The sequence below is a fragment of the Rugamonas fusca genome, from assembly GCF_014042365.1.
GTDB classification, from domain to species: domain Bacteria; phylum Pseudomonadota; class Gammaproteobacteria; order Burkholderiales; family Burkholderiaceae_D; genus Rugamonas; species Rugamonas fusca.
The window spans coordinates 171,901-218,749 of sequence record NZ_JACEZS010000009.1; the positions used below are offsets into that span (position 1 = coordinate 171,901).

At 66.6% G+C, this 46,849-nt stretch carries 40 protein-coding genes (1 of these 40 cut by a window edge); 29 read left to right on the plus strand and 11 right to left on the minus strand.

Features of this window, described 5'->3' with window-relative positions:
• Positions 1-425, minus strand: partial view of a non-homologous end joining protein Ku gene (gene ku / locus H3H36_RS12535; protein WP_182217992.1) — the start only. It extends 550 nt beyond the left edge of the window; 425 of the gene's 975 nt are visible here — the first part of the coding sequence; the start codon lies at positions 423-425; its stop codon lies off the left edge, out of view.
• Positions 426-609: 184 nt separating this feature from the next.
• Between ku and H3H36_RS12540 the strand changes: the two genes are divergently transcribed.
• The 5 genes from H3H36_RS12540 to H3H36_RS12560 all read left to right on the plus strand — a co-directional run bounded on the left by H3H36_RS12540 (position 610) and on the right by H3H36_RS12560 (position 9,840).
• Positions 610-1,716 carry a GGDEF domain-containing protein gene (locus tag H3H36_RS12540; protein ID WP_182217994.1) on the plus strand — a complete coding sequence of 369 codons (1,107 nt, stop codon included), beginning with the start codon at positions 610-612 and terminating at the stop codon, positions 1,714-1,716.
• 123 nt (positions 1,717-1,839) lie between these two features.
• Positions 1,840-3,318, plus strand: coding sequence for a GGDEF domain-containing protein (locus H3H36_RS12545; protein ID WP_182217996.1), 1,479 nt, complete (start codon positions 1,840-1,842; stop codon positions 3,316-3,318).
• 143 nt (positions 3,319-3,461) lie between these two features.
• Complete coding sequence (locus H3H36_RS12550) at positions 3,462-5,663, plus strand: sensor histidine kinase (RefSeq protein ID WP_182217999.1); 2,202 nt, start codon at positions 3,462-3,464, stop codon at positions 5,661-5,663.
• 121 nt (positions 5,664-5,784) lie between these two features.
• On the plus strand, positions 5,785-7,977 hold the full coding sequence (locus tag H3H36_RS12555) for a GGDEF/EAL domain-containing response regulator (RefSeq protein ID WP_229219881.1): 2,193 nt from the start codon (positions 5,785-5,787) through the stop codon (positions 7,975-7,977).
• Positions 7,978-8,028: 51 nt separating this feature from the next.
• Positions 8,029-9,840 carry a DUF885 domain-containing protein gene (locus H3H36_RS12560; RefSeq protein WP_182218005.1) on the plus strand — a complete coding sequence of 604 codons (1,812 nt, stop codon included), beginning with the start codon at positions 8,029-8,031 and terminating at the stop codon, positions 9,838-9,840.
• A 22-nt stretch (positions 9,841-9,862) separates the two neighbouring features.
• On the opposite strand, the gene H3H36_RS12565 is transcribed toward H3H36_RS12560, so the two are convergent.
• A complete protein-coding gene (locus tag H3H36_RS12565) occupies positions 9,863-10,477 on the minus strand; it encodes a hypothetical protein (RefSeq protein ID WP_182218007.1) in 615 nt (204 codons plus the stop codon).
• A gap of 252 nt (positions 10,478-10,729) precedes the next feature.
• Here H3H36_RS12565 and H3H36_RS12570 point away from each other — a divergent pair, with 252 nt between their 5' ends.
• Positions 10,730-11,161 carry a hypothetical protein gene (locus H3H36_RS12570; RefSeq protein ID WP_182218010.1) on the plus strand — a complete coding sequence of 144 codons (432 nt, stop codon included), beginning with the start codon at positions 10,730-10,732 and terminating at the stop codon, positions 11,159-11,161.
• A 44-nt stretch (positions 11,162-11,205) separates the two neighbouring features.
• Here H3H36_RS12570 and H3H36_RS12575 read toward each other — a convergent pair whose 3' ends face one another.
• The 4 genes from H3H36_RS12575 to H3H36_RS12590 form a co-directional block, all read right to left on the minus strand.
• Positions 11,206-11,694: a TlpA family protein disulfide reductase gene (locus H3H36_RS12575; protein WP_229219882.1), complete on the minus strand. Its 489-nt coding sequence runs from the start codon at positions 11,692-11,694 to the stop codon at positions 11,206-11,208.
• Between the two features lie 8 nt (positions 11,695-11,702).
• Positions 11,703-12,965 (minus strand): sialidase family protein, encoded by a 1,263-nt coding sequence (locus H3H36_RS12580; RefSeq protein ID WP_229219883.1) that lies wholly within the window; start codon positions 12,963-12,965, stop codon positions 11,703-11,705.
• Between the two features lie 57 nt (positions 12,966-13,022).
• Positions 13,023-15,377, minus strand: coding sequence for a TonB-dependent receptor (locus H3H36_RS12585; protein ID WP_182218014.1), 2,355 nt, complete (start codon positions 15,375-15,377; stop codon positions 13,023-13,025).
• Between the two features lie 158 nt (positions 15,378-15,535).
• Positions 15,536-15,934, minus strand: coding sequence for a DUF2946 domain-containing protein (locus H3H36_RS12590; protein ID WP_182218016.1), 399 nt, complete (start codon positions 15,932-15,934; stop codon positions 15,536-15,538).
• Between the two features lie 215 nt (positions 15,935-16,149).
• Between H3H36_RS12590 and H3H36_RS12595 the strand changes: the two genes are divergently transcribed.
• The 3 genes from H3H36_RS12595 to H3H36_RS12605 all read left to right on the plus strand — a co-directional run bounded on the left by H3H36_RS12595 (position 16,150) and on the right by H3H36_RS12605 (position 19,557).
• A complete protein-coding gene (locus H3H36_RS12595) occupies positions 16,150-17,127 on the plus strand; it encodes a CE1 family esterase (RefSeq protein ID WP_311196629.1) in 978 nt (325 codons plus the stop codon).
• 390 nt (positions 17,128-17,517) lie between these two features.
• The gene (locus H3H36_RS12600; RefSeq protein WP_229219884.1) at positions 17,518-18,507 is read left to right on the plus strand and encodes a L,D-transpeptidase family protein; all 990 of its coding nucleotides are present in this window, start codon (positions 17,518-17,520) and stop codon (positions 18,505-18,507) included.
• A gap of 84 nt (positions 18,508-18,591) precedes the next feature.
• Positions 18,592-19,557, plus strand: coding sequence for a cation diffusion facilitator family transporter (locus H3H36_RS12605; RefSeq protein WP_182218020.1), 966 nt, complete (start codon positions 18,592-18,594; stop codon positions 19,555-19,557).
• Here H3H36_RS12605 and H3H36_RS12610 read toward each other — a convergent pair whose 3' ends face one another.
• Positions 19,558-21,075 (minus strand): S10 family peptidase, encoded by a 1,518-nt coding sequence (locus H3H36_RS12610; RefSeq protein ID WP_220459723.1) that lies wholly within the window; start codon positions 21,073-21,075, stop codon positions 19,558-19,560.
• 154 nt (positions 21,076-21,229) lie between these two features.
• Between H3H36_RS12610 and H3H36_RS12615 the strand changes: the two genes are divergently transcribed.
• Together H3H36_RS12615 and H3H36_RS27545 are read left to right on the plus strand one after the other, a co-directional pair.
• Positions 21,230-22,330 (plus strand): alpha/beta fold hydrolase, encoded by a 1,101-nt coding sequence (locus tag H3H36_RS12615; protein WP_182218025.1) that lies wholly within the window; start codon positions 21,230-21,232, stop codon positions 22,328-22,330.
• 165 nt (positions 22,331-22,495) lie between these two features.
• Positions 22,496-24,151, plus strand: coding sequence for a sensor domain-containing diguanylate cyclase (locus H3H36_RS27545; protein ID WP_182218028.1), 1,656 nt, complete (start codon positions 22,496-22,498; stop codon positions 24,149-24,151).
• A gap of 8 nt (positions 24,152-24,159) precedes the next feature.
• Here H3H36_RS27545 and H3H36_RS12625 read toward each other — a convergent pair whose 3' ends face one another.
• A complete protein-coding gene (locus H3H36_RS12625) occupies positions 24,160-26,151 on the minus strand; it encodes a diguanylate cyclase (protein WP_182218030.1) in 1,992 nt (663 codons plus the stop codon).
• Positions 26,152-26,493: 342 nt separating this feature from the next.
• Positions 26,494-27,843: an MFS transporter gene (locus H3H36_RS12630; protein ID WP_182218032.1), complete on the minus strand. Its 1,350-nt coding sequence runs from the start codon at positions 27,841-27,843 to the stop codon at positions 26,494-26,496.
• Between the two features lie 129 nt (positions 27,844-27,972).
• Here H3H36_RS12630 and cyoA point away from each other — a divergent pair, with 129 nt between their 5' ends.
• From cyoA to H3H36_RS12665, 7 genes are read left to right on the plus strand one after another with little or no spacing between them, the layout of a single operon-like run.
• A complete protein-coding gene (gene cyoA / locus H3H36_RS12635) occupies positions 27,973-28,980 on the plus strand; it encodes a ubiquinol oxidase subunit II (RefSeq protein WP_182218034.1) in 1,008 nt (335 codons plus the stop codon).
• Entirely contained in the window at positions 28,964-30,967 is a 2,004-nt protein-coding gene (cyoB, locus tag H3H36_RS12640; protein WP_182218036.1) for a cytochrome o ubiquinol oxidase subunit I, read from the plus strand. The genes cyoA and cyoB overlap by 17 nt, the downstream gene beginning before the upstream one ends.
• A 1-nt stretch (position 30,968) precedes the next feature.
• Positions 30,969-31,598: a cytochrome o ubiquinol oxidase subunit III gene (gene cyoC, locus H3H36_RS12645; protein WP_229219885.1), complete on the plus strand. Its 630-nt coding sequence runs from the start codon at positions 30,969-30,971 to the stop codon at positions 31,596-31,598.
• Positions 31,595-32,011, plus strand: a complete 417-nt coding sequence (gene cyoD / locus H3H36_RS12650; protein WP_182218039.1) for a cytochrome o ubiquinol oxidase subunit IV — start codon at positions 31,595-31,597, stop codon at positions 32,009-32,011. The genes cyoC and cyoD overlap by 4 nt, the downstream gene beginning before the upstream one ends.
• On the plus strand, positions 32,008-32,814 hold the full coding sequence (locus H3H36_RS12655; RefSeq protein ID WP_182218041.1) for an SURF1 family protein: 807 nt from the start codon (positions 32,008-32,010) through the stop codon (positions 32,812-32,814). Before cyoD ends, H3H36_RS12655 begins: the two co-directional genes overlap by 4 nt.
• A complete protein-coding gene (locus tag H3H36_RS12660) occupies positions 32,798-34,147 on the plus strand; it encodes an ATP-binding protein (protein WP_182218043.1) in 1,350 nt (449 codons plus the stop codon). Before H3H36_RS12655 ends, H3H36_RS12660 begins: the two co-directional genes overlap by 17 nt.
• A complete protein-coding gene (locus H3H36_RS12665; RefSeq protein ID WP_182218046.1) occupies positions 34,137-34,673 on the plus strand; it encodes a response regulator transcription factor in 537 nt (178 codons plus the stop codon). Before H3H36_RS12660 ends, H3H36_RS12665 begins: the two co-directional genes overlap by 11 nt.
• A gap of 143 nt (positions 34,674-34,816) precedes the next feature.
• On the opposite strand, the gene hpaR is transcribed toward H3H36_RS12665, so the two are convergent.
• Positions 34,817-35,281: a homoprotocatechuate degradation operon regulator HpaR gene (gene hpaR / locus H3H36_RS12670; protein WP_182218049.1), complete on the minus strand. Its 465-nt coding sequence runs from the start codon at positions 35,279-35,281 to the stop codon at positions 34,817-34,819.
• A 244-nt stretch (positions 35,282-35,525) separates the two neighbouring features.
• On the opposite strand from hpaR, the gene H3H36_RS27335 reads away from it, so the two are divergent.
• From H3H36_RS27335 to H3H36_RS12715, 9 genes are all read left to right on the plus strand, one after another.
• The gene (locus H3H36_RS27335; RefSeq protein ID WP_182218052.1) at positions 35,526-37,172 is read left to right on the plus strand and encodes a methyl-accepting chemotaxis protein; all 1,647 of its coding nucleotides are present in this window, start codon (positions 35,526-35,528) and stop codon (positions 37,170-37,172) included.
• Positions 37,173-37,344: 172 nt separating this feature from the next.
• A complete protein-coding gene (locus H3H36_RS12680; RefSeq protein ID WP_182218054.1) occupies positions 37,345-38,196 on the plus strand; it encodes an urease accessory protein UreD in 852 nt (283 codons plus the stop codon).
• A 12-nt stretch (positions 38,197-38,208) separates the two neighbouring features.
• Positions 38,209-38,511, plus strand: a complete 303-nt coding sequence (locus H3H36_RS12685) for an urease subunit gamma (protein ID WP_182218056.1) — start codon at positions 38,209-38,211, stop codon at positions 38,509-38,511.
• 90 nt (positions 38,512-38,601) lie between these two features.
• Entirely contained in the window at positions 38,602-38,928 is a 327-nt protein-coding gene (locus H3H36_RS12690) for an urease subunit beta (RefSeq protein WP_182218058.1), read from the plus strand.
• A 1-nt stretch (position 38,929) separates the two neighbouring features.
• Positions 38,930-40,630: an urease subunit alpha gene (gene ureC / locus H3H36_RS12695; protein ID WP_182218060.1), complete on the plus strand. Its 1,701-nt coding sequence runs from the start codon at positions 38,930-38,932 to the stop codon at positions 40,628-40,630.
• A 16-nt stretch (positions 40,631-40,646) separates the two neighbouring features.
• On the plus strand, positions 40,647-41,153 hold the full coding sequence (ureE, locus tag H3H36_RS12700; protein ID WP_182218062.1) for an urease accessory protein UreE: 507 nt from the start codon (positions 40,647-40,649) through the stop codon (positions 41,151-41,153).
• Positions 41,153-41,833, plus strand: a complete 681-nt coding sequence (locus H3H36_RS12705) for an urease accessory protein UreF (RefSeq protein WP_182218115.1) — start codon at positions 41,153-41,155, stop codon at positions 41,831-41,833. Before ureE ends, H3H36_RS12705 begins: the two co-directional genes overlap by 1 nt.
• Before the next feature lie 21 nt (positions 41,834-41,854).
• On the plus strand, positions 41,855-42,502 hold the full coding sequence (gene ureG / locus H3H36_RS12710; protein ID WP_182218064.1) for an urease accessory protein UreG: 648 nt from the start codon (positions 41,855-41,857) through the stop codon (positions 42,500-42,502).
• A complete protein-coding gene (locus H3H36_RS12715; protein WP_182218066.1) occupies positions 42,499-43,071 on the plus strand; it encodes a HupE/UreJ family protein in 573 nt (190 codons plus the stop codon). The genes ureG and H3H36_RS12715 overlap by 4 nt, the downstream gene beginning before the upstream one ends.
• Positions 43,072-43,108: 37 nt before the next feature.
• On the opposite strand, the gene H3H36_RS12720 is transcribed toward H3H36_RS12715, so the two are convergent.
• A complete protein-coding gene (locus H3H36_RS12720) occupies positions 43,109-43,729 on the minus strand; it encodes a 1-acyl-sn-glycerol-3-phosphate acyltransferase (protein ID WP_182218068.1) in 621 nt (206 codons plus the stop codon).
• A gap of 232 nt (positions 43,730-43,961) precedes the next feature.
• On the opposite strand from H3H36_RS12720, the gene H3H36_RS12725 reads away from it, so the two are divergent.
• Together H3H36_RS12725 and H3H36_RS12730 are read left to right on the plus strand one after the other, a co-directional pair.
• The gene (locus tag H3H36_RS12725) at positions 43,962-45,350 is read left to right on the plus strand and encodes a sigma-54 dependent transcriptional regulator (RefSeq protein WP_182218071.1); all 1,389 of its coding nucleotides are present in this window, start codon (positions 43,962-43,964) and stop codon (positions 45,348-45,350) included.
• 324 nt (positions 45,351-45,674) lie between these two features.
• The coding region (locus H3H36_RS12730; RefSeq protein WP_182218074.1) for a hypothetical protein at positions 45,675-46,849 on the plus strand (1,175 nt) is incomplete at its 3' end.

Genomic DNA, 46,849 nt, shown 5'->3' on the forward strand with positions numbered 1-46,849 from the left:
ACCACCGTGGCCACGCCCACCTTGCCCGATTTGCGCAGCGTCTCGCGCAGCAGCGCGTACACCCGGGCGCCACCGCGCGTGGGCGACAGGTAGTAGGCCTGCTCGTAGTAGGTGAGGGGAATCTCTTCGGCGGCGGCGAACGACTGGATCTCGATGGTCTGGGTAGCCGCCACGTTGGCGCGGCGCAGGTCCTCGTCCGTCAGCACGACATATTGGTCATCCTCGTATTCATAGCCCTTGACGATGTCGTCCCATGTCACTTCCTCGCCGGTGCGCTTGTTGTAGCGGCGGTAGCCCACGGGCGAGAAGTCGCGCCGGTCCAGCATGGTCAGGGTCAACTCGTCCGGGCGCACCGCCGTGTGCAGTTCGACCGGAATGTGCACCAGGCCGAAACTGATGGCGCCTTTCCACAAAGCACGTGCCATGCTGCCTTCCTCCCTCTCTCGCATGATGCCGGCGTCGGTACGGGCGGGCCGTACGCTGGTTCACATAACGGCTTGTTTTTAGCGCCGCGTGACAATTGGATAGATTTTTAGCGCCCCGACTGGCTCACAATTTGAAAGCGATCAGCGATCCATCCGTGGTCGCTGGTGCACCAATAGATGTGGTATGGAACAGATCAGCCCCGATACTAGCGCGCCGCCGCAGCGCCTGATTCGCGACAAGTTCGTCGACCGGATGTGGTGGTGCGTGTGCAGCTATTGCATGGTGGTGATACCACTCGTGATCTGGCGCGAAGCAGCACTCGGTGGCGGCCTGACGCGCATGGCGCCCGTCACCGCGTTGTCGGTGCTGACCATCGCCGTCACCCCCATCCGCCAGCGGCTTCCCCAGGTGGTCAGGCAGGGCTTGCCGCCCGCGCTGCTGGCGCTGGGCGGACTGGCCGGACTGTATTCCTATGGTTTGCAAGGCAGCGGCATGACCGCGGTGATTTTCGGCAGCGTGTGCGCGATCACCGTCGCGCCGCTGCGCACGGGCGTGGCCGCCGTTGCCCTGATCTGGCTGGCCGTGATCATGATCGCCATCAGCTACGTGCGGGGCGCGCTGCAGGCGCCATTCGGGGTCGAGTTCGCCAGCAGCGCCGTCAACTGGGTCGGTACCGTCACCACCACGATATTGCTGACGGTTTATCTGTCCGCCGCCATCGCGGACTACCAGCGCTCGACCGGCTTGCTGCTGCGCAAGGTGGAGCGCCAGCGCGACCAGATCGCAGCGCTGGCCAACCATGACGCGCTGACGGGCTTGCCGTCGTGGCGGCTGGCCCGTGACCGGCTGGAGATGGCCTGCAGCCAGGCCGTGCGCACCCACACCCGGGTGGCCGTGCTGTTCATCGACCTCGATGGTTTCAAGGCCGCCAACGACAGTTGCGGCCACCAGGCGGGCGACCTGGCGTTGCGCGCCGTCGCCCAGCGCCTGCTGGAGGCCGTGCGCACCACCGATACGGCGGCCCGGATCGGCGGTGACGAATTTCTCGTCATCCTGAACGGGGTCGAGGCGGAAGCGGCCGCCCTCAGGATGGCCGAGAAAATCATCGCCGCCATCGCGACGCCGATCCGCTACCAGGAGCGCCAGTTGCACCTGGGCGCCAGTGTCGGCATTTCCTTCTTCCCCGAGCACGGCCAGTCCAGCGAAATCCTGCTGGAGCATGCGGACCAGGCCATGTACCGCGTCAAACGCAGCGGCAAAAACGATTACGCCGTGTTCCATGACGCCTGAACGGCGCCGGCGCCGCAAAATACAAAGAGTCTGTGCTACAAATAATATTGCTAATTATGAACTTTATGGCACACTGTTAGGGTGGCAATTCTTATAAATAAAACGATAGTGGGGAGCAGTGTGATGGCCGATCTTGACAGCCGCAGGGACATCGTCGGGGTGTTTCTGACCGCAACCGGCGAGCGGCGCGCCGAATTCCAGGCTTGCTGCGGCGAGCAATTCTCCCGGTTGTTGCTTGTCGATAATATCGACGCGGCCACTGTTGCGGTGGGGCGACAGAAAGTGGACTTGCTGGTACTGGACTTGAGTGGCTTTTCCAGTATGGGGGAAATGGCGGGCATCGGCGCCCTGATCCGCAGCCGCAATGGCGCGCCGACGCTGGTGCTGTGCCCGTACGTGAGCAGCGCATGGATCCCGGAACTGATGGCCAGCGGCCCGCTGCAGTACCGCATCTGTCCCATGCTGCACGACGAATTGCGGATGGCCGTGGAACAGGCGCTGGCCACCTCGCTCAATCCGGCCGCCGCGGCCCAGCAAACCCTGCTTGACAAGGAAAAGGAACTGCGCGACCTGCTGACCATCCAGCGCAGCCTGCAGCGGGCGCTGAGCAGCGTGGACGATATCGCCACCATGTCGGCCCAGGTCTGCCTGGCCCTGTGCAGCTTCCCCGGCGTGCGCCACACGGCCCTGTTGCACATGAAGGAGCGCGGCGACTTGCAACTGGTGGCGCAGGAGTCGCGCAACCACCTGGACCTGAGCCGCTTGCTGGAGCGGCGCGACCGCCTGCTGCAGGCGCCGCTGAGCGATATTTTCCCGCCGCTGCTGGCCGTCAGCGGCGGCGAACTGGTGCTGCTGGACGCGCCCGAAAAGGCGGGCGATCCGGAACTGGCGCTCAGCCTGCACGACCGCGAAGTGCGCATGGTGCTGGCGCTGCCGCTGCGCAGCGAGGCGGGCGGCCCGGTGCAGGGTTCGATCTGCCTGATGTTCGACCGCCACATCCAGTTCTCGCGCGAGCACTTCGCCTGCTTTACCAGCCTGGCGCAATTCATCAGCTTCGGGCTGGGCATGAGCGAACTGAAACACCAGAACGACGCGCTGGCCGGCCAGCTGCTGCAGATCAGCACCATCGACGCGCTGACGGGCGCCGTCAACCGCCGCCGCGGCGAGGACATCCTGGAAACGGAAATCCGGCGCGCCCGCCGCTACGCCTTGCCGCTGGCCCTGATCACCTTCGACATCGACAACTTCCGCTCCGTCAACGATTTATACGGTTATCCGATCGGCGACCAGGCGCTGCGCATCGTGGCCGAGACGGTGCAGGCGCGCCTGCGCGGCTCGGACACGCTGGCGCGCATGCGGGGCGAGGAATTCATGGTGGTGGCCACCCACACCTGCGCCATCGACGCGCTCAAGCTGGCCGAAAAGCTGCGCGAGACCATCGCCGCCACCACGCTGCCCGGCTGCGAGATGGTCACCATCAGCCTGGCCGTGGCCCAGGTGGGGCTGGACGAGGGCGCCATCTCCGTGCTGGACCGGCTCGACGCGGCCCTGCACCGCGCCAAGCGCGCCGGGCGCAACTGCGTGGAACTGGCGATGCAATAAAACCAGGCGGGGTCAGTGTCTGCCCCCGCCCGCGATCATGCTCCGAGGCAATAAAACGGTTGCGCTTGGCGGGTGTTCGCCCCTATGATGGGGCGGTGCGCGAGATGATTTTCTTGCATTTTCTATAACCCGGGGTTCTTACGATGTTGCGCAAGTGGGTCAGCCGTACAGGACGCGCGTCGATCGCGTGGTTCGTCAGCGTGGCGATGACGGCCGTGGTGACGGTGGTGCTGGCGGCCTTCGCCTGGTATTTCTACCAGGGCGAGAAGGTGCAGCGGCGTGCGCAGCTGCACCAGACGGTGGCCACCAGCGCCGACGAACTGTCGGCCGCCGTGGCGCTGCCGGCCTGGAACTTCGACGAGAACCAGATCCTCACCATCATGAAGAGCGGCTTGAGCAACCGCGACCTGTACGCCAGCGCCGTGGTGCCCGTGGCCACCAGCCATCCCTACATCCTGCTGCGCGGCGCCGACGGGCAGCTGCGGGCGGCCGACAGCCTGCCGCCCCAGCCGGACCAGCTGGTGGAAACGCGGACCATCACGGCCAATGGCCAGAACATCGGCACCATCAGCGTCTATGCCACGCCGGCGCTGATGCTGGAACAATTGCGCCAGCGCCTGATCACCATCGTCGGCATGATCGTGGTGCTGGACGCCACGCTCGTGTGCAGCCTGTATCTGCTGCTGTGGCATTTGATCCTGAAACCTTTGAGCTCGATCGGCCGCTACGCTGTCAACGTCAAGGCCGGCATGAATCCGGGCGCGGCCCCGCCCAGCGACTGGTTCTTCGGTGAACTCGACACCCTGAACGCGGCCATCCGCGACATGGTGGCGCTGCTCGAACGCCGCTACGTGGCCATGCACGCGTCCGAGGAGCGGCTGCAGATCGCCAGCAGCGCGGCCGCCATCGGCATCTGGGACTGGAACATCCTCAGTGGCGACGTGGTGTGGGATGAGCAGATGTTCCGCCTGCACGGCATGGAGGGGGGCAAGGGCGGGCGCGACATGGCGCAGTGGGTGGCCATGCTGCATCCGGACGATGCGCTGCCGGTGCAGGCCCTGCTGAACCAGGCCTTGCAGGGCAACGGCGAGTTTGATGCGGAATTTCGCATCGTGTGGCCCGATGGCAGCGTGCACCACATCAAGGGCGACGCCATGATCTTCCGCGACAGCGAAGGGCGGCCGGCGCGCATGGTGGGCGTCAATTACGACATCACGGCCCACAAGGTGGCCCAGCAGGAGCTGCGGCGCCACCGCATCCACCTGGAGGAACTGGTGGCCGAGCGCACCGAGGCGCTGTCGGTGGCCGTGCTGCAGGCGCAGGCGGCCAACCAGGCCAAGAGCATCTTCCTGGCCAACATGAGCCACGAGCTGCGCACGCCGCTCCATTCCGTGATCGGCTTCTCGCGCCTGATGGCCGATTCCAAGCACATGCTGCCCGAGGAGAAGCGCAACCTGGCCATCATCCACCGCTCCGGCCAGCACCTGCTCAAGCTGATCAACGACATCCTGGAACTGTCGCGGATAGAGGCGGGACGGGCCGTGCTGCAAACGGAGGTGCTCAATCCGCAGGAGATGCTGCAGGAAGTGATGGATATGGTCAGCATGCGGGCCGGCCAGGGCGGGGTGGCGCTGGTGCTCGACAGCGCCGGCCTGCCGGCCGCGGCCCGGGTGGACGGCACCAAGCTGCGCCAGGTGCTGCTCAACCTGATGTCGAACGCCGTCAAGTTCACCGCCCGTGGCAAGGTCACGCTGCGCGCGCGCGGGGTGGCGCGCGGCGCGCGCTGCGAACTGAGTTTCGCCGTGATCGACACGGGGCCGGGCATCGCCGAGGCGGACCAGGCCCGCATCTTCGAACCGTTCATCCAGGCCGACGGCCCCGGCGCCAGGGAAGGCACGGGCCTGGGCCTGACCATCTCGCGCGAATTCGTGCAGCTGATGGGCGGCACGCTGTCGGTGCAGTCGGCGCCGGGCGCCGGCGCCACCTTCCAGTTCACGGTGGTGACGGAGCTGGCCAGCGCGGCGGCGCTGCCGGCCGCCAGCGGGCCGGACGGCATGGCCGACGAGCAGCAGGGCCACCAGATCCTGGTGCTGGACGAGCACGACGATGCCAGCGCCCCCCTGTCCCGCGCGGACGTGGCCTGTTTGTCGCCGCAACTGCGGGCCACGCTGCGGGCCGCCGTCCAGGAACTGAACCTGGTGCGGGTGGCGCAATTGCTGCGGCCACTGGCGCCGGAGCTGGGCGCCGTGGTGGCACGGATTGAACACATGGTGAGCCGGCACCAGTATCCGCAGTTGTGCGAGCTGCTCGCGGAGGATGGCCCGGCGCTGGCGCCGCACGCGTGAGTTTGGCGCGATGGTGCCGGCCTGCGCCGGCCCGTGGTGGTATATGATGGGAGGTTGCCGGACCCTGGCGCGGGGCCCCGGCACTGAATCACGTTGAAAGAGTTTTTGCATGCACAGGGAAATGGCGGAACAACAAACCAAGGGTGAAGTGCTGATCGTGGAGGACACGCCGGCTTCGCTCAAACTGCTGAGCGACCTGTTGACGGAGGCCGGCTACTACGTGCGCCAGGCGCCCAACGGCGAGCTGGCCCTGTGGACGGCCCAGTCGCGTCCGCCCGAGCTGATCCTGCTCGACATCCGCATGCCCGGCATCGATGGCTTCGAAGTGTGCCGCCGCCTCAAGCAGTCGCCCGAGCTGCGCCATGTGCCCGTGATCTTCCTGTCGGCCCAGCACGACACGGACGACAAGGTGCGCGGCTTCGCGCTGGGCGCCGTGGACTTCATCGCCAAGCCGTTCCAGGCCGAGGAAATCCTGGCCCGCACGGACGCCCACGTGCGCCTGTCGCGTACCCAGAAAGCGCTGGCCGACGAGCGGGCGCTGCTGGAACAGCGGGTCAGCGAACGCACGGCCGAACTGGCCAAGCTGGCCCACTCGCTGGAACAGGAAGTGCGCCAGCGCCGCGCCAACGAGGAATTCCTGCGGCTGGCCAGCCAGGTGTTCGAGGCCACCCAGGACGCCATCGTCATCACCGACGAGAAGGGCGACATCCTGGCCACCAACCCGGCCTTCACCCGCATCTCCGGCTACGGTGCCAAGGAAGTGGTGGGGCGGGGCGTGGCCATGCTGCACGCGGGCGGCCAGGACGCGCCCGGCTTCCAGGCCCTGACCCAGTCGCTGACGGCGGCCGGCCACTGGTCCGGCGAGATCATGGCGCGCCGCAAGAACGGCCACACTTATCCCGGCCTGCTCAGTGTTTCCGTCGTCAAGGACGCGGACGGCAAGCTGCTCAACATCGTGGCCGTGTTCATGGACCTCACGGAGCGCAAGGCCGAACAGCACCTGATCGACTTCCTGTCCAACCACGACGCCCTGACGGGACTGCCCAACCGCCTGCTGGCGCGCCAGCGCTTCGAGCACCTGCAGGGCGTGGCCCGGCGCGAAGGCCAGTGCGTGACGGTGATGTGCCTGGACCTGGACCGCTTCAAGAGCGTGAACGACACCTACGGCCCGCAAATGGGCGACAAGGCGCTGCAGGCCGTGGCCCGCTTCCTCAACGACACGGTGCGCGAGGGCGACACGGTCACGCGCCAGGGCGGCGACGAATTCCAGATCATCCTGCAGGACGACATCAAGTGCGGCGGCACCTTGCTGCTGGCCCAGCGCATCCTGGCCGGGCTGCGCACGGAACTGGTGATCGATGGCCAGCCCATCTCGCTCACCTCCAGCATCGGCGTGGCCGTCAGTCCCACCGACGGCGACAGCCTCGATGAACTGGTGCGCAATGCCGACACGGCCCTGTACCGGGCCAAGGAGACGGGGCGCGACAACTACGCCTTCTTCACCGAGCGCATGGATGCGGAAATCCGCGACAAGCTGGCGATCCAGGGCCAGCTGCGCGGCGCCATCGCGCGCGACGAGTTCGAAGTGCATTACCAGCCCCAGATCTGCCTGCGTACGGGCCAGATGGTGGGCGCCGAGGCTTTGCTGCGCTGGGATAACCCGGTGCTGGGCAAGGTGCCGCCCAACCGCTTCATCCCGCTGGCCGAGGAATACGGGCTGGTGAACCCGATCGGCGAATGGGTGCTCGAAAGCGTGTGCGCCCAGATCAAGGTGTGGCATGACCAGGGGCTGGGCCAGATCAAGGTGGCCGTCAACCTGTCGGCCGGCCAGTTCGGCCACGACAGCACGGTGCCGTTCGTGGAAGGCACGCTGCGCCGCTTCGGCATCCCGCCCGCCTGCCTGGGGCTGGAGATCACGGAGGGCACGGTGATGGGCGACCCGGACAAGGCGGTGGCCGCGCTCAAGCGCCTGAAGGACATCGGCGTGAGCATTTCGCTCGACGACTTCGGCACCGGCTATTCCAGCCTGGGTTATTTGAAGCGCTTCCCGATCGACGTGCTCAAGATCGACAAATCCTTCGTCGACGACGTCACCACCAATCCCAACGACGCGGCCATCGCGCTGTCGGTGATTTCGCTGGCCCACAACCTGAACCTGCGGGTGATCGCGGAAGGGGTGGAGACGCGCGAGCAGGTCGACTTCCTGGCCCAGCGCGGTTGCGACGAGATGCAGGGCTACTTCTTCAGCCGTCCGGTGGGCGCAGAGGCGTTCACGGCGCTGCTGCGCGAGAAGCGCTGCGTGCCCGACCTGTAATGCTCGCGTATTAATCAATTGCATTCAACCTATTCATCTTCCTGGAGCGTTATGGAAAAGAAGACCAGGGCTGGCGCCCGCGCGTTTGCCTGTTTGCTCACCTCCGTGCTGGCCACGGCTGGCGTGGCCATGCCCGCCGCCGCGGTCGCGGCCAGCGTGACCGCTTCCCGTCCGGCCGCTGGCCCGGACGATGCCCGCCTCAAGGCCATCTACACGCAGGAATGGACATGGCGCCTGACCCAGCGACTGGAGGATGACGAGGACGATGACAACGGCGTGCGGCCCGATCTGCCCCACGTCGATCCGGCCACCCAGCAGGCGCGCCTGGCGTACTGGCAGGACGTGTTGAAAAAGCTGGACGGTATCGCGCCGGCCCGCCTGTCGGCGCCCGAGCGCATCAACTATGCCGTGTACCGCGCCCAGATCGCGGCCCTGGTGGCCGGCCAGCGCTTCCGCGAATACGAAAAGCCGCTCAATGCCGACACGGCGTTCTGGTCCAACATGGCCGACGAGGGGCGCAAGCACTTCACCACCGAGAAGGAATACCGCGACTATCTGAAGCAGCTGGCCGACGTGCCGCGCTATTTCGGCGAGGAGATGGCCAACATGCGCGCCGGCCTGGCGCGCGGCTTCACGCCACCGAGGGTCACGCTGGTGGGGCGCGACAGTTCGCTCACCTCCGTGACGGAGGCGGCCACGCCGCAGGATACCGTGTTCTACACCCCGTTCAAGACCATGCCGGCCACCATGCCGGCCGCCACGCAGGAACTGCTGCGGACCGCCGCCGTGCAGGCCATCAGCACGGCCGTGCAGCCGGCCTACCGCGCGCTGCTCGACTTCATGCGCACCCAGTACGTACCCCACGCGCGCGAAGCGCTGGCGGCCGAGAGCCTGCCGGACGGCAAGGCCTACTACCAGTCCAAGATCGTGGAATTCACCACCACGGCGCTGAGCGCGGAACAGATCCACCAGATCGGCCTCGATGAAATGGCCAGGATACGGGCCGAGATGCAGGCCACGATCGCGCAGACGGGATTCCAGGGCGAGCTGCCGGCCTTCCTGCATTTCCTGCGCACGGACCCGCGCTTTTACGCCAAGACGCCGGAGGAACTGCTGATGCGGGCGGCCTGGATCGCCAAGAAGTTCGACGGCAAGGCTGGCCAGTATTTCGGCTACCTTCCGCGCCGCCGCTTTGCCATCACGCCGGTGCCGGCCGACCAGGCGCCGTTCTACACGTCGGGCCGGGGCGGGCCGGGCGTGTACCTGGTCAATACCTACGATCTGCCATCGCGCGCGCTCTACAGCCTGCCGGCGCTCACGCTGCACGAATCGGCCCCCGGCCATGCGTTCCAGATGCCGGTGGCGCTGGAGCAGCAGGGCTTGCCCCCGTTCCGTCATGCCTACATCTCGGCCTACGGTGAAGGCTGGGCCCTGTATGCGGAGCGGCTGGGCACGGAGATGGGCATCTACGAAACCCCCTACGAAACCTTCGGCATGCTCAGTTACCAGGCCTGGCGCGCGGCGCGGCTGGTGGTGGACACGGGCATCCATGCCAAGGGCTGGACCCGCGCCCAGGCGCAGGCCTACCTGCATGACAACACGGCCTTGTCGGAACACGAGATCGAAACGGAAGTGGATCGCTACATTTCCTGGCCGGGCCAGGCGCTGTCCTACTACCTGGGCGAGATGGCCATCGTCCATGCCCGCAAGAAGGCCGAGGCGGCGCTGGGCGCGCGCTTCGACATCCGCCATTTCCACGACACGGTGCTGCAACTGGGCTCGGTGCCGCTGCCGGTGCTCGAGGCGCGCATCGACGCCTTCATCGCCGACGGCGGCAAGAGTCCCTATCCGGCGCAGCAATAAGGGCGGCGCTGCGTGTTACACGCTACAGGTGGCGCAGCGTGCCCAGCAGGCGGGTGCCTGATGCGATCACGCTGCCGGCCGCGTCGGCCGTCATGTCGGTGCCGTGGATGGCCGCATTGCAGTCCCGCAGCACGCCGTTGAGAAGCCGGTCCTGGTCCGGGTCCAGCAGGTGGGCCAGCAGCAGCGCGTCCACCAGTTGATGGATGGGCGCATGGCGCGCTTGCAGCGGCAGCTTGTGCACCTGGGCGATGCGCCGTAATTCTCCTTCGAGGTCGATGCGCAGCTTGGCCAGGGCCAGCGCCGGGTCTTCCTCCAGCAGCTCGTCCGTGGACGGGCCCCACAGCGTGGGGCTCTGGCGCCGCTCGCGCCGTTCCGGGATGCCATCCGTGGCGCGCCCCTGGCCGGGCGGATTGCGCCGCCTGTCATTGGATGGAAACTGCACCAGCGGCGCGTTGGCGCTGCTTTCCACCGTGCCCGCGAAGTTGGCCAGCGCCGCCATGGCCGCCAGCCCCAGCAGCAGCATGGACGCTTGCTGCAAGCCTTGCTCCAGCGGCAGGCGCAGGGTGGACGTGAGTACGGCGGCGGCGATGGTGGCCAGCAGGATAGTCAGCGCCAGGTTGATCCGGTTTGTCTTCATAGCATCCTCCGTGGGGCGGAACGCGCTCCTGGCTTTATCTTAGACCAGAATCGGCCCGAAAACACGGGCCGGCGGTGACAATGCACGCATTTGTTGAATGGTTTTTTAGATAACATTAGCCCCATGGCAGCATTGCGTTCCGTCTCCCCGTTCCGATACGGCGTCAGCGCGGCCCGTCCGTCCCATCCCCCTGTATTCCTGGAGCCGCATGCGTCTTGCCGTAGTCCAATTTTTCATGCCGGCGGAGTGCCCGTGATCGGCACCGCCATCCTGTTGAGTGCCGCCGGCGTCGCTTCGCTGCTGTGGGCCAGCCGCAGCGGCCCGCTGCTGCCGTTGCCATTCAGTGCCCGCAGCGCCCAATGGAAGGCGTGGCGGCAGCGCTTTCCCCACGCCCCACGCGAGGCCGTGGCCGATTTCCTGGCCATGTTTTGCGCCGCATTCGCCTTGCGCAGCTACGAGAAGGCGTTGCTCAGTCCCGATGACCGGGTGTTGGGAATCCACCGCGCCCTGTATCCGGGCGAGGGCAGTGCGGATTCGCCGCAACTGGCGGCGCTGGCCTCGTCCCTGCGGCAGCGCTATGGCCTGGCCGTGGGCGAGGCGTGGGACGAAGAGGTGACGCTGGCGGCGCTGTTCGAACTGACCGGCCACGGCGGCATGCCGCTGGCACTGGCCCGTCGCGCCTGATCCGGGCGCGCGCGGCACCGCCATGGCGGTTGGCGGGCCCGGTACTAAAGAGCGCTTTTTGCTGTCAGCTGGTCGATGGTGGCCGGTGTGAGCACGCCCGAGTGCGGCGTGCGCCGGCCCTGGGCGTCGAACCAGTAACTTCTGGGCATTTCGCCGTGCCACTTGGGGTCGATCGCGTAGCGCAGCTGTTCGGGCGGCGCCGCGCCAAAGCCCCAGGCGTTGGTGGTCAGGGCCAGCTTGCGCAGCCGTTGTTCCACCAGCGCGTCTGTTTGCGGATCGCCCACGCCGTCGGTGGACAGGGTGACGATCTCCAGTGCCGGGTGGCTGCGCTTCTGTTCGGCCAGCGCGTTCAGGCTGGCCTGGCAATACACGCAGTCCAGTGACCACAGGATCAGCACGAAGGGCTTGCCCGCGTGCGTGCGCACGATCTGGGCCAGGCTGTCGGCCTCGAACGGGGCCACGGCCAGTTTCGCTTCAGCCGCCTGGGCCCCCGCGCCCAGCCACAGGGACATGGACAGCAGGGCGGTTGTCATCCAACGCTTCATGGTTTTTTCTCCAGGTTGACGGGCACCACGCGCACGCCTTCGGCTGCGGTGCGCCAGACGAGCACGATGCCATCGCGCCCGCGCAGCAGCTGCGGATGGTCCGACGCTTGCGCCGTGCTGGCCAGTTCCGTTTCGCGCCAGCTCAGGCCCGCGTCACGCGAGACCCGGCCCATGATGGCGGTGGCCTTGCCGTTGAACTGGCGCCACGCCAGCACGATGGTGCGGCCGTCGACAGCGATGGCGGCATGGTCGGCCTGTTCGGAACCGAGCTTGACGGGACTGCCCAGCGGCTGGCCCGGCGCCGCGCTGGCGTAATAGACGCCGCCATCGTCGCCCTTGACCGTGAACCAGGCCTGGTGGCGGGTGCCGTCGGCCGCATAGGCCAGCGCCGGGCCCTGGTGCGGGCAGGCGTCCACGTGCCAGTCGTCGAAGGTGGCGCGGGTGGGCGTGGCCACGGCGCCGGACGGCGTCAGTTCGGCCAGCGCGTGGTCGCGCACATTGGGGGTGAACACGTGGCGCCACAAGGCCATCACCTTGCCGTCCGGGCTCGTGGTCAGGGCGATGCGGCAGCATTCGCAGCTGTGGTCGGCCACCTTGTAGTCGCCGTGGAAGCTGGCGCCCCGGTCGTCGGAGACGGCGTAGTAGACGGCGGCGCCCGTGTAGTCCTGCTGGCGCGCGCGGGCCTGTTCGAGGTCGCGCTTGTCGATCCAGGCCACGTAGATGCGCCCTTGCGGGTCGATGCTCATGGCGTCGAAGCGGTGGGTGATGATGGCGCGGTCGGCATGCACGGTGACGGGAGCCGAGAACGTTTGGCCGCCGTCGAGCGAACGGATGAAGCGCACCTCGCCCGTGTAGGGCATGGCCAGCGGCTTGCTGTAGCTGACGTAGAACTCGCCCTTGGGGCCGAACAGCAGCTTGGGACGGCTCTCGCCGTCGGCCGCGATGGCTTCCGGCTCGTTCAGGATGCGCGTGGGCGCGGACCAGCTGGCGCCGTCGTCGTCGGACTTGCGCAGCACCAGGTACTGGGCCGTGCCGTCCACCTCCTTGCTGACGGTCCAGATGGCGCCGCGCGCATCGATGGCGGCGGCCGTGCCCAGTTCGGCCGATTTGGCAGGCCTCATCATGTGCCCCTGGGGCATGGCCTGCGTTTCGGCATGGGCGCCGGTGCCGGCGGTGGCGCCCAGCGCGCCCAGCGCCAGCGCGGCCAGCGTGGGCCAGCCGGGCATGGGGCTGGGGATGGATCTTATGGTCTGCCGCATGGCATCTGCCTCAAAAAATGGTGGTCGCATCGCAGGTGATCGCTTAAAGGTCATCGCTTACAGGTCATATTTCAGGCTGGCGAACACGGTGCGTTGCGGGTACGGGTTCGGATTCACGTAGTACTTGAAATTGCCCAGGTTGTTCACGCCCAGCGCCGCCGACCAGCGCTCGTTCACGTTGTAGAGCAGCTTGGCGTCGAACACGCTGTAGTGGCTCACGGCGCCGTACACGTCCGGATTGACGTCGTTGTACTGGTGGGCGGCCGTATTGTAAAGCGCATTGTGCTGGCGGCCGCTGTAGCGGTAGCTCAGGCTGAGCGCCAGCCGTTCGGTGGCGTGCCAGGTGGCCACCAGCGTGGCGCGCCAGTCGGGGATGCGGGGCTGGTCCGTGCCCACCAGGCCGGGGTTGCGGCTGTCGGCCGTGATGGTGGAGCGGGTCCAGGTGGCGCTGCCGTTCAGGTCCAGGCCGCGCACCAGCCAGTCGCGCGCGTCGAACGCTTCCTCCACGCCGTAGGTGCGCACCTTGTCCACGTTCTGGATGCTCGAGATGTTGGGCGTGACGGTGACGTCGGACTGCGCGATCAGCGCGTCACGCTTGGCTTCCCAGAACAGCGACGAGCGCAGGCTCGCGCGCTGGAAGTGGCGTTCGGCCACCACCTCGCCCGACACCACGCGCTCGGGCTTGAGGTTGGGATCATTCTGCTTGACGTTGTTGGGCAGGCTGATGACCTGGAAAATCTCGGCCACGGTCGGGTAGCGCACGGCCTTGCCGAGCGCGGCGCGCAGGGTCCAGTCGGCGCTGGCCAGCCAGGACAGGCCCAGCTTGGGCGAGATGTCCGTGCTGCTGCGGGCCGCATAGTTCAGCTGCTGGTAGGCCGGCACGTTGGCCGCGTTGTAGTTGCTGCCATCGAAGGCGCGCCAGTGTTCGGCGCGCGCGCCCGCCACCAGGCGCCAGGCCGGGGCCATGTGCCACGCATCCTGCAGGTACAGCGCCTGCGTTTCTGTCTTGCCGTAGGAATTGCTGGATGGCGTGGCCGCCGCGTCGCCATACAGCCAGTCCGACGGCACGGCCGAGGTGACCGACTTGAGCGTGTAGCGGTCCACGTGGTAGCCGAAGCTCAGGATGTGCGCGCTGGCGGTGGTGCCATCGGCGCGCCAGGTGCCGCGCAGGTCCAGGTTGCGCCAGCCGGTGCCGTCGGCCACGGTGAGCGTGCCGGCGGGACGCTGCGCGCCGGTGCCCGCATCCGTCAGGCTGGCCGTGTTGGCGGCGCTGCGGCTGCGGTCCATGTCCTGCGTGTACAGGCTGGCGATGGCTTCCCAGTCCCAGGTGCCGCCCGTGTCGGACTTGAGCGACAGGCCGTGCATCAGGTGGCGGCTTTCGCTGTAGCCGGGCGAGGTGCCGGCCAGCGTGTAGTAGTTGCTGTCGCCGGTGAACTTGACGTACTTGCCGGCGCCGCTGGCGGCCGTGTTGTAGACGGGATTGCCGGCGCCGTCGCGCAGGTAGGCGGCGACGTCCGTGTTGGACTTGTTCTGCCACACGCCCAGCGTGTACATGGCCCGCACGGTGGGCGTGACATCGTAGGCCAGCTTGATCTTGTCCGTGTCCTGCGTGGTATGGTCGGCGCCGATGGCGCTGGTGATGATGCGTGGGTTACCGCTGGTGTCCGTGTCGCGCAGCTCGCCCGTGACGGCCGTGTAGGCGGTGCCGGACTTGGGGCTGGCCTTGGCGGCCGCGCCGAAGGTTTGCGGCTGGCCGTGGTTGTCCAGGTGGTCGGCCGTGATCCAGTACGACCACGCACCGGCCTTGTTGCCGATGGCGGCGCTGGCGTGGCTGCCGTTGTAGTGCTGGCTGGTGCCGTACAGCTTGAAGTCCTGGCTGAACAGGTCGACGCCGGCATGGGCCTCGAAGCGTTCCGGCATGTGGGTGCTCATCATCACCACGCCGCCGGCCGAGTTGCCGGGGTAGAGCGCGGAGAACGGGCCGTACAGCACGTCCACCCGTTCGATTTCCACCGGCGCCACCATGCCCCAGCGCGGCGCCGTGCTGAAGCTGTTGTTGAGGAAGTTCGACAGCAGCAGGTCGTCCGCGTAGACGGTGGTCTGGGCGCTGGAGATCGAACTGTTCACACGCATGACGAGCACGCCATTGCGGTCGCCCGCGTAGCGTTCGCGCACGTGCATGCTGGGCAGGTAGTTGAGCACTTCGGCCGCGGTGACGGCGTTGATGCTCGCTTCGATCTGGCTGGCCGTGATGGACTCGGTGGTGACAACCGGCGCCACCGTGGCGCGCTTTTCGCCTTTGATGACGACTTCCTGCAAGCCGCTGTCGAAAATGGCGTCGTCGGCCAGCGCGGGCGCGCAGGCGAAGGCCGCGAGCAGGGCCGCGGCGATGGGGGTGTGGTGCGACTTCATGAAACCTTCCTTGGACGATGTCCGTGTTTGTTCTTGGGCGGGACGCGGCTGGGCGCGCCGGATCGCATGCCGCCGCCACCCGTTGCGGGCGTGGAGGGCGGGCGCGAACGGACGGCTGGCTGCGCGCCGGGCGCTTGTTCAGCCAGCGTCCGTCGAGATCAGGCCGTTGCGGAAGGTGGTGCGCGCGGGTGCGCCGCCGTCCAGATGGGCAGCGGGCGTGGCGCGTGGTAGAACAGGAAGGGATGGCTAGCTTGCGCCGTGAAGGTGGGCAGCGTCAGTTCGGCGCCGGGCAAGGCCAGCGGGGCGCCGCCATGGGTGAAGCAGAACGGGCAGTGATCGAGGTGCGAGGTGTCGACGCCGGTGGCCGGTTGCTGCATGTCCGGGCCCTGGCCCGCGTCCATGTCCACCAGTTTGGCGCCGGCCGTGCTGCAAATCTCCATCCAGGCAGCACCGCCGCGCGCACCGGCGCGCGCGTGGGAAATCGACGGCGCGAACGCGGCGAACAGGATGGCCAGGCAGGCGATCCAGGCGGCGAAAAGGCGAGTCGTGCGTGTCATTCCCATCGGCCGATTATAGCAGCGCGGTGTCGCCCAACCGGGCGCCACAACCATCGCCGGATCAAGTGGGCGCCGATCCGGTCTTGCCTTCGTCCGGCATTTGGTGTGTTTATGCTAACCACGGCGGACCATCGGGGCGCGGGCGTTCGATTGCCCGCCACCGTGTTCTGTGGCAGTATCGCCGGAACTGTTGGACCAAGGAAAGGCGCAATCCCGTGAAATCCATCCTGTTCCGAGCCGCCGCGGGCTGGTTGTTGGCTGGCGTGGCCCACGTGGCCGGCGCCGCCCAGATCACTTCCTACGAACTGGCCCGGCCCGAAGGGGCGCGCCACTACCTGCTGGCCACGCCGGACCAGCCGGCCCCGGGCCGCCACCCGCTCGTCATCGTGCTGCACGGCCATGTCGGATCGGCCGCCCAGGTGCTGGGGCGGGAGCGCATCGCCGCGCCGCTGTCCGTGTGGCTGCACATCGCCGACCGCGAGCAGTTGCTGGTGCTGGCCCCGGACGGCATGCTGGGCAGCGATGGCAAGACGGGCTGGAACGATTGCCGTTCCGACGCCATCTCGAACCCCCGCAGCGACGACGTGGGCTTCATCAACGCGCTGATCGACAAGGCCGTGGCGGAGTACCATGCCGACCCGGCGCGGGTGTACGTGATGGGCATGTCCAACGGCGGCATCATGGCGTTCCGGATGGCCACCGAGAGCCCCGCGCGGCTGGCGGCGTTCGCCACCGTGGGCGCGTCCATGGCGGCCAGGAGTGGCTGCGCCGCGCCCAAGGCGCCCGTGTCGGCGCTGATCGTGGCCGGCACGGCCGATCCCATCGTGCCTTATGCCGGTGGCGATATCCGCTTTGCCATGCTGCGCCAGCGCGGCTCCGTGCTGCCGGTGGAGGAGGCGGCGGCCCAATGGCGCCAGCTGGCCCAGTTGCCCGCCGCCGGCGTGACGATGGAATTCCCGCACCGCGACGTGGCCGATGTCACGCGCGCCACCCGCATCACGTGGGGCGCCGATCCCCGCAAGCTGCAGGTGGCACTGATCCGCGTGGATAAGGGCGGCCACACGGAGCCGAGCAAGGTCAAACGGTTGAAGTGGATGTACCGCATGATGCTGGGGCCGCAGAACGGCGACATCGAGATCGCCGAGGAGGCCTGGTCGTTCTTCCGCGACAAGCAGGCGGGCTTGCAGCCCTGATGATTCCGGTTTCGCGCGGCGCAGGCGGGGTGGTGCTCGCCCGGGCCGGCCGTTTCTAAACGCCGCTATAGCGGTGGAGACGACTCTGGAGTGCTCTATCGCTTACTAAAATTGCCAGTCCGGCAACACTAAATCACACTAAACGGCACTATCTCGTTAGCGTCATTTAGTATGGTTTCGTGACGCTATTTGACGCTAAGCAGTACGAAATAGCGGTGGCTACAGCGAATGAGTAAGGTATTGCGCGATGTAGTCAATCCGGGAAAAAACGCGGACTCCCCCTGTGTCCTCCCGCCATGGGGTGCGCACGATTGCCGTGCGCGGTGGCGCCGGCCGGGCGTCCAATGTCATAATCTTGCCTCCCGAAAGTACGCCCAAGAAGAACCCCGCTTGAGAACACCACGTCTTTTGTTGTCATTGGCGGCCTGCCTCACACTGTCCGGTGCCGCGCTGGCCGCACCGGACAAGAAGGCCGCCGCGCCCAACCCGGCCGCCATCAACCAGTTGCCCGCCACCGCCACCGTCGGTCCCCGTACGCGCGGCGCCAACGTGCTGCGCGCCCAGGTGCTGCTGGACCGCGCCCATTTCTCGTCCGGCGAGATCGATGGCGTCTATAGCCGCAACCTGCGCCTCGCCATCAGCGGCTACCAGAAGCTGCACCAGCTGAAGGTGACGGGCGCGATCGACGCCCCCACCTGGGCATTGCTGGCGCAGGACAAGGAGCCTGTGCTGGGCAGCTACATCATCACGGCGCAGGATGCGGCGGGGCCGTATGCGGTGGCGCCCGCCAGCATGGCCGACAAGGCCAGGTTGCCCACGCTGGGCTATGCGAACGTGGCCGAAGCGCTGGGCGAGCGCTTTCATTGCAGCCCGGCCCTGCTCAAGCGGCTCAACCCCGGCAAGCACCTGAACCGCGCCGGCGAGCAGGTGGTGGTGCCCAACGTGCTGGCGGCCAGCCCGCTGCCCAAGGCCACGGCCCTGATGGTGGGCCGCGCCGATGGCACCCTCACGCTGCTCGACGCCAGCGGCACGCCGTTCGCCCAGTTCCCGGCCAGCACCGGCAGCGAGCACGATCCGCTGCCCTACGGCCAGTGGAAGGTGACGGCCGTGGTGCGCAATCCCGTCTACCGCTACGACCCCAAGCTGTTCTGGGACGCCCGGCGCGGCGACGCCAGGGCCATGATCGCGGCCGGTCCCAACAACCCGGTCGGCGTGGTCTGGATAGAGCTGAGCAAGAAGCATTACGGCATTCATGGCACGCCGGAGCCGGGCAACATCGGCAAGACCCAGTCGCATGGCTGCATCCGCCTGACCAACTGGGACGCACTGGCGGTGGCCGGCGCGCTGGCGCGCGGCGCCTCGGTGCTGCTGCAGGAATGACATCGGCCGCCACGCGGCGCGCCGTCCCGTCGTAAAATGGCGGCTGTGTCACTGTAGCCCGAACAACAAGAAAGCCCAGCACCCATGAAATTTGACCAGATTGAAGACGACCAGGAAGAATCCCCGCACAGCGCGCAGGAGCGCGCGGCGGCCGCCAGCCGCAGCACCTGGGTCAGCGTCGCCATCAACCTGGTGCTGAGCTGCACCCAGGTCGGCGTCGGCCTGTTCTCGCGCTCGCAGGGCTTGATCGCTGACGGTATCCACTCGCTGTCGGACCTGGTGGCTGACTTCGTGGTGCTGTTCGCCAGCCACCACAGCAAGAAGGACGCGGACCAGGATCACCCCTACGGCCACCAGCGCTTCGAGACGGCCGCCTCGCTGGCGCTGGGCTTGCTGCTGCTGGCCGTGGGGGTGGGCATGCTGTGGTCGGCCATCGCCAAGCTGCAAAAGCCGGAAGCCATTCCGCAGGTGCACGTGGCCGCGCTGTGGGTGGCCGCCGTGGCGCTGGTGGCCAAGGAAACGCTGTTTCGCTACATGCTGGCCGTGGCCACGCGCGTCAAGTCCAGCATGCTGGTGGCCAATGCCTGGCACGCCCGCTCGGACGCGGCGTCATCGCTGGTGGTGGGCATCGGTATCGCCGGCAACCTGATGGGCTATCCCATCCTGGACCCGATCGCCGCGCTGATCGTCGGCTTCCTGATTTCGAAGATGGGCTGGGAATTTGGCTGGGACGCGCTGCACGATTTGATGGACCGCGCCGCCGATGAACTGGAAGTGGAGGCGATCCGCCGCACGCTGCTGGAAACGCCGGGCGTGAGCGGCGTGCACGACGTGCGTACCCGCAAGATGGGCGACCTGATCGTGGTCGACGCCCACCTGGAAGTGGACGCCACGCTGACCGTGGAGCAGGGCCACGATATCGCCGTGCTGGCGCGCCAGCGCGTGCTGCAACGGCACCGCGTGCTGAACCTGATGACCCACGTCGATCCGTGGCGCCGGCCTGACCTCGATCACGTGCCGGCCGCCGAAGCGGCCGGCCAGTTGCGCTGATTACAGGCCGTACAGGGCCTTGGCGTCGCGCTTGAACGCCTGGGCCGAGGCGTCGCGGCTGTAGAACATGTGGCCGCCCGGGTAGACCGACAAGCGCACCGGCGAGCTGCCCATTTTCGGCATCTGGTCGATGATCAGGCGCGAGGCGAAGTAGGGGCAGGCCAGGTCGTTATAGCCGTGCACGATCAGCACGCCCATGTTGGGATCGTTGGCGATGGCCTTGCGCAGGTCGCTGACCGGCTTGTCCTGCCTCGTGCCCGCCCGGTCCCAGGCCTTGTTCACGTCATACGACAGCGCGTTGTAGCGCGCCTCCGTCTTCCAGCCCACTTCGCGCGTGATGAAGTCCACCATGGCGCTGGTGGTGGGCGCGATCAGCGCCTCCAGGATAGGGTCGCCCGACTTGCGGTCGGCCGATTCCGGGAACGGGTCCCAGGCCGTCACGTTGGCGTCGTAGATGGAGCCGATCTTCTTGTCGGCGCGGTGCACTTCGCGCAGGAAGGTGGCGATATCGAGGCGGCCATCGAGCCGGCCCACCACTTGCGCGTCCACCCCCGTCAGGCCCGACACCTTGCTCACCAGGCGTCCGATGGCGGCCGGGTCGGCGCGGCCGGCGAACAGGTCCAGCGCGTACTGCTGGCGCACATACGATTCCACTTCCTGCATGGCGGCCGGCGTCAGGCGGTGCTGGTTCTCCAGCTGCACGGCGGCCATCGAGGGCAGGTTGATCATCCACGGCAGCGGCGACAGGGCCGTGTCGTCGCCGATGGCAGCCGGGTCCAGGTACGGCGATACCATGATCAAGCCCTTCACGCCCACGCCCAGCTGCGTTTGCAGGTGGTAGGCGATGCGCGGCGCGCGGTAGCCGCCATAGGATTCGCCCATCACGAATTTCGGCGAGCGCAGGCGGCCGTTCTTGACCAGCCAGTCATACACCACGCGCGACAAATACTTGATGTCCGGCTCGGTGGCGTAGAAATCGGCCTTGGTCTTGTCGGCATCCTCGAGCGAGCGGCTGAAGCCCGTGCCCACCGGGTCGATGAACACCAGGTCGCTCATGTCGAGCCAGGTGGCCGCGTTGTCCTTCAGCTCCGACGAATCGGACGGCACGTTGCCGGCGTCGCCGAACTGCACCCGCTTGGGGCCGATGGCGCCCAGGTTCAGGTACACGGACGCGGCGCCCGGGCCGCCGTTGAAGGCGAACGTGACGGGCCGTTTGGCGTCCGCGCCCGGCACCACATAGGACGTGTACACGACTTCCGCCGTGACCTTGCCCTTGGCGTCGCGCACCTTGATGGCGCCCACGGTGGCGTCGTAATGGAGCACCTTGCCGTTCAGGGTGATGGATTGGTGGACTTTCTTGTCCTCGGACAGGGGCGGCAGCTCGATCTCGCTTTTGGCATCGGCTTTCGCTTCCGGTTTGGCGTCCGCCGCGAAGGCGGGCGCCTGCAATCCCAGGCTGAACAGGCCAGCGAGGATCAGGCTGGTGAACATCCGGGAACGTGCGGGTGGGGTAGGCATGGGCATCCTTTTCAAGTGGTGGAAAATGAAGCGCAGCCAGTTTTGCCTAAAAATGACTGTAGGGCAAGTTTTTTCACGCGGGATCCACGTTGGCCACCTTAATGTATGAGTTCTGATATAGTATCAGTATTCGTATATTATTAAAGGAGCATCCATGCTGCCCGACCATGCGATCCATCTTGCAGAGAAAAACGCCATCCACGCGCGGCGGCCGGCAGGCGGCAACCCCGGTCCCCAGGGACCGGCGCCCGGACGCGCGCGGCCCTTGCTGCGCGCGGCGCTGGTGACGCTTTCCCTGCTGGCCGCCGCAACGGGCGCTGCCTGGCTGGTCCAGCGCCAGGTGGACGTGGCGCGCGCCGCCCGCTGGCCGGCGCCGGGGCAACTGGTGGTGGCCGGCGCCCAGCGGCTGCATGTGCATTGCATGGGGGCGGGCGGCCCCACCATGGTGCTGGAAGCGGGCATGGGCGGCTGGTCGCAGGACTGGTCGCTGGTGCAGGCCCGGCTGGCCACGCAGGGCAGGGTATGCAGCTACGACCGGGCCGGCTATGGCTGGTCCGATGACGGCCCGGCCACGTGCGATGGCATGGCCATGGTGCAGCAGTTGCGCCAGGCGCTGGCCGCCGCCCATGTCGACGGCCCCTACCTGCTGGCCGGCCATTCGATGGGCGGCTTGCTGGTTGGCCTGTATGCGCGCAGCTACCCGCGCGAGGTGGCCGGCCTGGCCTTCGTGGACGCCGTGGGGCGCGACTACGCGGCCCAGTTTGCGTCGCCGGCGTACCGGGACTTCCGCGCCGGACTGGGGCGGTTGCTGGCCATGGCCGATACGCTGGCGCCGTTGGGCATACCGCAGGCGCTGGGCCAGCCGGCATCGCTGGTGGCGGCCCGGCTGCCGGCCGCGGTGCGCGGCAGCGCCATCGATTTCAGCCAGCGGCCGCGCCAGTACGCGGCGCTGCGGGCGGAAAACGCGGGCTTCGACGCCATGCTGGCGCAGGCGCGCCGCGCCGGACCGCTGCCGCACGTGCCGACCGTGGTACTCAGCAGCAGCGTGATGCGCGACTTTCCGCCCGGACTCGACAGCGACGCCATGCGCGTGGCCTGGCAACTGAACCAGGACAGCATCGCCCGCGAGGCTGGCGTGCGGCGCGTGATCTTCAGCGACACGGGCCACTTCCTGCACGTGGAACGGCCCGACGCCGTGGTCGCCGCGCTGGCGGCATGGCGCCGGCAGGTGAGGGTTGTTAATGGGAGAATGTGAGAATGTGTGAATATTGGCGGGGCGGCCACCTGCTATTCTCATCTTGCTAGTAGCAAATTTCCCTGTACTTGTTGTACATGACGCGCCGGGCGTGATCGGAGTACGATGTGTGCTGAGCAGCCAGCCGCACGCGCGCGACCGCTGCGACCTCAATAAAGTGACCCTATGGCGGAGCCGCTGCACATCGAACCGGCGCTTGCTACCGGCATCAAGAGCCGCCGGTTGATCCTGATCGCGTGGCTGTTCTCTGCCATCATCGTGCTGGTCCTGCTGTTCACCTACTACGGTATCGGCTTGCTGTCGGCCGGGCGGGCTTACGTCGGTGGTGAAGGCCTGTGGTCCAAGGCCCAGAAGGATGCCGTGTTCGCGCTGGAGCGTTACACGCACTACCACCAGGAGGCCGACTATGACAGCTACCGCGCGGCGCTGGACCTGATCCTGGGCGACCGCCAGGCCCGGCTCGAGCTGGAACAGCCGGCGCCGGACCTGGCGCGCGCGCGGGCCGGCTTCCTCCGGGGCGGCAACCAGCCGGCCGACATCGACGACATGATCGGCTTGTTCCGCCATTTCCGCCATATTCCCGACATCGACAAGGTGATCGGCATCTGGACCCGCGGCGACGCCATGATCGACGAGCTGATGGCGCTGGCCCATCAGGTGCGCGCTTCCGTGCAGCGGGGCGAGACCGATGAGGCGGTGGTGCTGGCCCAGCTGCGCGAGCTGAACGCCATCAACCAGCGCCTGCGCCCGCTCGAGGATGACTTCTCCTCCACGCTGGGGCAGGCCGCGCGCACCACGGAATTCATCTTGCTGGCCGCGCTGTTCGTCGGTGTCGCGCTGCTGCTGGGCGCGGCCATCCTGTTCTCGCGTCGCATGGTGCGGCAAAGCGAGCAGGTGGAAAGCGCGCTGCGGCAGGGCGAACAGCAATTGCGCGGTCTGCTCCAGTTCGCGCCGTTACCGATCGTGATCGTGCGCACCAGCGACAACACCATCCTGTTCGCCAATGAGCACGCGCTGAAACAATTCAAGCTGACGGCCACCGCACTGGCCCTGTCGCGCCCGGCCGACTTCTATTTGCGCAGCGAGGACCGCGATACCCTGTTTGCCCATTTGCGCCAGCATCGCAGCGTCGAGGACTGGGAAGTGCGGCTGCAGGACGCGCACGGGATCCCGTTCTGGGCCTCGATGTCCTGCCAGTGCATCAGCTACGACGGCCAGGAATGCGTGCTGACGGCCCTGAACAATATCGAAGTGCGCAAGCGCAACCAGCAGGAATTGCAGCGGCGCGCCTTCTACGACGAGTTGACGGCCTTGCCGAACCGGGCCATGTTCATGGAGGCGCTCGACGATCTGCTGTCGCGCAAGGCCATCGAGGGCGGCACGTTCGCCCTCATGTTCATCGACGTGGACCGCTTCAAGATCATCAACGACGAGCTCGGGCACGACGCCGGCGACAAGCTGCTGCAGGAAGTGGCCGCGCGCCTGACGGCCAATGTGCACCAGGCGGACATGGTGGCGCGCCTGGGCGGCGATGAATTCGTGGTGCTGGTGACGGAGCAGACGGAGGCCGATGCCGTCAACCGGACGGCGAACCGGATCATGGCGGCCATGGCGCCCAATTTCCATTTCGACCAGCACCAGATCAGCGTCACCATCAGCATCGGCATCAGCTGCTACCCCCACGATGGCACGGAGCTGATGACCGTGATGAAGCACGCGGACGTGGCCATGTACCGGGCCAAGGAACGGGGGCGCAACAACTTCCAGTGGTATGGGGCGCCCAGGCGTGCCGTCGGCGCCGATGCCTGTCTCGATGAGTGAGGGCGGGGTCAGGCGCTGGCCACGACGGCATTGCGGCCCCCTTGCTTGGCCTTGTACATGGCCAGGTCGCCGCACATGAGCAGCTTGCGCGCATCGTCGGCGTGCTCGGGGTAGAGCGCCACGCCGATGCTCGACGAGATGTCGAGCAGCTTGCCGTCGTCCATCCGGAAGGGCTGTTCCAGGCTGGCCCGTATCTTCTCGGCCACGCTGACGGCATCCTGCGCGCCCAGCACGTCCGGCAACAGCACCACGAATTCGTCCCCGCCCAGGCGTGACGGCGTGTCCGACGCGCGCAGGCAAGCCTTGACGCGCTTGGCCACCTGCTTCAACAGCCAGTCGCCGGCCTCGTGGCCGTAGCGGTCGTTGACGGGCTTGAAGCGGTCCAGGTCGATGAACAGCACGCCGACCTTGCGCCGCTTGCGCTGGGCCAGCGCGACGGCCTGCTGCAGCCGGTCTTCCAGCAGGCGGCGGTTGGGCAGGCCCGTCAGCAGGTCGTAGTAGGCCAGCTTGTCCAGCTGCAGCTGGATTTCCTTTTGCGCCGTCGTGTCGTAGTTCACGCCCGTCATGCGCAGCGGTTTGCCGTGCGCGTCGAAGGTGGTCTGCGACACGGCCTTCAGGTAATGGGTCGAGCCGTCCGGCCACAGGACCCGGAATTCGATCGCGTAGGCGCGCTCGCCGCGCAGCGCGGCCTGGATTTCCTGCTCCGCGTAGGCGCGGTCGTCCGGGTGGATGGAGGCGGCCCACGCTTCGAACGCGCCGCCGAAATCGCCTTCGCGCAAGCCGTACAGCTTGTACATGACCTGGTCCCACACGAGCCGGTTGTTGACCACGTCCCAGTCCCAGATGCCGACGATGCCGGCCGAGGCGGCCGCCTCCAGCCGCTCCTTCGATGCGCGCAGCGCCGATTCGGCCCGTTTCAGTTGCGTGATGTCGTAGAACACGGTCAGGCGGCTGTCGTCGTGGCCGGCGTCGTCGCCGATGACGACGGCTTCGGCGATCACGGTGCGCACGTCGCCGTCCTGGCAGGTCAGGGTCAGTTCGGTCGGCTGGAACGGCAAGCCCTTGGCCACCGATACCTCCATCCGTTGGCGCCAGGCGGCCACGGTGGCGGCCCGCGCTTGCGGCTCGGGGATGACGCGTTCCCAGAACGTGTCGGCCGTCGCCACTTCGGCCAGCGTATAGCCGAAACTGCGGACGAAGGCCGCGTTGACATAGGAAGTGTGGCCATCGGCCGTCCACAGCGCCTTGGGGATGGGCGACAGCTCGATGATGGAGCGCATGCGCTGCTCGCTGCGGGCCAGCGCCTGGGTACGCTCGACCACTTGCTGCTCGACGTCCCGGAAGGCGGTGCGGGCCCGGTGTTCGGCCAGGCTTTGCCTGGCCAGCAAATTGGCGAAGCCGACCAGCATCTTCAGGATCGCCGCCACCCGTTCCTCGGCCACGATGGGCACTTCGGCCAGGGCCCGGAAATAGCCTTCGCGCTCAAAGCCGAACCGGGCGCATTGGGCTTCAAAGTAGGCCAGGTCCGGCGGCTGCAGGAAGAACTGGCCGATGAACAGGTTGGCGATGTGCTGGCCGTCGACGATGATGGGCGAGGCGCAGTCCGTCAAGCCGTTGCTGCAGCGGTAGATGGCGTAATTGGTGCCGTCCTGCATTTGCCGCGACAGGCTGGTGTCGCTCTCGAGGCAGCGGCCCAACGTGTTCTCGTTACTGCGGTGGTATTCCATGCACAGGCGCTGCCAGTTCGACGAAGCCAGCACGACGCCGTTGAAGTCGATGATCGCCACCGGCAAGCCGATCACCTCCAGGTAGCTGGCGAACACCTCGTTCATTTTGCTGAAGTCGATCAGTTCGGCCAGATTGAAGTCCGCCGCGGGCGCCGCTTCCCTGGCGGCCAGTTCACGGTTCCAGCTGGCGTGCAGCGGATCGCGCATCTGGTCCAGCTGCGATGGCCGCACAAAGAACATCGGCTGCTCGGGCGAGGGCAATGGTTTTGTCATCTTGAGGCACCGGCGAGCGTCACCGCCTGTTGGTGGTAATTCTGGGAAACGGGGCAGTGTAGCCGATTTCCCGTGCCGCCCGGTGGTGCGATGGCCACTGACTAGCGATCAACAAGTGCTTGACGTCGCGCCAATAATTGTTCAGTTACATGAAGGCGGGAATGGGGGAGGGGGCGCGTAATTACTTATAAGACAAGAAATTGATGTACATTAAGCTGTTGCTGATAAACAACGGTGCCAGGTGATACGGCGCCGGCCGCGGGTGGGCAGCCTCGCGTCACATGGCAAAACGGGGAGGGCGCCCGTCAGGCGACCCTCCCCGTGTTGCGGGCTAGCCTTTGCTTAGTCGCGGATTTCCAGCGCCCGGTTCAGACTCAGGGCGGCCAGCGAACCGACCGCGCCCGACAGCAGGTACAGGCTGACATAGGCCAGGCCGAAGTGGGCCGACAGCCCCAGCGCCACCAGCGGCGCGAAGCCGGCGCCCACCAGCCAGGCCAGGTCCGAGGTCAGGGCCGCGCCCGTGTAGCGGTATTTGGCTTCGAAGTTGGCCGTCACGGCGCCGGCGGCCTGGCCGTACGACAGGCCCAGCAGGCAGAAGCCGGTCAGGATGAACACGTTCTGGCCCAGCGCGCCGCCATCCATCAGCATGGGCACGAAGCCGCTGAACACGCCGATCATCACGGCCAGGGCGCCCAGCGTGCTGCGGCGGCCGAAGCGGTCGGCGATCAGGCCCGAGATCACGATGCCGACGGCGGCCAGCGCCGCGCCGCCCATCTGCAGTTGCAGGAAGTCGGCGATCGAACGGCTCGAATACAGGTTGATCCACGACAGCGGGAACACCGTCACCAGGTGGAACAGGGCATAGCTGGCCAGCGCGGCCAGCGCGCCGATCAGGATGTTGCGGCCCTGGCTGTGCGACATCTCGATCACATTGGTCGGTTCGAGCTCACGTTCATCGAGCAGGCGCGAGTATTCCGTGGTCGACACCAGCCGCAGGCGGGCGAACAGGGCCACCACGTTGATGGCGAAGGCCACGTAGAACGGATAGCGCCAGCCCCAGTCGAGGAAGTCCGTATTGTCCAGCGTGGACAGCAGGAACGAGAACAGGCCGGCGGCCAGGATGAAGCCGACCGGCGCACCGAGCTGGCCCAGCATGGCGTACCAGCCGCGCTTGTTGGCCGGCGCGTTCAGCGCCAGCAGCGAGGGCAGGCCGTCCCACGAGCCGCCCAGCGCCACGCCCTGGCCCACGCGCGCCACCGACAGCAGCAGGATGGACAGCGGCCCCAGCGTGGCATAGGTGGGCAGGAAGGCGATGCTGGCCGTGGAGGCGCCCAGCAGCACGAGCGCCAGGGTGAGCTTGGTCTCGCGGTTGAACCGTTGTTGTATGTACATGAACGCCAGCGTGCCGAACGGGCGGGCGATGAAGGCGAAGGCGAAGATGGTGAAGGCGTACAGCGTGCCTTCGAGACGACCGTCAAACGGGAAGAAGATGGAGGGGAACACCAGCACGGATGCGATGGCGTAGACGAAAAAGTCGAAATATTCCGAAGCCCTGCCGATCACGACGCCGATGGCGATCTCGCCGGGGGCGATATGCCCGTCGCGCGAATTGATGTTGCGGGCGCCGCTGTCGGTATGACGCGGTGGATAGTCGACGCGGCCATTGCCGCCGAAGGTAGTCGTATTTGCCATGGTTGTCGTCTCTATGTCGTTTTGATAGACGGTCACGCCCGTGGGGGTGGGGCAAAGTGTCCAATCGCCAGAGCGAGCCGTTACCGTTACAGTAGCATGTTCTCCACTTTGTGTAACGCATAAAACCGCATGATATCTCCGACCGTTCGTCGCGGACTGATGCTGCTCCCCCTGCTGGCCCTGGCCGGCTGTAATACGGTGGTGCTGAATCCTTCCGGTGACATTGCTGCTCAGCAGGGACACCTTGTCGTTGTCGCTACGCTGTTGATGCTGCTGATTATCGTTCCGGTAATCGCACTGACCCTCCTCTTCGCTTGGCGTTATCGCCAGAGCAACACCCAGGCCAAGTATGACCCGGACTGGGACCATTCGACCAAGCTGGAACTGGTGATCTGGGGCGCGCCCCTGTTGATCATCATCGTGCTGGGCCTGCTGACCTGGATCAGCACCCACTTGCTCGACCCGTTCCGTCCGCTGAGCCGCCTGGACGCCAACCGCCCCGTGGCGGCCGACGTCAAGCCGCTGGTGGTGCAGGTGGTGGCGCTGGACTGGAAGTGGCTGTTCATCTATCCGGAGCAGGGCATCGCCACGGTCAATGAACTGGTGACCCCGGTCGATGTGCCCGTGCGCTTCCAGATCACCGCCTCGACCGTGATGAACGCGTTCTACATCCCCGCGCTGGCCGGCCAGATCTACGCCATGCCCGGCATGCAGACCACGCTCAACGCCGTGATCAACAAGCCCGGCGAGTGGGAAGGCTTCTCGGCCAACTACAGCGGCGCCGGTTTCTCGCACATGCGCTTCAAGTACCGCGGCGTGAGCCAGGCCGAGTTCGGCGACTGGATCAAGTCGGCCAAGTCCGCCGGTGGCGAACTGACCCGCGCTGGTTACCAGCAGCTGGCCGAGCCGAGCGAGCGCGAGCCGGTGCGCCACTACGGCGCCGTCGATGCTGAACTGTTCAGCAAAGTCGTGAACCGTTGCGTGGCCGATGGCAGCACCTGCATCAACGCCATGATGGCGGCCGACGCGCAAAAGAACGCCGCCCCTGAAAAGGATGGCCGCGTGGCCCTGAACGGCGCAGAGATTTGCGTTACCCCTCCCACTTCGCAGAAGACCGACAATGCAAGACCATACTGACCTGACCAAGCTCCTACTCGGCCGGCTGAGCTGGGATGCGATCCCGTTCCATGAGCCCATCCTGCTCGGCACCTTCACCATGGTGGCGCTGGGCGGCATGCTCGTCCTCGGCCTGATCACCAAATACCGCCTGTGGGGCACGTTGTGGCGCGACTGGGTGACCAGCATCGACCACAAGAAGATCGGCATCATGTACATGATCTTCGGCCTCGTGATGCTGCTGCGCGGCTTCGCCGACGCATTGATGATGCGCGCCCAGCAGGCCCTGTCGTTCGGTGACGCCACCGGCTTCCTGCCGCCGCACCACTACGACCAGATCTTCACCGCCCACGGCGTGATCATGATCTTCTTCGTCGCCATGCCGTTGGTGACGGGCCTGATGAACTACGTGGTGCCGCTGCAGATCGGCGCGCGCGACGTGGCCTTCCCGTTCCTGAACAACTTCTCGTTCTGGATGGCGGTGTTCGGCGGCGGCCTGACCATGGTGTCGCTGTTCGTGGGCGAATTCGCCCGTACCGGCTGGCTCGCCTATCCGCCCCTGTCGGGCATCCTGGCCAGCCCCGACGTGGGCGTGGACTACTACATCTGGTCGCTGCAGATCGCCGGCGTCGGTACGCTGCTGTCGGGCGTGAACCTGATCGTCACCATCGTCAAGATGCGCGCCCCTGGCATGACCATGATGAAGATGCCTGTCTTCACCTGGACCGCGCTGTGCACCAACGTGCTGATCGTCGCTGCCTTCCCCGTGCTGACGGCCGTGCTGGCCATGCTGTCGCTGGACCGCATGTTCGGCACCAACTTCTTCACCAACGACCTGGGCGGCAACGCCATGATGTACGTGAACCTGATCTGGATCTGGGGCCACCCCGAGGTCTACATCCTGGTGCTGCCCGTGTTCGGCATCTTCTCGGAAGTGGTGTCCACCTTCTGCAGCAAGCGCCTGTTCGGCTACACCTCGATGGTCTATGCGACCGTCGTGATCACCGTGCTGTCCTACCTGGTGTGGCTGCACCACTTCTTCACCATGGGTTCGGGCGCCAGCGTCAACTCGTTCTTCGGCATCACCACGATGATCATCTCGATCCCGACCGGCGCCAAGATCTTCAACTGGCTGTTTACCATGTACCGCGGCCGTATCCGCTACGAACTGCCGATGATGTGGACCGTGTCGTTCATGATCACCTTCGTCATCGGTGGCATGACGGGCGTGCTGCTGGCCGTGCCGCCAGCGGACTTCGTGCTGCATAACTCGCTGTTCCTGATCGCCCACTTCCACAACGTCATCATCGGCGGCGTGGTGTTCGGCCTGTTCGCCGGCATCAACTACTGGTTCCCGAAAGCGTTCGGCTACAAGCTCGACAGCTACTGGGGCAAGTGGTCGTTCTGGCTGTGGAGCATCGGCTTCTACCTGGCCTTCATGCCGCTGTACGTGCTGGGCCTGATGGGCGTGACCCGCCGCATGAGCCACTTCGACGATCCATCGCTGCGCATCTGGTTCATCCTGGCCGCCATTGGCGCCGTGATGATCGCCGGCGGTATCGGCTCGATGCTGATGCAGTTCTACGTCAGCTTCAAGAACCGCGCCGCACTGCGCGACGTGACGGGCGACCCATGGGGCGGCCGTACGCTGGAGTGGTCGACCTCGTCGCCACCACCGGACTACAACTTCGCGTTCACGCCGATGGTGCACGATAACGACACCTGGGCCGACATGAAGAAGAACGGCTACCAGCGTCCGCTGAAAGGCTTCGTCGACATCCACATGCCGAAGAACACCGGCGCCGGCTTCATCATCGCCGCCCTCTCCGCCGTGGTAGGCTTCGCCCTGATCTGGAACATGTGGCTGCTGGCCGGCGTGAGCTTCGTCGCGATGATGGCCGCCATCATCATCCACACGTTCAATTACAACCGCGATTACTACATCAAGGCGGACCATGTGACCCGCGTTGAGAACGATCGCACCCGTCTGCTGGAAAGTGCTGCCTGAGATGAACGCTAATATCCCTGCCGGCGCCATGAGCGCCGACCCGAGCACGCGTTACCACGTGCTCGAGCACCACCCGGAAAACGGCACGCTGCTCGGTTTCTGGATCTACCTGATGAGCGATTGCCTGATCTTCGCCTGCCTGTTCGCCGCCTACGCTGTGCTGGGCCGCAACTACGCGGGCGGCCCGTCGGGCGCCGAGATCTTCGAACTGCCCGTGGTGGCGCTGAACACGGCGTTCCTGCTGCTGTCGTCGATCACCTACGGCTTCGCCATGCTGACCATGGCCAAGAAGCAAAAGGGCGCCACCCTGGTGTGGCTGGCCATCACCGGCGTGCTCGGTGCCTGCTTCCTGACCCTGGAACTGCAAGAGTTCGCGCACCTGATCGCCGAAGGCGCCGGTCCGCAGCGCAGCGGTTTCCTGACCTCGTTCTTCGCGCTGGTCGGCACCCACGGCCTGCACGTGACGTTCGGTATCGTGTGGCTGGTCACGCTGATGTTCCAGGTCGTCAAGCACGGCCTGACGCCTGAGAATGGCCGCCGCCTGATGTGCCTGTCGATGTTCTGGCACTTCCTGGACGTGGTCTGGATCGGCGTATTTACCTTTGTCTACCTGATGGGAGTGCTGCCATGAGCGACCACAATCACCACGGCCACGACCATGGCCACGGCCACCACGGCCACGATGACCACGCCAACCACGGCAGCCTGAAGACTTACGTGATCGGTTTCATCCTGTCCGTGATCCTGACGGCCATCCCGTTCTGGATGGTGATGCACAAGGTGTTCGACAAGTCGAGCACCACGGCCTTCGTCATCCTGGCCATCGCGGCGGTGCAGATCGTCGTCCACATGGTCTACTTCCTGCACATGAACGCGAAAGCGGAAGGCGGCTGGAACATGCTGGCGCTGCTGTTTACGACCATGCTGCTGGTGGTCATGCTGAGCGGTTCGATCTGGGTCATGTACCACCTGAACCACAACATGATGCCTGGCATGGCCCAGGACGTGGGCACGGTCGTGCAGAAAATGCGCGACATGCCATGATGGAAACGGCCGGACGGCGGCGCCGGCCCGCCATGCGCCTCGCATGGCTGGCCGGCGCCGCGCTGATGTGCGCCGGCTTCCTGGCGCTGGGCTGCTGGCAGTTGTGGCGCCTGCAATGGAAGCTGGACCTCATCGAACGGGTCAGCCAGCGCGTGCATGCCGCGCCGGTGCCCGCGCCCGGCCCGTCCCTGTGGCCGCACCTGTCGGTCACCGGGGACGAATACCTGCGCATCACGGCGGCCGGCACCTGGCTGCCCAACTATTCCACCCGCGTACAAGCTTCCACCGAGCAGGGCAGTGGTTTCTGGCTGCTCACCCCCCTGTGCCGTCCCGATGGCACTGTCTTACTGATCAATCGCGGCTTCGTGCCCGCCCGTCCCGGCGACTATACGCCCGCCGCACCCGTGCGCGCGCTGCCTGACAGCTGCCAGCCACACGCCGCCGGCGGCCCCGCCGAGGCGACCGTCACCGGCCTGCTGCGGCTGAGCGAGCCGCGTGGCAGCGTGTTGCGCTACAATGACGTCGCTTCCAGCCGCTGGTACTCGCGCGACGTGGCGGCCATCGCCGGCGCGCACCGTCTGCGCCGGGTGGCCCCGTATTTCGTCGATGCCGAGGCCGGGCCAGGCGCAGGCGCAGCGTCGCCCGATGGCGAGCATCCCGTGGGCGGGCTGACCGTGATTTCCTTCCGGAACAACCATTTGGTTTATGCTCTCACCTGGTTCGCGCTGGCCCTGATGGCGGCCGGCGCCTGCCTGTTGCTGACGCGAGACAAATGGAAACGCCGTGATGGAGAAACACAATGAAGGCCAAGCCAGGGACACCGGCTTGACCGAGCGCTGGAACGCCGCCGTGAGCGGTGGCCGCGCGCCCGGACACAAGAACATGCTGTTGCTGATCCAGCTGCGCTGGATCGCCGTGGCGGGGCAGGTGACGACCATCGTCATCGCCGCCATCGTCTTTGGCGTGCAGCTGCCGTTGCCCTACATGCTCGAAGTGGTGGCCTGCCTGGTCGGCTTCAACGTGGCCAGCCACTTGCGCTGGAGCGAACAGCAGGAAGTGACGAACAGCGAACTGTTCCTGTCCTTGCTGGTGGACGTGATCAGCCTCACGGCCCAGCTCTACCTGAGCGGCGGCACCAACAATCCCTTCGCCTTCCTCTATTTGCTGCAAGTGATCCTGAGCGCCGTGCTGCTGCGCGGCTGGGCCACGTGGAGCATCGTGCTGGCCACCTGCGTGTGCCTGGCCGGGCTGGCCCTGTTCGCCAAGCCGCTGCCGCTGCAGCTCGATCACAGCCGCGGCATCTTCAGCCTGTACGTGCAAGGGCTGCTGCTGTGCTTCGCGCTGGACGCGGCGCTGCTGGTGTTCTTCATCCGCCGCATCACCAACAACCTGCGCGCCGGCGACGCCAAGCTGGCCGCGCTGCGCCAGCGCGCCGCCGAGGAAGAGCACATCGTGCGCATGGGCCTGCTCGCCTCGGGCGCTGCGCACGAACTGGGCACGCCGCTGGCCACGCTGTCGGTGATCCTCGGTGACTGGCGCCGCATGCCCGCCGTCAGCAAGAATCCCGACCTGCTGGACGACATCACGGAAATGCAGACCCAGCTCCAGCGCTGCAAAGCCATCGTCAGCGGCATCCTGCTGTCGGCCGGCGAAGCGCGCGGCGAGTCGTCCGTGCGCACCACCATCCACACCTTCCTCGACCAGCTGACAGCCGAATGGCGCGCCAGCCGTCCGGTCGCCGCGTTCGACTATTACAATCGCATCGGCGAGGACTTGCCGGTGGTGTTTGACTCGGCCCTCAAGCAGATGATCTGCAACGTGCTCGACAACGCGCTGGAAGCGTCGCCCGAGTGGCTCAGTTTCGTGGCCACGCGCGAGGACGACATGCTGGTCATGTCCGTCTCCGACAGCGGACCGGGCTTCGCGCCCGAGATCCTGGCCCAGTTCGGCAAGCCCTACAATTCGAGCAAGGGCCGGCCGGGTGGGGGGCTGGGCTTGTTCCTGTCCGTAAACGTGGCGCGCACGCTGGGCGGCACGGTCGAAGCGCGCAACCGGCCGCAAGGTGGCGCGTCGGTGCAAATGCGGCTGCCGCTGGCCGCGCTGGTGTTGGAAGAGGAGTCGGCAGATGCCGAATGAACGACTGTTACTGATCATCGAAGACGACGCCGCGTTCGCGCGCACCCTGAGCCGCTCGTTCGAGCGGCGCGAGTACACGGTGCTGCTGGCGGCCAACCAGGAAGAAGCGGCGGCGCTGCTGGAACGGCACAACCCTGGCTACGCCGTGGTCGACCTCAAGCTGAAGGGCAATTCATCGGGTCTGGCCTGCGTGCAGATGCTGCACCAGCATGATGAAGACATGCTGATCGTCGTGCTGACGGGCTTCGCCAGCATCAACACGGCGGTCGAAGCGATCAAGCTGGGCGCCTGCCAATACCTGGCCAAGCCATCGAACACGGACGACATTGAAGCGGCGTTCGGCCACGTGGCCGGCAGCGCGGAGATCGAAGTGACGGCGCGCTCGACCTCGATCAAGACGCTGGAGTGGGAACGCATCCACGCCGTGCTGGCCGAGACGGATTTCAACATTTCGGAAACGGCCCGCCGGCTGGGCATGCACCGCCGCACGCTGGCGCGCAAGCTGGAAAAGCAGCGGGTGAAATAATTCGGTGTCAGGTCTGTCATTCGGACATTCGCCGTGCTCTTTTGCGTTTTCTCAAGGCGCACCTTCTAGACTGTTATAGCGACCACAACGAGTGACCGCTTACCATATGCGACCTCTGTACCGGTTGATTGAACTCAAGGGTTTTATCTCTGAGTCCGAATGACAGACCTGACACCGACTTTCGCGTCCAGTTCGACGAATGCTTCGCACAGATCAACCAGCGCCTGGAACCGTTGCGCGCCAAATGCCTCCTCGATGTGCTCGTACTGCCGCATCACCAGCGGCAGCATCTGTTTCACCACCTCGCTTCCGTGGGCAGCCAGCCCGACCATGACGCGGCGCTTGTCGCCGGCAACGGGCCGGCGCACCACCAGTCCGCTTTTTTCCATGCGGGCCAGCACGCCGGCCATGCTGGCGCTGAGCATGCCACATTGCTGACATAGTTCCCGCGGCTCCAGCTCGCCATGTTCGGCCAGTCCGCGCAGGATGCGCCACTGTTGTTCCGAGATGCCGAATTGGTGCAACAGCGGCCGGAAATACTGCATCAGGCTTTCCCTGGTCCGTCCGATGAGCTGAGGCAAATCGCGAAACGGGATCGGGTTATTCATCGGTGTTCCATGTAATGTTGAATGTTTTGCTCAAGTATATCAGTTGACTGAGGGCAAGTAACATGCTGTAATCACTAATATGTTAGCGGTTCGTGAGGCTGCTGACGCTATTCCTCCGTTGCCTCCGTGACCGTCCTGTATGGATGCGTCCAACTCAGCGTGACGCGCGCCATCCCTGCTCCGGCACCTGTTCGCACCTGTTCATGCCTCTTTGGCACCTTCAAGAAATGATCGAGTAGAAAATATGTTGCTAAGTAACTTCAAAGTGGGCACCCGCTTGTCCATCGGCTTTTTTGGTTTGATCCTGCTGCTGGCTGGCGTGACGGCGCTGGGGGTGACGCGGCTGGGCGCGCTGAACCAGAGCACGGAACTGATCGTCAAGGACCGCTACCCCAAGGTCGCCATCGCCAACAGGATATTGCAGGGCATTAGCGGCAGCGCGATCACCTTGCGTGAGTTATTGCTGACGGACGATCCAGCGCAAATCAAGCAAGACCTGGCTTCCATCGAGGCGATCCGGGTCGCGGTCAGCGCCGATATCGCCTTGCTGGACAAACTGCTGTCCACGCCCAAAGGACGGGAAATTTTTGCCCAACTGGTGCAGGCGCGCGCCGACTACCGCGTCAGCCAGGATGCGTTTTTACAACAGGTCGCGGCCGGTAACAAGGAACAGGCTGCCGCGACCTTGCGCGGTGATTTGCTCAGCAAGCAGAAACAGTACTTCAGCCAGGTCGAGCGCCTCATCAAGCTCGGTGGCGAGCTGATGGAAAAGGGCGGCGCCGAGGTGGCACGCGAATACAGCAGTGGTGCGACGATCATGCTGACGCTGGCCGGGCTGGCGATGGTGCTGGCCGCCGGCTTTGGCTACCTGGTCAGCAACAGCATCACCAGGCCGCTGCAACGGGCCGTGGAGATCGCCCGCACGGTGGCGTCCGGGGACCTGAGCAGCCGCATCGAAGTGCATTCGCGCGATGAAACGGGGCAGCTGATGCAGGCGCTGCACGACATGAACGCCAGCCTGACACGGCTGGTCGGCGAGGTGCGCCACGGTACCGAGGCGATCGCGGCGGCCACGGCTGAGATCGCAGAGGGCAACCAGGACTTGTCCGCCCGCACCGAGCATCAGGCCAGTTCGCTGGAGGAAACGGCGTCGTCGATGGAGGAACTGACGGCCACCGTGCACCAGAACACGGACAACGCGCGGCTGGCCAATGAACTGGCCGCTTCGGCCTCGGCCGTCGCCGTGCAGGGTGGCGCGGTGGTGAGCCAGGTGGTCGATACCATGGCGGCCATCCACACCGCGTCCAATAACATCGTCGACATCATCAGCGTGATCGACGGCATTGCGTTCCAGACCAATATCCTGGCCTTGAATGCGGCGGTGGAGGCGGCCCGCGCCGGCGAGCAGGGACGCGGCTTCGCGGTGGTTGCCGGCGAAGTGCGCAACCTGGCGCAACGCTCCGCCACGGCGGCCAAGGAAATCAAGGTGCTGATCGACGATTCGGTGCAGCAGGTGAACGCCGGTGGCAAGCTGGTGGACCGGGCCGGCAGCACCATGGCCGACGTCGTCGACAGCGTCAAGCGCGTCGCCGATATCATGGGGGAGATCGGCGCGGCCAGCCATGAGCAGAGTCTGGGTATAGGCCAGGTGCATCAGGCCATCAGCGAGATGGACCAGGTGACGCAGCAGAATGCGGCGCTGGTCGAGCAGGCCGCCGCGGCCGCGGATGCGCTGCGGCAGCAGGCGGCCCACCTGGCGCAGATGGTCAGCGTGTTCAAGCTGGCCGGGCCAGCGCCGGCGGCGCCCGTGCAGCTGGCCACGCGCGCGCGGCTGGCGCCGGCGGCTGGCCGGCCGGTGCCGTTGCCGGAACCGACGGAGGCAGTCGCATAGACAGGCGCCGCGCGCGGGGCCTGTGGTCCCCCGGCGATACCCGCCCCGCACGGAATTGGTGCAAAATAACCAAGCTAGTGCGGAAAGTTAACTAAATGCATGGTTAACGGAACATAAACGCTGGCACGCATATTGCTCATCAGTAAGGGTCGTCACTTTTGATTGCCCCACCATGCCTGATTGCATCGCACCGACCGGACTGGCCGCCAGCCACAGCGCCTGGCAGGCCAGTCTCGCGCTCGGATTTGCCGACGATGCCGGCACCACCCGCCTGATCGACAACACGCACTGCGGTCCGCTGCGGGTGCAAAAGCCGCTGTACCCGGAAGGCGGCGCCGTGTGTCACGCCATCATCGTCCATCCACCGGGCGGCGTGGTCGGGGGCGACCAGCTCTCCATCGCCGCCACCGTGGGCGCGCATGCACGTGCCTTGCTTACCACACCCGGCGCGGCCAAGTGGTACAAGGCCAACGGCAAGCGCTCGGCCCAGCAGGTGCGGCTGGACGTGGGACCGGGCGCAGCGCTCGAATGGCTGCCGCAGGAAGCCATCTTCTTCGACCAGGCCGACGTGGCGCTCGATCAAACCATCACCCTGGCGGCCGACGCCTGCTACATCGGCTGCGAAATCCTGTGCATGGGGCGGCGCGCATCGGGCGAAACGTTCGCCACCGGCCGCGTGGCGCAGCGCACCCGGATACGCCGCGACGACAAATTGATCTGGTGGGAGCAGGGCGCTTTGAACGGCGGCCGGCTCGACAGCCCGCTCACGCTCAACAGCCACACCGTCTGCGCCACGCTGATTGCCATCGGTCCACCGCTGCCCGCATCCGTGCTGACGGAGCTGCGCGCCGAATTGGGCGACGACCCGCATTTCGGCATCACCCAAGCTAAGGGCCTGCTGGTGGCCCGCCACCTCGGCGACGACAGCGAGATCGCGCGACGCACCATGCTCGCCGTGTGGCGCCGCGTGCGCCCCCATCTGCTGGGACGCGAGGCCATCACGCCGCGCATCTGGCAAACCTGAACTGGAGCCGTCATGGACCTGACCCCACGCGAAAAAGACAAACTGCTGATCTTCACGGCCGGCCTGCTGGCCGAGCGCCGCCTGGCGCGCGGCCTGAAGCTCAATTATCCGGAGGCCATCGCCTTGATCACCTGCGCCATCATGGAAGGCGCGCGCGATGGCAAGACCGTGGCCCAGCTGATGGCGGACGGCGCCAGGATCCTCACCCGCGCCGATGTCATGGAGGGCGTGCCCGAGATGATCCCCGATATCCAGGTCGAGGCCACGTTCCCGGACGGGAGCAAGCTGGTGACCGTGCATCACCCGATTCCGTGAGTGCGCCGACGATCTCGGCGCATTCCCCGCGCGCGCGTGCCCCATCCGGCCGCCGATGCGCAATTTTTTTGTATTTTTAAGGAGCCCTTCATGATCCCAGGCGAATATCTGCTCGAAGAGGGCGCAATCGATTTGAATGTGGGACGCGAGACGGCCACCGTGGTGGTCCAGAACCGCGGCGACCGGCCGATCCAGGTCGGTTCGCACTTCCATTTTTTCGAGGTCAATCCCGCGCTCGCGTTCGAGCGCTGGAAGGCCTATGGCATGCGGCTCAATATCGCGGCCGGCACCGCCGTCCGTTTTGAACCGGGCCAGCAGCGCACCGTCGAATTGGTCAAACTGGCCGGCGACCTGGAGGTCTACGGCTTCAACGGCGCGGTGCAGGGCAAACTGAAATCCAAACCACCCAGGAGCTGACATGGCGACCATTTCGCGCCAGGCTTACGCCGAGATGTTCGGCCCGACCAAGGGGGACCGTATCCGGCTGGCCGACACCGAATTGTTCATCGAGATCGAGCATGATTACGCCACCTATGGCGAGGAAGTGAAATTCGGCGGCGGCAAGGTGATCCGCGACGGCATGGGCCAGTCGCAGCGCGTCCATGCGCAGGTGATGGACACCGTCATCACCAACGCCGTCATCGTCGACCACTGGGGCATCGTGAAGGCGGACATCGGCCTGAAGGATGGCCTGATCGCCGCCATCGGCAAGTCCGGCAACCCCGACATCCAGCCCAACGTGACGATGGCCATCGGCGGCGCCACCGAGATCATCGCGGGCGAAGCCATGATCGTCACGGCCGGCGGGGTCGATACCCATATCCACTTCATCTGCCCGCAGCAGATCGAGGAAGCGCTGATGAGCGGCGTGACGACCATGATAGGCGGCGGCACCGGCCCGGCGGCCGGCACCTCGGCCACCACCTGCACGCCGGGCCCGTGGCATTTGCACGCCATGCTGGGCGCGGCCGACGCCTTCCCCATGAACCTGGGCTTTCTCGGCAAGGGCAACGTGAGCTTGCCCGCGCCGCTGGAGGAGCAGGTACTGGCCGGCGCCATCGGCCTCAAATTGCACGAGGACTGGGGCAGTACGCCGGCCGCCATCGACAACTGCCTGTCCGTGGCCGAGCGCATGGACGTGCAGGTGGCCATCCACAGCGACACGCTCAACGAGGGCGGCTTCCTGGAGCACACGCTGGCCGCGTTCAAGGACCGCACCATCCACACCTTCCACACGGAAGGGGCGGGAGGCGGCCATGCGCCCGACATCATCGCGGCCGTGGGGCAGGGCAATGTGCTGCCATCGTCCACCAATCCCACCCGCCCGTTCACCGTCAACACGCTGGACGAGCACCTGGACATGCTGATGGTATGCCACCACCTGGACGCGGCCATCGCCGAGGACGTGGCCTTCGCCGAGTCGCGCATCCGGCGCGAAACCATCGCGGCAGAGGATATCCTGCACGACCTGGGGGCGATCTCCATGATGTCATCGGACTCGCAAGCGATGGGCCGGGTGGGCGAAGTCATCATGCGCACCTGGCAGACGGCCCACAAGATGAAAGTGCAGCGCGGCCCGCTGGCGCCCGACACTGCGCGCAACGACAACTTCCGCGTCAAGCGCTACGTGGCCAAGTACACCATCAATCCGGCCATCACGCACGGCATCGCGCACGCCGTCGGTTCGCTGGAGGTTGGCAAGATCGCCGACCTGGTGCTGTGGAAGCCGGCCTTCTTCGGCGTCAAGCCGTCGCTGATCCTCAAGGGCGGCATGATCGCCGCGGCGCAGATGGGCGACCCCAACGCCTCCATCCCCACACCGCAGCCCGTGCACTACCGGATGATGTTCGGCGCCTTTGGCGGCGGCTTGAAAAAGTCGTTCACGTTTGTCTCGCAGGCCGCGTTCGACGCGGGCATAGGCGAGCAGCTCAAATTGAACAAGACGCTGATCGTGGCGAAGAACATGCGCGCGCTGCGCAAGGCCGACATGATCCACAACGGCGCCACGCCGGTGATGGAAGTCGATCCCGAAACCTATGAAGTGCGCGCCGACGGCCAGCTGCTGGTGTGCGAGGCGGCGGCCGTGCTGCCGATGGCGCAGCGCTACTTCCTGTTCTGAACCCGTCGAGGAACCCATGCTGACATTGCATACCAAGCTGCCCAAGGCCAGTACCGGCGACATCGCCGCCCGGTTGATACTGCCGTATGAATTGCGCGAGAAATGCCGCCTGCGCGCCACGCTGAGCACGGGCGAGGACGTGGCCGTGTACACCGTGCGCGGCACCGTGCTGCGCGACGGCGACCTGCTCACGGGCGAGGACGCGCGCGTGGTGCAGGTGGTGGCCGCCGCCGAACCGACCTACAAGGTCACCTGCGCCGACGCGCAAGCGCTGCTGCGCTGCGCCTTCCACCTGGGGAACCGGCACACGCAGGCCCAGGTGGGCGACGGTTTCCTGCGCATCCGCGCCGACGCCGTGTTGAAGGAGATGCTGGCCGGCCTGGGCGCGCAAGTGGAGGAGCAGATGGCGGCGTTCGAGCCGGAGTCCGGCGCCTACGGCGGCGGCCATGGCCACCACGATCATCATCCGCTGGCGCCCGTGCCGCTGCGCCAGAAGATACACCGGCCGGGTGACCCGGCATGATCTCCGCGTCCGCCCTGTTGCACTTGCTGCAGTTCGCCAGTCCGGCCTTGCCGATCGGCGCCTACAGCTATTCGCAGGGGTTGGAGGCGGCGCTGGAAAGCGGCATGGTGCGCGACGCCGCGTCCGCGCGCGCGTGGATCGCGCGCCATCTGCACGAGGTGATGGCGCAGTGGGAGGCGCCCGTGTGCTGGCGCTTGATGCAGGCCTACGCGCGGCGCGATGGTCAGGCCGTGGCCGAATGGACGGAGCGCTTCATCGCCTCGCGCGACAGCGCCGAATTCCGCGCCGAGACCATCCAGATGGGCTATTCACTGGCCCAGCTGATCGGGCAACTGGAGATCGCGGACGCAGACTTGCTGGCGCTGCTGCGCCGCATGCCCGAAGTGCCGCTGCCATCGGCCTACGCTTGCGCCGTGGCCGCGCTGGACCTGCCGCATGAGGCAGCGCTGCAAGCCATGCTGTTCGCCTGGGCCGAGAACCAGGTGCTGGTGTGCGTGAAGTCGGTGCCGCTGGGGCAGGTGGCGGGGCAGCGCATGCTGCTGTCGCTGCGTCCTGAACTGGAGGCGGCCGCGCAGCACGCGCGAACCGTGGCCGACGAAGACCTGGGCAACTGGGCGCCCGGCCTGTCGCTGCTGTCGATGCGGCACGAGGCGCAGTACAGCCGGCTGTACCGATCCTGATTTGTGAAAGAGAGAACCGACATGACAACCATCACTTCCAACCCGCTGCGCGTGGGCATAGGCGGCCCCGTAGGTTCGGGCAAGACGGCGCTGTGCGAAATGCTGTGCAAGGGCATGCGCGACCAGTACGACATGGCCGTCATCACCAACGACATCTACACCAAGGAAGACATGGAGATCCTGCTGCGCGCCGACGCGCTGCCGGCCGAGCGGCTGATGGGCGTGGAGACGGGCGGCTGCCCGCACACGGCCATCCGCGAGGACGCTTCCATCAACCTGGAGGCGATCGCGCGCATGCAGGCCGACTTTCCCGACCTGGACCTGATCCTGGTGGAGTCGGGCGGCGACAACCTGGCCGCCACCTTCAGCCCCGAGCTGTCCGACCTGACCATCTACGTGATCGACGTGGCCGGCGGCGAGAAGATTCCGCGCAAGGGCGGCCCCGGCATCACCCGTTCCGATCTGCTCATCATCAACAAGACGGACCTGGCGCCCTACGTGGGCGCCAACCTGGACGTCATGGCGCAGGACGCCAAACGCATGCGCGGCGCGCGCCCCTTCCTGTTCACCAACCTGCGCAGCGGCGAAGGCGTGGCCGCCGTCATCGACTTCATTCGCGAGCAGGGATTGCTGGGACCAGATCATCACATCGCAAAGGAGCTGACATGAAGAACCTCAAGCCACTATTGGCCGGCGCGCTGGCGCTGGCCTGCGTGCCGGCGCTGGCCCATCCCGCCGCCGGCGCCCATGCGCACGGCTTCGCGGCCGGTTTCATCCATCCGTTCACGGGACTGGACCACGTGCTGGCCATGCTGGCCGTCGGCATCTGGAGCGTGCGCCAGCCGCATGCGCGCGCGCTGCCGCTGGCCTTCCTGGCGATGCTGTTCGTGGGGGTGGTGACGGGCGTGGCGGGGCTGGTGATTCCCGAACTGGAAACCGGCATCGCGCTGTCGGTGGCGGTGATGGGGGTGCTGATCTTCGTGGCGGCCCGTCTGCCTGCCGCCATCGGTGCGCTGATGCTGGCGGCATTCGCCATCTTGCATGGCAACGCGCATGGGCACGAGATGCCGGAGGTGGCCAGCGCCATGGGCCTGCTGGTGGGCAGCGCGCTGCTGCTCGAGACGGGCCGGCTGCTGGGCCGCGTGAGTCCGGCGCTGCTACTCAAGCTGGCCGGGGCGATGATCGCCGCGGCCGGGGTGATGCTGGCGGCCGCCGCGGCCGCGTCCAACCTCGCCTGAACCTGCCGCGTGGTTCCTCGCGGTTCCTCGCGGTTCCTTATTTCTCGCGCGGCTCCTGGCGGCGTTCGGACAGCACGATGGGCGCCGCCTTTTCCGGGTACAGGCCCAGATGGCCTTCGTAGCCGGCGCGGATGGCGGCCATGTCGGTGGCCTCGTCGCCGGTCAGGTGCACATGGTCCACCAGGCCCAGCGTCTTGTTCGGGTAATCGATGTAGACCAGGGCCAGCGGCACCTTGGCCTCCAGCGCCAGGTGATAAAAGCCGCTTTTCCAGTTGGGACGGTAGCTGCGCGTCGCTTCCGGCGTAATGCCCACCCAGTACCAGTCGGTCGCGTGCATGCGCGCCGCCTGCGATTTGATGGTGCCGCTGGGCGTGCCCCGTTCCACCGGCTCGCCGCCCAGCCAGCGGAACCATTTGCCCAGCGGCGACTTGAACAGCGTATCCTTGGCCAGCCAGCGGAACGGCAGGTCGAGCGCCCACTTGCCCAGCAGGCCGATCGGGAAATCCCAGTTCGATGTGTGGGGATAGATCACGGCGATGCCGCGTGGCCCCGGCAGTGGCCGGTATAACATGCGCCAGCCAAACAGGCCCAGCAGGCGCAGCGACGTACGCTGGCGCCAGGTGGGCAGATCACTCGGCCGCAACAGATAGTCGGTCATGCTCATCACCCCGTCGTTCTTATAATTTGTTTTATTTTCACTATTGACAGGCTGGCATATCGCTAGTCAAAAAATCCGCCCGCATTCTATCCGGGCGCGGCCGGGGCGGCAAGCTGTTCGACGCTCGTGAGCCGTCGAGCCCGGCTTATCAAGGGAACAATAGGACGCCTTCCCGGTCAAAACAAGTTACGCCGGGCGATCCGTGCGGCGCGAGCTCCTGAACGGGTGGCACATGAATACGATTCCCATCTTATGCCTGGCCATCGGCGACCGGGGCCAGCTGGACGCGGCGGCGGACGCGTTGTCCGGCTGGACACTGTGTCCCGTGGCCGGGTTGAGTGAAGCGCGCCGCGCCTTGCGCCTGCGCCCCGCCGCGGTCGGATTGCTGCTGTTCGATGATGCACCCGGCGGCGAGGACGCGCTAGACGCCTTCCTGCGCGAGCATTGGTATATGGTGTGGGTCGCCGTGTTCCATCCGCCGGCGCTGCGTGTGCCCGTGTGGCGGCGGCTGGTGCAGGAACATTGTTGGGACTTCCACACCTGGCCGCTGGACCCGGTGCGGCTGTGCCACACACTTGGCCATGCCCAGGGCATGGCCGCCTTGCGCGGCGGGCCGCCCGGCGGCGACGGGGCGGGTGCGCCGGGTTCGCCTGAGCACGCCGCCGGGACCCGCTGCGCGCCGGAGGGGACGCTGACGGGCCACAGTGCCGCCATCGTCCGCTTGCGTAGCCAGATCGGCAAGGTGGCGGGCGCCAGCGCGCCCGTGCTCATCTGGGGCGAAAGCGGCAGCGGCAAGGAGCTGGTGGCCAAGGCCGTGCATTTGTGCTCGGCGCGTGCGGCCGGACCGTTCGTGCCCGTCAATTGCGGTGCCATGCCGGCCAGCCTGATCCAGTCGGAACTGTTCGGTTATGAGCGGGGGGCGTTTACCGGCGCGGCGCGCGACAAGCGGGGGCTGATCGAGTCGGCCGAGGGCGGTTCCCTGTTTCTCGACGAAATAGGGGACTTGCCGATGGAACTGCAGGCCAACCTGTTGCGCTTTCTCCAGGAAGGCACGATCTGCCGCGTGGGCGCCACCCGCAGCGTGGCGGTCAATGCGCGCGTGATCGCCGCCTCGCACGTACAGTTGCAGCAGGCCGTGCAGCGGGGCGCCTTCCGCGAGGACTTGTATTACCGCCTCAATGTGCTGGCGCTGGACGTGCCGCCGCTGCGCGAACGGCGCGACGACGTGGCGGCGCTGGCCGAGCACTTCTTCCAGCTGTATGCGGCCGAGCGCGCGCCGCGCTTGCGCGGTTTCAGCGCGCGGGCCATGCACTTGCTGCGCGAGCATGACTGGCCCGGCAATGTGCGCGAGCTGATCAACCGGGTCCGGCGCGCCATGGTGATGGCGGAGGGACGGCTCATTTCCGGCCCCGACCTGGGGCTGGCCGACGCTGCTGCGCCACCGGATGGCGCGCCGCTGGGCGATGCGCGCAGCCGTGCCGAGCGCGATGCCATCGACGCCACGCTGTCGCGCTCAGGATGCAACATGACCGTCGCCGCGCGCGAGCTGGGCGTGTCGCGCATGACCCTGTACCGGCTGCTGGCCAAGCATGGCATGACGCCGCCGTCACGGGCCAGCTAACCGTAGCGTTGTCACGGGCGTGTGACGACTTGGGACCAGGCATTTTTCAGCCGCGTGGCCCCTGCTGGGTTGGCACGCTCGCCTGCTTCCCGCCGCGCAGGGCTGCCGAGACCGCTGGCGGCCGTCACAAGGTTGAGACAAAGCCGATGCGGGCGCCGCGCGCGGCGGCTGTTTGCAGACCCAATCCCACACGCCTTTTCCTTGTATTTCAATGGCTTGGCGCGGCGACGCAGCCAGTGGCATCAACCTTGCGATGACAGCCTGGCCGGCACATGCATCCGGCCAGCAATTTACCGATCAACCCTTGGAAGCCAGGAAACCGCCATGAAAAGAACTCTGATCAGTACGGCCATCGCGCTCGCGTTCAGCGTCAGCGCGTATGCCCAGACGACGCCCACCGTTTCGACCGCACAATCGGGCGCAGGTGCGATCGCCAACGATAACGCCAGCGCCTCGCAGGACAGCAGCAGCAACCGCAACAATGACAGCAGCAACAAGAACAATAACAACAACAGTTCCGGCGGTGCGGCCGCCAGTGCCGTTGGCGCCGTATCGGCCAACAACGGGGCGACCGCCAGCTCCGCGTTCAGCAATTCGTTCAACAATTCCAACGCCACGGCCACCAGCAACCTGAACGGCTCGGTCAGCAATAATTCCGTCCAGAACATCGGCAACACGGCCAGCAACGCCGGCAACAGCACTGGCGGCGGCGCCGCCGGCGGCACGGGCGGCGCGGGCACGGGCGGCATGGTCACCGCCACCGGCGGCGCAGGTGGTGGTGCCGGCGGCGGCAATGGCGCGGCCGGCGGCATCGGCGGCACGGCCACCAACGGCAGCGCCACCAATGGCGATGCGTATGGCGGCGGCGCCAGCGGCGGCGCGGGCGGCGCGGGCGGCGCGGCCGCCAATGCCACCAGCGGGGCCGGTGGCGCGGGTGCGGCTGGTGGCGCGGGCGGGGCGGGCGGCAATGCCGGCAACGCCGGCGGCGGCGCTGGCGGCATGGGTGGCGCGAGCGGCATGGCCATGGGTGGCGCCGGTGGCAACGCCGGCGGTTCCACCGGCGGCGCCGGCGGCAATACCGGCATGGCCACGGGCGCCAGTGGCGGCATGGGGGGCAGCACGGGCAATGCCGGCGGTGGTAGCGGTGGCGCTGGCGGCGCCGGTGGCCTGGGTGGTGCGGGTGCGGCTGGCGGCGGTGCCGGCGGCGCCACGTCCACTGCGAGCAACATGCCGGGCGCCGGCGCTGCCAGCTCCGGTGGCGCGGGCGCGACCAACAATCACGGCACCTCGGGCGAGACGACGCCTGGCACACCGCCCAGCCAGGCGGCCAGCGCCTCGACCGGCACCAGCACGGGCGGCGCGGCAACGTCCGGTGACAGCAACAGCACCGCTGGCGCCTCCAGCGGCGGCGCGGGCGGCGCGGGCGCGGCCGGGGGCGCCGGTGGCGCGGGCGCGACCGGCACGGCAGGCAGCAACACGGCCGGCGCCGGTGCGGCGGG

What these genes read in the sequence shown, in the direction of transcription:
- H3H36_RS12625 (WP_182218030.1), bottom strand. Translation starts at nt 26,151, where the DNA reads ATGACAAAACCATTGCCCTCGCCCGAGCAGCCGATGTTCTTTGTGCGG.
- H3H36_RS12605 (WP_182218020.1), top strand. Translation starts at nt 18,592, where the DNA reads ATGAAATTTGACCAGATTGAAGACGACCAGGAAGAATCCCCGCACAGC.
- H3H36_RS12665 (WP_182218046.1), top strand. Translation starts at nt 34,137, where the DNA reads ATGCCGAATGAACGACTGTTACTGATCATCGAAGACGACGCCGCGTTC.
- cyoA (WP_182218034.1), top strand. Translation starts at nt 27,973, where the DNA reads ATGATATCTCCGACCGTTCGTCGCGGACTGATGCTGCTCCCCCTGCTG.
- H3H36_RS12680 (WP_182218054.1), top strand. Translation starts at nt 37,345, where the DNA reads ATGCCTGATTGCATCGCACCGACCGGACTGGCCGCCAGCCACAGCGCC.
- H3H36_RS12585 (WP_182218014.1), bottom strand. Translation starts at nt 15,377, where the DNA reads ATGAAGTCGCACCACACCCCCATCGCCGCGGCCCTGCTCGCGGCCTTC.
- ureG (WP_182218064.1), top strand. Translation starts at nt 41,855, where the DNA reads ATGACAACCATCACTTCCAACCCGCTGCGCGTGGGCATAGGCGGCCCC.
- H3H36_RS12610 (WP_220459723.1), bottom strand. Translation starts at nt 21,075, where the DNA reads ATGCCTACCCCACCCGCACGTTCCCGGATGTTCACCAGCCTGATCCTC.
- H3H36_RS12565 (WP_182218007.1), bottom strand. Translation starts at nt 10,477, where the DNA reads ATGAAGACAAACCGGATCAACCTGGCGCTGACTATCCTGCTGGCCACC.
- H3H36_RS12545 (WP_182217996.1), top strand. Translation starts at nt 1,840, where the DNA reads ATGGCCGATCTTGACAGCCGCAGGGACATCGTCGGGGTGTTTCTGACC.
- H3H36_RS12660 (WP_182218043.1), top strand. Translation starts at nt 32,798, where the DNA reads ATGGAGAAACACAATGAAGGCCAAGCCAGGGACACCGGCTTGACCGAG.
- H3H36_RS12685 (WP_182218056.1), top strand. Translation starts at nt 38,209, where the DNA reads ATGGACCTGACCCCACGCGAAAAAGACAAACTGCTGATCTTCACGGCC.
- ureE (WP_182218062.1), top strand. Translation starts at nt 40,647, where the DNA reads ATGCTGACATTGCATACCAAGCTGCCCAAGGCCAGTACCGGCGACATC.
- H3H36_RS12580 (WP_229219883.1), bottom strand. Translation starts at nt 12,965, where the DNA reads ATGCGGCAGACCATAAGATCCATCCCCAGCCCCATGCCCGGCTGGCCC.
- H3H36_RS12540 (WP_182217994.1), top strand. Translation starts at nt 610, where the DNA reads ATGGAACAGATCAGCCCCGATACTAGCGCGCCGCCGCAGCGCCTGATT.
- cyoB (WP_182218036.1), top strand. Translation starts at nt 28,964, where the DNA reads ATGCAAGACCATACTGACCTGACCAAGCTCCTACTCGGCCGGCTGAGC.
- H3H36_RS12550 (WP_182217999.1), top strand. Translation starts at nt 3,462, where the DNA reads ATGTTGCGCAAGTGGGTCAGCCGTACAGGACGCGCGTCGATCGCGTGG.
- H3H36_RS12715 (WP_182218066.1), top strand. Translation starts at nt 42,499, where the DNA reads ATGAAGAACCTCAAGCCACTATTGGCCGGCGCGCTGGCGCTGGCCTGC.
- H3H36_RS27335 (WP_182218052.1), top strand. Translation starts at nt 35,526, where the DNA reads ATGTTGCTAAGTAACTTCAAAGTGGGCACCCGCTTGTCCATCGGCTTT.
- H3H36_RS12725 (WP_182218071.1), top strand. Translation starts at nt 43,962, where the DNA reads ATGAATACGATTCCCATCTTATGCCTGGCCATCGGCGACCGGGGCCAG.
- H3H36_RS12720 (WP_182218068.1), bottom strand. Translation starts at nt 43,729, where the DNA reads ATGACCGACTATCTGTTGCGGCCGAGTGATCTGCCCACCTGGCGCCAG.
- cyoC (WP_229219885.1), top strand. Translation starts at nt 30,969, where the DNA reads ATGAACGCTAATATCCCTGCCGGCGCCATGAGCGCCGACCCGAGCACG.
- H3H36_RS12690 (WP_182218058.1), top strand. Translation starts at nt 38,602, where the DNA reads ATGATCCCAGGCGAATATCTGCTCGAAGAGGGCGCAATCGATTTGAAT.
- H3H36_RS12655 (WP_182218041.1), top strand. Translation starts at nt 32,008, where the DNA reads ATGATGGAAACGGCCGGACGGCGGCGCCGGCCCGCCATGCGCCTCGCA.
- H3H36_RS12615 (WP_182218025.1), top strand. Translation starts at nt 21,230, where the DNA reads ATGCTGCCCGACCATGCGATCCATCTTGCAGAGAAAAACGCCATCCAC.
- H3H36_RS12630 (WP_182218032.1), bottom strand. Translation starts at nt 27,843, where the DNA reads ATGGCAAATACGACTACCTTCGGCGGCAATGGCCGCGTCGACTATCCA.
- H3H36_RS12560 (WP_182218005.1), top strand. Translation starts at nt 8,029, where the DNA reads ATGGAAAAGAAGACCAGGGCTGGCGCCCGCGCGTTTGCCTGTTTGCTC.
- H3H36_RS12575 (WP_229219882.1), bottom strand. Translation starts at nt 11,694, where the DNA reads ATGACAACCGCCCTGCTGTCCATGTCCCTGTGGCTGGGCGCGGGGGCC.
- H3H36_RS12555 (WP_229219881.1), top strand. Translation starts at nt 5,785, where the DNA reads ATGGCGGAACAACAAACCAAGGGTGAAGTGCTGATCGTGGAGGACACG.
- cyoD (WP_182218039.1), top strand. Translation starts at nt 31,595, where the DNA reads ATGAGCGACCACAATCACCACGGCCACGACCATGGCCACGGCCACCAC.
- ureC (WP_182218060.1), top strand. Translation starts at nt 38,930, where the DNA reads ATGGCGACCATTTCGCGCCAGGCTTACGCCGAGATGTTCGGCCCGACC.
- hpaR (WP_182218049.1), bottom strand. Translation starts at nt 35,281, where the DNA reads ATGAATAACCCGATCCCGTTTCGCGATTTGCCTCAGCTCATCGGACGG.
- H3H36_RS12590 (WP_182218016.1), bottom strand. Translation starts at nt 15,934, where the DNA reads ATGACACGCACGACTCGCCTTTTCGCCGCCTGGATCGCCTGCCTGGCC.
- H3H36_RS27545 (WP_182218028.1), top strand. Translation starts at nt 22,496, where the DNA reads ATGGCGGAGCCGCTGCACATCGAACCGGCGCTTGCTACCGGCATCAAG.